We start from the raw sequence: 57,671 nt of genomic DNA, 5'->3' as shown, positions 1-57,671 counted from the left end.
TGATCATCCTGTTGATCGATGAGCGCCCGGAAGAGGTGACCGATATGGCACGCAGCGTGGATGCGGAGGTGATTGCTTCTACCTTCGACGAACCGGCAGAACGTCATGTGAAAATCGCTGAGATCGTCTTGAATAAAGCCAAACGTATGGTAGAATGTGGTCATGACGTAGTGATCCTGTTGGATTCAATCACCCGTCTGGCCCGTGCATACAATACGGTACAACCGGCATCGGGCAAGGTGCTCTCCGGTGGGGTGGATGCGAATGCCTTGCAGAAACCCAAACGTTTCTTTGGAGCGGCCCGTAATATCGAAAACGGAGGTAGCTTGACTATCCTGGCGACAGCTTTGACAGAGACCGGATCAAAGATGGACGATGTGATCTTCGAAGAATTTAAAGGTACCGGTAATATGGAGCTTCAGTTGGATCGGAAGTTATCGAACAAACGTATTTACCCGGCTGTCGATATTATTGCCTCCAGTACCCGTCGCGACGATCTGCTTCAGGATGGTGCTACGGTTAACCGGATGTGGATCCTGCGTAAATACCTGTCGGATATGAATTCGATCGAAGCGATGGAGTTTGTCAAGAAACACATGGAAAATACGAGTGACAATATGGAGTTTCTGGCTTCGATGAATGGCTAAACCCCTTATTGAAAAGATAAAAGACAAGCCCGGAAAGATTTCTTTCCGGGCTTGTCTTTTTTTTGACCTTTAATGCCTAAAATACCCCTTATCAGGTTAGGAGAAAACTGCCTTCAGCCGTGGCTTCAGCGCGAACATACGTGTAGGAAAAAAAAGGCCGGCAGCTTTTTGAAAAAGGCCGGCGGCCTTTTAGAAAAGGCTGCCGGCTTTTTTCAAAACTCCGGCGGCTTTTCGGAAAGGGCTGCCAGCCTTTTCTGGGGAGCTGTTATTTAATATCTTTTATTTACGACGTTCCAATCGACTATTTTCCAAAGATCCTTTAAGTGATCAGCCCGGCGATTCTGATAATCCAGGTAATAGGAATGTTCCCAAACATCGAACCCAAGAATCGGAACCAGGTCTTTGGTTACCGGGTTACCGGCATTCTGTTCTTTGGTAATCTGCAGTTTCCCTGTTTTGTCTTTCGCCAGCCATACCCAACCGGAACCAAACAGACCTACGCCTGCTTCTTCAAACGCTTTTTTGAAATTCTCAAAAGAACCCCATTCGTTATTGATCGCTTCTGCGAGCTGACCTTCCGGTTGACCTCCGCCATTGGGCGTGAATTGGGTGAAATACAATTCGTGATTCAATACCTGTCCGGCATTGTTGAAGGTCGGACCATCCGAACCTTTTACGATATCGATCAACGAAGCGTTCTCAAATGGAGTTCCCTGGATCAACTCGTTCAGCTTATTGACATAAGCTAAAAGGTGTTTCCCGTGATGGAACGCTATGGTTTGTTTACTGATAACCGGCTCAAGTGCATCGGCCGCATACGGCAATTTAATTAATTCAAATTTCATAACTTCTTGATTTTTATTTGATATCTCACTGTTTGATGTGAATAATAATAAACTCAAAACGATACTTAACATATTCTTCTTTTTTTAGATGAAAAACTCGTCGTTCTATAGTTGAAACATCCGGGATTCCTATTTTGTTTAATAAACAATGGGAATTAATGTATCTTTGCGTATGTTTGCAGAAGAAAACGCATCGTCGGACTCATAGCTCAGAAGATGAGTTACGGACGATGCGGAAGAATGATGGAATCAATAAATTACTTCAATAAAAAGAGTATGGAAAATGAAATTTTAGAACTGCTGTCTACTTATCCCGGGACCTTTAAAGGGAAGTATCTGATCAAAGAGGAAGATGGTTCGTTAGAAGTGTCAAACCAAGCCAAAGGAGCGGTTTTTTGTCCGATCGCTGAGAATTGGGAAGATTATATTGATTATATGATCGAAGCGCTTGAAACGGGTGTGATCCCGGAAGAGCTAAGCGATTTCTTATAAGAGTACCGACACACCGGTCATAAAATCAACACCAACGGACAATGATCCGAATGTTCCGCTTGTGACAGGATATAAGCTTCTTTGAGCAGGGGAACGAGCGGGGCGGTCACTATATTGTAGTCGATGCGCCAGCCTTTGTTATTCTTACGGGCATTGAAGCGGTAGCTCCACCAGGTGTATTCTTGTTTGTCCGGGTTCAATACACGGAAAGTATCCGTATAACCTGCTGCCAGAAAGCCGGTTAGCCATTCGCGTTCTTCGGGAAGGAAACCGCTGTTCTTGGCGTTGCGCACGGGATCGTGGATATCGATCTTCTCATGGGCGATATTGTAGTCGCCACACAAGACCAGTTGCTTGCGTGTCTTTTCTAACTCCTGCACATAGTCTTGGAAATCCGACAGCCATTGCATCTTAAACGCTTGCCGCTCTTCGCCGCTTGTGCCCGACGGGTGATAGACGCTCACCACGGAAAGTTCACCGAAGTCGGCTCGGATAAAGCGTCCTTCCCGGTCGTACTTCTCGATGCCCATCCCATATTCCACATGGTCGGGTTCTTTTCGCGTCAGGATCGCCACTCCGCTATACCCTTTCTTCTCCGCGCAAAAGATATACGTATGATAGCCTCTGGCATCGAATTCTTCTTTGGGGAACTGGTCGGGTTGCAGCTTAATCTCCTGCAAACAAACGACATCCGGCTGCTCTTCTTCCAGCCAATTCAAGAAACCTTTGCCTATGGCGGCACGCAATCCGTTTACGTTGTATGTAATAATCTTCATCTTGCAATCTGTTTTACATAAAGAACAAAGATACGCCATTTTATGTTTAAATAAAAATAGCCTATATTTACCCTCAAATAGATAGATCCAATCGTATGAAATTCCGCTTCCGACTTATCACCTGCCTGTTATGCAGCCTTTTCGTATTACCCCATAAGGGGTTATCCCAAGAGCCTTTCCCCCGGATAGAAATAGCGGTTATCAATAGAGAGATGCGGATAAATACCGACAAAGATATACTCCGCTACGGCGTTCAGTCGTTTGGGAACGGCGTGTACCGTGACTCGCTGGTGAACCATCTGGATACGATACGTCCGGTGGAAAACTATGAGAACCGTTATGAAAACCATATCTACCAAGCCATCTGGGGAAGTGACACCTTGACCTACCGCGTCAGGCCGGCGCAGTTTCGCACGCACACCTTTGATTACGAAGCCAAGAAGAAACGCGAAGCCCTGGAGGTGGAAAGCCAAATTCCCCCTTTTCATCGCTTCACAGCCGTTATCGAAGGCCTGGATGATGCGGCTATTGCGGCGTTGACCGACTCGATGTCGCGTATGAAAGCCGACGATGCGCCCCTGTTATTCAATAACTGTCAGACGTGTATCTTCTATGCCCTGGAAGCCTTGTTCGAAACTCATCAGATTTGTACCGCTCCGATCATCACACGCAATTCGAACTTCGAAGAGATGCGCGAGTTGAATGCTTTTTTCGATCGTTTCCTGACGGTCAATACCATCTATCCTTGTCGTTTCAAAGACTTGAAAGATAAGACTTTTCCGAACAACTCCCTCTTGGCTTTTATCGATGATAACGGCTTGATTATGCACGCGGTTTTCTATCGCGACGGTACGTTCCATAGCAAGAACGGCATGCATCCGCCGATAGAGGTGCCGTCGCTCAAATCCATTATGCAGGCGTATGGCCGGTGGGACAGCAAGAAGTCGGGCCTGAGTAAAGAAGGCAAGGCGATGCTGGCGCATGAACTGATGGTTTACACGGTGAATGAAGATTTATTCTTTTGATTATCAATAGAAAAACAGATATCCTATGATAGAAGAAATCAGAACCCTATTGGATTCGACCACGGTAACGACCGGCACGGTCGTTCTCCGGTTGGTCATCAGCTTTGTCTTGGGAGGGCTTATCGGTGTGGAGCGTCAGATGCGTCGGCGCGATGCCGGGATGCGCACCTTCACCTTGATTTGTGTGGGCTCTACGGCAGCCATGTTGATCTCGATCTGGATCCCGCAGACCTATCCCGATTTTCTGAATGGCGATCCGGGCCGGATTGCCGCGCAGGTACTGACCGGTATTGGTTTCTTGGGTGCTGGAGCGATCATCCAGAACCGGGGAAGTATCCAGGGCTTGACTACGGCCGCCTGTATCTGGGTGGTTGCCGTGATCGGCTTGGCGGCGGGAGCGGGTATGTTCGTGGCCGCCGGGGTGACTACTGTAGCCACCTTGTTTGTCTTGCTCTCGATGGAGCGTTTGGAGAAAAGGATGTTCCTCGACGGGGTGAATAAAATCCTGGCCATCAGTTGCAATACTTCGACGCCCGAGTTGAAGCGGATCCGCCAGATCCTGGAGAGTAAGAATGTGTATATTGTCAGCTTCTCGTACGAGAATGATTACGAAAAGCAGACTTCGGTCATCACCTATAAGGTGAATGTCAAGTCGAAGTCTGCTTACAGTGTGTTGTTCGCCGAGATTCATGGCCTGGGTTATGTCACCCAGATCCGCTTGCTCGCCTGATATTTTCCCCGCTTAGTATTCGAAATCCACGCAGGCGCGGTCGGCTTTGACCGGTGCGATTGCTTCTTTCGATACCGCCACATGCGCCGGGTGCGTGGCATACGTCTTCACGTCTTCCAATGTCGGCAGTTCGGTGGTCAGGATCAGGTCCCAGCTCTCTTCCGGATTGATATTGAAATCTACGCGAATCGCTTTCAGGCAATCGATCACATCGATCAAGGCTTCGAGCCTTTCTTTGATCTCCTGCATCTTCGCCTGCTTTTCGTTTAAGGTGTCGAACTCCTTGAGTTTGAACATCACTACATGTTTGATCATCGTTTTGTATAGTTTATTTGTATTAGAAAACGCCTTGTTCGTCCAGGTACGAGTCTTTATAGCCGAGGAAATAGAGGATGCCGTCGAGTCCGATGGTCGAGATCGACTGTTTCGCGGTCGCTTTGACTTTCGGTTTGGCGTGGAAAGCGATACCCAATCCGGCGATACTGATCATCGGCAGGTCGTTTGCCCCGTCGCCCACGGCAACGGTCTGGCGAATATCCACATTCTCCACCTGGGCGATCAGACGAAGCAATTCCGCCTTGCGTTTGCCATCGACGATATCGCCGACGTAGTTGCCGGTGAGCTTGCCGTCTTCCACTTCCAATTCGTTGGCATATACATAATCGATACCGAACTTCTGTTTCAGGTAATTGCCGAAATAGGTAAATCCTCCGGAGAGGATGGCGATTTTGAAACCTACTCTTTTTAAGACAGACATCAAGCGGTCGGCCCCTTCGGTGATCGGAAGGCTCTCGGCAATCTCCTGCATGACAGACACATCCAACCCTTTCAACAAGGCACATCGTTGGCGGAAGCTCTCATTGAAGTCGATCTCGCCCCGCATGGCCGATTCGGTAATCGCTTTGACCTGTTCGCCCACGCCGGCACGGATGGCCAGTTCGTCGATCACCTCCGTATCGATCAGTGTCGAATCCATATCGAAGCAGATCAGGCGGCGCATCCGGCGAAACATACTCTCTTCCTGAAAGGAGACATCCATCTCCTGCTCGGCGGCCAGACGCATAAAGTCCGCTTTCATTTTCTCTTTATCTCGGGGTGTGCCCCGGACGGAGAATTCGACACTGGCTTTGGGCGTCCGTTCGTTTTCATCCAACGGGATTCGTCCGGTCAGGCGTTTGATATCATCGATATTCATGCCTTGCTCGGCCACAATGCCCGAGATTCCGGCGATCTGCTTCGCTGTCAGTTTCCGCCCCAGGATGGTAATGATGTACCGATGTTTACCTTGCATGTTGACCCATTTACCATATTCCTCTTTTGAAATAGGGTTGAAGCGTATATGAACATCTAATTCATAACTCTTGAAAAGAAGTTCTTTCAGGATATCTCCGGAATTACCTTCGGAGCTTTGAAACATGATGCCAAGCGACAGGTGATTGTGTATATCGGCCTGGCCGATGTCTAATATGACTGCATTGTTTTTTGCCAGGATTTCAGTTAAAGCGGCAGTTACTCCCGGACGATCCGTCCCATTAATATTAATAAGTATAATCTCTTCGTCTTTCCGTTCCATATCTGATTCTATTAAAGGGGCAAAGGTATTAAAATCTACCTATTCGCAGGGCTTTCTTCGGGACTTTTTAGTCCGTTCCCTACTTGGTGGAATGCAGAATGTGCTGCAGAACATACTCTTTTCAGTCTTTACGGTGCAATAAAACATATTGAAAAACTTGTGAAAGTGATAGAAAAAGTATATAAAACCTTGAAAGTTGGCAGATTTGCTTTATATTTGCACCCGATTAACAGGGAAAAGCCTCTTAGCGAAGAGCACGTTTCCTGTTTATATCCTGAAAATCAGGAGTCAGAATAAAGTCTTCAAGCGATTAAGGTAAAAAGAAAATGGCTTTATTCTGATCAAGTTTAACGTAAAATGCAAAATATGAGAGTTAGAACTTATGTTCTCATTGCTTCGGTCGCTATGGTTATCATGTCTTCCGGATCAAAAGAAGCTAAGCCGACAGTGGGATTGAATCCCGGCGATTTAGCACCGAGAATAAAGTCTTTGGAGAACGATGAAGATTTGCGTTTCCAAAATCATTCAGGACATTACACCCTATTGAATTTCTGGGCCGCCTATGATGCCGAATCACGCGCCCGTAATGTTCGCTTAATGAATGAGATCAACAAATCAGGTTCTGAGAAATTGAGGGTTCGTTCGATATCTTTGGACGAGAACCAAGCGGTCTTTACCGAGACAGTCAAGACCGACAAGCTGGATCACTCCACGCAATTTCTGGAAGAACAGGGAAGAGAGTCAGTCGTGTATAAGGAGTATCGCCTGCATAAAGGCTTCACGAATTATTTGATCAACGACAAAGGAGTAATTGTAGCTTATGATCTTACTCCGGAGAAACTGGCTGAAACATTGGATCGAATCTAATAAAAAAGCAGAGGGTCGCTCCCGTCAGGGAAGCGGCCCTCTGTTTTTATTTGTTACGGCACGGACTCAGTGAGGGATAGGCACCTGTTCGGTGTTTGTCGCCGGCAAGGTAAACCAAAACTTGGATCCTCGATCCTTTTCCGATTCCACACAAACTGTTCCACCCAGCCCTTTGATCAGTTTCTGGGAGATATGCAAACCCAGTCCGGCACCTTTCTGAAACGTATCCGACTGGTAGAAAGGGCTGAACAGATTCTTCCGCTCTTCTTCGGTCAGACCGATACCCGTGTCGCTGACTATCACTTTCAGCTTCTCTTCTTCCGCTTCGAATGAAAGGGAGATCTCACCTTTTTGCGTAAACTTCACCGCGTTGTCCAACAATAGGGATATGATTTGCCGCATCCGTTTCTCATCCGAATACCAGGTGGTGAAAGGCAGGTTGTAATGGAATGTGGCCGTCACCTCCGATTGCTTCTTCTGGGCATAGAGGTGATACAGTTCTTCGCCCATCTTCTGGAGGTCGAAATCCTGGTAGACGTATTCGATCTCCCCGGCATCCAATTTCGACAGGTCGAGCATATTGCTGACCAGGTTCAATAAGGTTTCGTTGTTCTCGTGGATCAGCCGGATAAACTCCTCATTCTCCGGCGTATGGTTGCCCTCGGCCAGGATATTGGAGAATCCGACAATGGCGTTCAGCGGGGTGCGGATCTCGTGACTAAGGTTTTCCATAAAGACCGTTTTCAAGCGGTCGGCCTCTTTCATCTTGACCAGTTCCAATTCCGTTTCATGCTGTTCGGTCACGATCATGGTATAACAAAATACCTTCGACGGCTTTTTACCCTCTTTCGTTTGGGTGCTCCGGAAGTTGCTGGTCAACCATTCCAGTTTCCCGTTCATATACTGGCGGTAGGTGATGGTCACCTGATTGATCTCTCCGTTCAGGATCGGGGTGACTGCCTGGTTGTAGAACCGGTCCATATCTTCGGGATGCACGCCTTGCATCTGCCCTTCGGACGTAAACATATCGTCGTTGCCGGCATTCATAAAGATCCAGGAGCGGATATCGCCCGTCAAGGTATCGTCGAAAGAAAGCTGGTTATTTTCCACATCGTATTCCCAGATCAGCGCCTTGCCTGTGTCGAGCGCCATGCGCAGTTTGGTCAGGTTGTATTCCAGTTCTCTTTTCTGCTGGTAGTCTGCCGAGATATCGTTGACCAGGAAGAGGTAACCGAAGATATTATCGAACGTATCCATCAGCGGGATGATCCGACAGATCAACCGCTTTTGCTGCTCGGGGCAGTCGCTTTCGTAATACTTGTTTTCGCTGATCACCTTGAAATTGTAATCCACCTCGAACTCCACCTCTATGCCTTGCTGGATCTGTTGTTTATGCTCTTCGGTGATCATCGGATTGCGAAACAGATCGACGATGCCCACCACGTTCTCTTCCGTGATGCCGAAGATCGCCAGGTCGGATTTATTGATCCGTGTCAGTATGCCTTTCTCGTCGTAGAGCTCGACGCCGATCGGCAGCTTCTGGAAGATCAGGTTGAGCAATACCTCGTTTTTCAATGTTTTCAGCGCCGATATCTCCCGTTCCTTATACACCCTCTCATGGTCGATCGTGTTGGAGAAGATCTCGCAGACCACCCGCATATTTTCGATCTCTGCCCGCTTCCACGTATGATAATGATCGACAAAATCGATCATGATATAACCATTGACCACTTCCCGGCTGTAGGTCGGAAGCGTCAGGCACGACTTGGTTTCATTCGTACGAATCAGCTCTTCAGTCAGCCGATGGCTAAATGCCAACTCGGCAGGCAATTGATTGACATTGTCCACCACCAGTTCTTTGCCCGTCTTAAGCAGTGCGACCAGTTGTTCGATCAGTTGGGAATAGGTCGGATCTTTTTCTTTCAGGATCTCCGGAAGCGCGCGTAGGGGAGTGGCCAGCCCCTGGCGGGTCACGGTATACGAAAAGTCTTCGTCGATAAAATTCCGGTCGAACACCCGCAAGCTGATCCGGTCGGCTTGCAGAAAAGATAAAACAAGCGAAAGGGCGGTGTTTACCGTATCCCGGTCACGCGAATGCATAAACAGGTTCAACAACCGGGAAACTAATTTGCGGAAGGTTAACATCTCTGCATTTGCTTTCGTGGAAAGCATATCTTTTGGGGCTTCATCATCCCTCGATTCTTTCATATCTCATTGCCTTTTATTCCGATGAATATTTATTTCCCAACGGGAAGATCACAAAGTTATTTATTTTTGTCATTTATTGTCTTTTTTGAGGCCAGAAAAGCAAAGACAAGCTTTTCGATCGTTTTCAAATCGTGTGAAAAATGAATGATTTCACCAAGGCCGGCATGACGGGGTTTCACTAACCCTTCTGCGGAATTCGGCACAGACGATGGCGGTTGCCATGGCGACGTTCAATGATTCGGAGGTCTCGCGGCCTATCGGGTAGTTGGGGATAAATAGTTTTTCGTTCACCAGCGGCAGGATAGTCGGACGTATGCCATTCCCTTCATTACCCATAACGAGGATGCCGTGGGTCGATAATTCCTTTTCATACATATTCTCGCCATCCAGGAAGGTACCGTAGAGGGGGATGTCGGCTTCTTTTTGTTGAGTCAGATAAATTTCCAGATCGGTATAATGTACCTTCACCCGGGCGAGGCTGCCCATGGTGGCCTGCACCACTTTGGGGTTAAAGACATCGACGGTATCCGTGTGGCAAACCAGATGTTCGATGCCGAACCAATCCGCGATGCGTATGATCGTGCCCAGGTTGCCCGGATCCTGTATGCCGTCGAGTGCAAGGACGAGCTGCTGCTGCGGACATATTTCTTCGATATTCCATTGGGGTTGTTTAAACACGGCAATCACATCCTGGGGTGTTTTCAACAGGCTGGCTTTGCGGATGTCTTCTTCGTCGGCAATCAACAGTTCTTTGGCCGGGATATCTCCCTGGGTAGCCATCCATGAAGGTTTGGCGATGATCAGTTCGCTCTCGAAAGCATACAACAGATCGGCAACCAGTTTATTCCCTTCCGCAAGGAAAACGCCCTCTTCGTTGCGGTGTTTTTTGAGCTCCAACGAGCGTATATATTTTAATTTCGTCTTACTTACCATCCTGTATTATCCTTATTTAAATAGCAAAAGTAGCCGTTTTTATTTTAATTCAAGTAAAATTCTTCTGGCTTTCACTATCTTTGTTCCTGCAAATCGAAGATAGGATGCGCCTCGGCATAAGCAAACAAGTTTGCTTCTGCGCTCGGCTTTCACTATCTTTGCTCCCGCTTCTAAATAAAATATAATGAAGGTTATCCGGCGTATAGTTTCGATGAGTGTCCTTTTGTTTTTGTTGGCTTCGTGCAGCACAACGAAATTTGTGGAAGGCGATCAATACCTGCTGGATAAGGTCGTCATCGAATCGGATAATCCGGACTTCGGCACTTCCGAATTAAACTCCTATGTGCGTCAGCAACCTAATTTCAAATTGTTCGGTCTGGTCAAATGGCAGTTGTATGTGTATAACTGGTCGGGGCGTAATGCGAACAATTGGTTCAATAAACAATTGAGAAGGATCGGCGAAGCTCCCGTGATCCTCGACTCGATGCTGGTGGAGCAATCGCAGGCCGAATTGGGCCGTTTCCTCTTTAACAAAGGATATATCGATGCCGGACTGACCTCGTCGATCGATACCACCCGCCGGAAGAAAGCGGTGGTGACCTACCATATCACATCGAATGAGCCTTACCGGATCGGGGAATATAACTCCCGCGTGGACGATGCCCGGATCGATAGTATCATTCATCTGACTCCGGTCAAGCGCTCGGCATTGAGCAATACTTTCCGTTCGGCTTCAGAGAATTTCACCCCTCTGATCAAAGAAGGCAATCTGTTCGACCGGGATGTGTTGGACGAAGAACGACAACGAGCAACTTCCCTCTTGCGCCGAAGAGGCTATTATGCCTTTAACCGCGACCATCTGGGTTACCTGGCCGACAGCACACACAATCAACACCTGGTGGATGTCGATCTGGTGCTCAAACCTTTCCGCAAATATCATGCGGATGGATCGGTGACGGAGGTTCCTCATCGGCAGTATTATATAAATAATGTATCCATCTTGACCGATTATAATGCGTTGGATGATAACCTGAGTACCCGCTTTATCCCGACCGACACAGTCAAAAACAAGGCGCTCACGATCATATACGGCCAGCGGGGAAAGAATATCCGTTCCAACGTTTTGCGTGATGCCGTTTATCTTTCGCCGGGACAGTTGTATAATGAACGCAATGTGGAGCAGACCTATTCCGCCCTGACTTCGTTGCGGGCACTGAAGAATGTCAACCTGCGTTTCACCGAATATGAAGAGAACGACAGCCTGAAACTGGATTGTATCGTGCAAACTTCTTTCTCCAAACCGCAAAGCATTGGTTTCGATGTCGAAGGAACCAATAATGCCGGCGATTTAGGTTTTGCTTCGAGCCTCTCGTATCAGCACCGTAATATCTTCCGGGGAGCGGAAGTGTTCTCGGCACGTATACGTGGCGCTTATGAATCGTTGGGCGGCTCGGATAGTTATTGGGAGTATGGGGGAGAGGCTTCGATTTTATTCCCCCGTTTTCTTTTTCCGTTTCTGGACTATGATTTCAAACGCCGGCTGAGGGCGTCTACCGAATTGCGTTTAAGCTATAATAAACAGGACCGGCCGGAATACGAACGTTCTATTTTCTCCGGATCATGGAACTATATCTGGCAGGATCGGAGTAATGTCTTGGCGCGTCATACGTTTAAGCTGTTGGATGTGGATTATGTTTTGTTGCCCTCCATCGATCCGGATTTTAAAAACAGCCTTCCCGAGGCGCTTCTGCGCTATAATTATACCGATCAGTTTATTGTTGCGACCGGATATACGTATTCTTTTAATAACTATTCGCCACAGAACCGGATGCGAAATACCCATTCCCTGCGTGTTTCCGTCGAGACTGCCGGGAATGTTCTGTATGCCTTATCCAATCTGACGAAATCCTCGAAAGATAGCAACGGGCGGTATAGCCTGTTCGGGACAAACTACTCGCAATTTGTTAAAGCTGATATCGATGTTAGCCGGGGAATCGTGTTAGACAACCGAAGCCGCCTGGCTTTTCATGTCGGTGTGGGCGTCGGTGTGCCTTATGGAAATGCGGAGATGTTGCCTTTCGAACGGCGTTATTTCTCCGGCGGCGCGAACAGTGTCCGCGGATGGTCGGTGCGCGATCTCGGCCCGGGAAGTATGGCGGTGAACGATACGACCAGTTTTGCTTATCAGGTAGGGGATGTCCGGTTGGACCTGAATGTGGAATACCGGACCAAGCTGTTCTGGAAATTTGAATTGGCCGCTTATGTGGATGCCGGTAATATCTGGACCATCCGGCCGTATGTCGATCAGCCTGACGGCAACTTCGACTTCTCCCGCTTCTATAAAGAAATCGCTGTTTCCTATGGGTTAGGACTGCGTTTGGACTTCGATTTCTTCCTGTTACGATTTGATACCGGTTTCAAAGCCTATAATCCGCAGGAACGAGGCAGTAAGCGATGGGCGATATCCCATCCGAACTTCGGGAAGAACTTTGCCTGGCATTTTGCCGTCGGCTATCCATTCTGATACGTAAAAAGCTGAATATTAAATCTAAACAATATGAACCGATTAGTTAACGCCACCATTCCCATTCTTACTCTTATTCTTTTATTGATCACCGCGTGCGGACAGAAACCGCTGGACAAAGAATTGTTTCTGACCTATTATGAGAAGAACGATTACAACCGGACACCCAGCTATGCAGAGACCGTTGCCTATTGCAAATTATTGGATCAACATTCTCCATTGATTCATTATACCACTATCGGACGTTCTCCGCAGGGAAGAGAGATCCCTTTACTTATTGTGGATAAAGACGGTTTGACTTCGCCGGAGAAGATCCGGGCGAAAGGACGCGTGATCGTTTTGGCCGAAGCCTGTATCCATGCCGGCGAACCGGATGGCAAGGATGCCGGTTTGATGTTTATCCGCGACCTGGCTTTGTATGGCCAACACGAAGGATTGTTGGATGACGTCTCTTTCCTTTTTATCCCGATCATGAATGTAGACGGGCATGAAGACTTTGGCGAGCACTACCGGATCAACCAGAACGGACCGGTCGAGGTCGGTTCCCGCTTCACCGCCCAACGGTTGAATATGAACCGCGACTTTATCAAAGCGGATGCGCCGGAAACACGCGCTTTGTTGCAGCTCTACAGCCAATGGATGCCGGAGCTGTTTATCGATATCCATGTGACCAATGGCGCCGACTTCCAATACGTCTCTACCTATGGCTTGGAACATTGTGAGTTTCTGGCACCCAATATGCTCGACTGGAGCCGGAATACGTTCGAAACCGAACTGAAAGAGCGGATGCAAGCGGCCGGTTATCCGATTTTCCCGTATTATTATTCCACCGAAGACGTGCCCGGTTACGGCACTGCTGTATTGCCCGATGTGTTTGCTCCGCAGTATTCCAACGGTTATGCTTCGGCAAACAACCGGATCGGCCTGCTTGTCGAAAATCATATCTATAAGCCTTATAAAGAACGGGTGAATGCCTCCTATCTTTACCTCAAACATGCGATGGCGATTGCCGGAGAGTATAAAGAGATCTTCCGGGAAGAGGTGCGCAAGGCGGACGACTATGTCGCTTCGGCTGCATTCCGGAAAGACTCTCTGCCGTTGGAGTTTGCCCACGACCGGAAGCAGGCGGAAAAGACTGATTTCCTGGCCTGGAAAGATACGACAGTCCGAAGTGAGATGTCCGGTGGACTGTGGACGTATTACGATTATGACTCACCTGTCACCTACGATTACTGGCTTTTCACCTCTTTCCGGGGAGAGAACAAGATCCGGTTGCCCGAAGCCTATATCCTGCCGCGCGAGCACCAGGAGGTGATCGCGCTCTTGGATGTGCATGGTATTCAATATCAACGTCTGGAAAGAGATACATTAATAATGGTAGAGACTTACCATTTCACACATTCCGAATGGTCGAAATCGCCTTATGAAGGACGGATCACCCTGACGACCGACTATATCCCTGTTCAGGAAACGATTTCGTATCATCAAGGCGATGTGTTGATTCCAACCGCCCAGCCTAAAGTGAAAATAGTTGCCCACCTGTTGGAACCTAAGTCTCCGACCTCCCTGGTCTATTGGGGATTCTTTAATAGTTACATCAAAGCACCCAATGAGTTTTGGATCAGCCTGAAATATATGGAAGTCAAAGGCCGGGAAATGATGGCCAAAGATCCGCAATTGCAAAAGGAATTTGAGGAAAAGAAGCGGAACGACCCTGCCTTTGCCAACGATCCGGTCGCCATCTTACACTTCTTTATGCAGAAGGTGCGCGAAACCGTTGAGGTCGGAGTCAACCGTTATCCGGTCGGCCGTTTGTTGTAATTCCTTGAATGGAACAGGGGAAAGCTCCATTTAACTTTTTCTATCTCCCGTTTGCATTTCCAAATAAAAATACTACCTTTGCCCCCCGAAAAGGCCGGTTCGGTAGCTCAGTTGGATAGAGCAACAGCCTTCTAAGCTGTGGGTCTTGGGTTCGAATCCCAACCGAATCACAACGAAAGTCGCTTAAATAGCGGCTTTTTTGTTTTAAAACCACTTTGCCTCCACTTTAGATCAGTCAGGATCACGGATCACCCCGAACCGAAGGTCGCTTAGCGAAGCGTAAAGCAAATATTGTGGAGAACTTCCTTCTCGATGATAATAAAATTCGCAGATGACGCAGACGAATTTCAACGCCACAAGTTTCTGGAATGATCCCCAATTAGCCGGATTATTTCTTTCAAATTGCCAGACTCTAAAAGTGCCGATAGTTATCAGCACAAGTGCCGATAGTTATCAGCACAAGTGCCGATAATTATCAGCACAAGTGTCGACAATTATCGGCACAAGTGTCGACATCTATCAGCACTCTTTTTTCCCTGGGTGAATGACCCGAAAAAAACGGTAGTCTTGGGGAAGGTTACCGGTGTACTGCCGCAGGGAGATCACGGTCGGATCTGCCCTGCTGCGCGGGGAATGAAAAGATCCAAGCGAAGCCGTCGTAAGGCACACAGACTAAAAGAATTATTTTATACCTTTGTGGCGGTTTCCAAAGCTGAGGCTGACCCCAAAGTAATCGGTGTGCAAATGAAAGACTTTTGGGCCAGTCCCACATCAAGATAGGAGTGAAAAGAATAGAAGTAATTATATATAAAGTAAGAAAACAATGGCAAAAGAGCTGAAAGAATTGACTAAGCGGAGTGAGAACTATTCGCAATGGTATCAGGATCTGGTGATCAAAGCGGAACTGGCGGAGAACTCGGCTGTGCGCGGATGTATGGTGATCAAACCTTACGGATACGCGATCTGGGAGAGGATGCAACGGGTGTTGGACGATATGTTCAAAGAAACAGGGCACGTGAATGCCTATTTCCCGCTCTTGATCCCCAAGTCTTTTCTGAGTAAAGAAGCACAACATGTCGAAGGGTTTGCCAAAGAATGCGCCGTAGTGACCCATTACCGGTTGAAGAACGATCCCGAAGGCAAAGGCGTAGTGGTCGACCCGGCGGCTAAACTGGAAGAGGAACTGATTATCCGTCCGACCTCGGAAACGATTATATGGAATACCTACCGCAACTGGATCCAGTCGTACCGCGACCTGCCGATCCTGGTCAACCAATGGGCCAATGTGATGCGTTGGGAGATGCGCACGCGCTTGTTCCTGCGTACCGCCGAGTTCCTCTGGCAGGAAGGGCATACCGCCCATGCTACCCGGGAAGAAGCGGAGATCGAGACACGCCAGATGCAGAATGTCTATGCGACCTTCGCCGAGCAGTATATGGCCATGCCGGTCGTCAAAGGCTTGAAATCGGAAAGCGAACGCTTTGCCGGTGCTGAAGATACCTATACCATCGAAGCGATGATGCAGGATGGCAAAGCCTTGCAGGCGGGAACGTCTCACTTTCTGGGGCAGAACTTCGGACGGGCTTTCGACGTCACGTTTATCGATAAAGAAGGCAAGCAGGAATATGCCTGGGCGACTTCCTGGGGGGTATCGACCCGCTTGGTGGGCGCACTGATCATGGCACATTCCGACGATAACGGTTTGGTGTTGCCTCCGCTGTTGGCACCCATACAGGTGGTGATCGTTCCGATCTACCGCAGCGAAGAGCAGTTGAACCAGATCCGCGAGAAGGTGGCAGGCATTGTGTCCAACCTCAAAGCGATGGGTGTTTCGGTGAAGTTCGACGATGCCGACAACAAAAAGCCGGGATGGAAATTCGCCGAATACGAACTCAAAGGGGTACCGGTGCGCCTGGCGATGGGTGGCCGCGACCTGGAGAACAATACGATCGAAGTGATGCGTCGCGACAAATTGGAGAAAGAAACAATCTCTTGCGACGGTATCGAAACATACGTGAAAAACCTGTTGGACGATATCCAGAAGAACATCTTCCAGAAAGCTTACGACTACCGGGAAAGCCATACGATCACGGTCGATACCTACGAAGAATTCAAGGAAAAGATCGAAGACGGCGTCTTTATCCTGGCGCATTGGGACGGCACGGCGGAGACCGAAGAGCGCGTCAAAGCGGAGACCAAAGCGACCATCCGCTGTATCCCCTTGGAAGGCGACAAAACACCCGGCCAGTGCATGGTCACCGGCCAACCCTCGAAGCAACGGGTGTTGTTTGCACGGGCATACTAAAAGCAATTACGAATTACGAATTAAAAATTACGAATGCCGGTTGGTATTCCTTTAATTCGTAATTCGTAATTTTTAATTCGTAATTACCTTAATCACGACTTTGCGGATTGTGCCTTGTCCGATGCCGGGAGCGTGTCCGTCTTCAGGGAAGTAGACGGCGAACTCACCCGGGTGGATCGCGGTGTAGGTGGTGGGTTGGTCACCGAAGAAGGTGATGTCTTTGTCGGCGGCGTAAGGCTGGGTGACCGTTTGCAGGTCGCTGCCGGCTTTCCAGCCGATCGTTTCCACGCCGGAAAGGGGGAACTGGATATCGATATACCGGTTGTGGGTTTCCAATACTGCCTCTTCCTGTTTTTTACCGGTGATCGTACTGATCGCGACATACAGCCGGTCTCCTTCAATCTCGTATCTCCCGTCTTCCAACGTGGTAAAATCAGTCTTTTCGACAAAGGCAATCGCCTGGGCGAACAACGGATGCAGGCTGGCGATGGCCTGCATGTTCTTTCGTGAATCGTGTATCATAATCTCTCATTTTAATATTGGAAGCAAACATACGAAAACTCTGAATAAAAATAGTCGTACCTTTGCCGGGTAATCAAAGAAAAAAGAATGATGATGAAATTTAAGACAAACGCAAAGTGCGGCGCCTGCGAAGCAGCGATCGCCCATAAACTGAATCAGGTAATCTCCGGCAGCGACTGGTCGCTGGATCTGGATTCGGACGATAAGGTATTGACAGTCAAAGCCGACATCCCCGCGTCGGAGGTGATCTCCGCCGTCGAAGATGCCGGCTTCCGCATCAAGGCTATCGATTAACATCAAAGGCCTACAACCCACTAAAGTCCACGCCGTCGAACAACATCGACGGGATGCGCCAACTGGAAGAGAGGCGGGGATCGTTGCCGATCTCAAGGATATGGTTGCAGAGCGTCAACAGGTTTCCGGTGATATTCATCTCGGAAACCGGCTGCGTGAGCTTTCCGTTTTCGATCAGGAAACCTTCGACACCGAACGAGAAGTCGCCCGTCGTGCTGTTGCTGTTCCCGCCATTGAAGCCGGTCACCAGGATGCCCCGGTCGACCATCGCCACCAGCCCGTTCGTATCTTTCTTGCCCAGCGGCATGGTCAGGATGGAAGGGGAGGAGATGGTGGGTTGCACGTTCATCTTATTCGCGTTGTAGGTATCGATATAATAGGTCTTCAGGATCCCGTTTTCAAAGATCGGCCTGCGTTGCGTCGCTACGCCTTCGCCGTCGAAGTAACGGGCGCCGGGCGATTTGATCAGATGCGGTTCGTCGGTCAAGGTGAAGTTCTCGCCAAACACTTTCTCGCCGATTTTATCCAACAGGAAAGAGTTCTTCTGCTGAATGGAAGAGCCATAGAGCGCATTCAGGATAGGCGAGAGCAGGCGGGAGATATTCAGGTTGTCGACCACCATGGGATAGGATCCGGAGGCTACCTTGCGCTGGCCCATTTTCTGCATCACACGCTCGAGGGCTTTCGTGCCGATGCCTTTTTTGATCAAGGTATCATAATACAAAGAGGAGTCGTACCAGTAGGATTCGGGACGTGCTTCTCCTTCGCCGCGGATACTGACACTGCCCGTTACGCTGTAGTACGAGGTCTGGCTTTCCCCTTCAAATCCATTGCTTGCAATCATATAACGCGCGTCTTGCCCGTCGCTGTATGACGAACTGGACGAGATGATGCGCTTGTCTTTGCCCATGATCTCATCGCAGGTCTGCATCGCCAGAGCAACTTTCTCGTCGGGTTGAATCTCCGGGTAGCGGGGATCGTTCATTTCGAGATCCGGTTGGCCCCCCCGGTAATAACGGGAAGCCTCGGGCAGGGTCCGGGCTTTGTCTTCCGCCAGGTAGCGGGTGGCATCGATACCCTCTTTGATGAAACGTTCCAATTCCTGGCGAACCAGCCGGTTTGTGGAGTAAGTGCCGTAGCGTCCGTCGACGAACAACTGGATACTCATACTGTTCTCCGAGGCCTGTTCGAGGCGGTCGATCTTCATGTCGCGTACCTCGAAAGAGGCGTTCGATCCGTAATACAGGTTGATACGTGAAGCCTGGCATCCGTTCTTCAGGGCATACTCCATGGCCCATTGCGCCAGCTTTTTATTTTCGTTTGTGATCATATTAGCTTTCTCCTCCTACTGTTAATTTACTGACTAAAGCAGATGGCATACCGCAGGTGACGGGACAGGATTGTCCGTCTTTGCCGCAGGTCCAGGTGCCGTTATCCATCGCGTAATTATTGCCCACCATCGTCATATCGGCCAGCGCTTTCGGGCCGTTACCGATGATATTGATGTCTTTGATGGGCTGGGTGAGCTTACCGTCTTCGATCAGGTAACCGTCTTTGACAAAGAAGGTGAAGTCGCCCGCACCGATCTGTACCTGTCCGTTGGTGAAGTTGGCGGCGTAGATGCCTTTCTTCACGGTCGAGATCATCTCTTCTTCCGACACATTGCCCGCTTCCATATAGGTCGCCCGCATCCGGGGAATCGGCATGCAGCGGAACGACTCGCGGCGTCCGTTGCCGGTCGAGGCAATCCCGTAATGCTGTGCGCTGATGCGGTCGTGCAGATAGCTGGTGAGTATGCCTTCTTTGACGATATAAGTCTTTTGTCCTTCCACACCTTCGTCGTCGATATTGACCGAGCCGCGGTTGAAGGGGATCGTACCGTCGTCGACCACGTTGATATGTTCGTTGCAGATCTTCTTATTCAACAGATCGGAGAAGATTGACGTATTCTTACGATTGAAATCAGCCTCGAAAGCATGGCCGATCGCTTCGTGCAACAGGATACCCGAACCTCCGGCGCCCATCACCACCGGCATCTCACCGCCTTTGGGTTTGATCGCCTGGAAAAGGATTGCCGTTTTCTTTACCGCTTCCTGTGCCACCGTATCGATCACTTCGTCGGTCAGGAATTCCGCACCCATTCGGTAGGCCCGGGCAGCGCGTGAGTTCTCGATCTTCGTGCCGTCCTGCATGATACAGGTGGCGCTCAGGGTGATCATCGGGCGGTAGTCGTAATACATCGTGCCTTCCGAGTTGCAGAAAAAGATATGCGAGGTGGTGTCGCTCATCGAGGCCATTACCTTGATCACCCGCTTGTCGAGCGCGAATACCCGGTCGTTGAGTTTCTGCAGATACGGCATCTTCTGCTGGATTGCGATCTCATCCCATGGCGTTTGCACCGTGTAGTAGTTTTGGCGGATGGCTTTCTCCGTCAGGTTGGGCACCTTGTGGCGCGAGGCGGAAGGATTCGTGGCGATCTGTGCAGCCGCACGCGCCGCTTTCATCATCTCTTCCAAGGTGACGTTTTCTACATAGGCGTATCCGGTCTGGTCGCCCGATAATACCCGCACCCCCATACCGAAATCGATATTGGAAGCCGCGTTATTCACCGCTCCGTCTTGCAGTCCGATACTATTCCGGAAGGAATGTTCGAAATACAGATCGGCATAGTCGCCCCCTTTCTCCAGGGCGGCAGCGATCACTTTCTTTAAATCACTTTCATTCACTCCAAAGTGTTCAAGAGCAAACGGAATCGTTACAGCCAGATCCGCTCCAGTGGGGATCAGCGGTTTTCCCAAGAGGGAAGGAGCAATCAAAGAACCTACTATGGCCATACTTCCTGTTGTAATAAAATCTCTTCTTTTCATTTCGCTTCGCTTCACTTCACTTCATTCAAATTGACAATTGACAATTGACAATTGACAATTAAATGTTGTTAGTTAGTAAACATAATTCTATTCTCTTTTGTCTCATTTGTTTTTTGTGGTTTCCCTTCTTCTACTATTAATTGTCAATTGTCAACTGTCAATTGTCAATTAACGTGATGTGATTTGCTTTGCAAAGCGCATCACGTTCGCCGGTGGCCGTTGCGCCAGCAATTCTTTCTTCATAAAGTCCATATAGGGGGCTACATGGGCGAAGAATTGTTTGTAACCCCGACATAAGTAATTCAAGCCCGGCTCGCCATCGGTCGTGTGCAGGAACCGGTTCTTCGGACATTCGCCGTTGCAGGCAAAAAGGAACTCACATTGCTTGCATTGCGTGGGCAGCTTGGCGGATTTGTCGGCACCGAACTGCATCTGGCGGCCGCTATACATCATCTCCGTCAGGCTCTGCGTATAGATGTTTCCCAATTTGTACTCGGGGAAGACAAAGTGATCGCAGGCATAGAGATCACCATTGAATTCCATCACGCCGGCATGACCACATTCCTTAGCCAGCGTACATACACCCGGCTGCTGGCCGACCCAGTTCGCCAGGGTGGCATCGAATAATTGGATATAATAGGTGCCTACATCTTCTTTGATCCACTCATCGAAGAGCGTGCAAAGGAAGTCGCCCCATTTCCCCGCGTCGACAGAGAAAGGTGCCAGGCGGATCCGTTCGTCCTGCTGGTCGGGAGAGGTCAGTTGCGTGCCGTCTGTATGCAGCACCAGGCGTTCCACGATCGGCGCAAACTGGATATAACGGCAGTCGATCTCTTTGAAGAACTGATAGAATTCCAAGGGGTAGTCCACATTGTAATCGTTAACCACCGCCATGGCATTGTATTCCACCTGGTGTTTCTTCAACAGTTCGATGCCTTTCATCACCTTGTAAAAGGAGGGGAGCCCTTGCCGGTTCCGGCGGTACTCATCGTGAAACTCCTGCGGACCGTCGATCGAGACGCCCACCAGGAAGTTATTCTCCTTAAAGAAGCGGCACCATTCATCGGTCAGTAACGTACCGTTGGTCTGGATACAGTTATCGATCTGCCGGCCGCGTCCGTATTTCTTTTGCAATTCGAGCGCTTTCTTATAGAAGCTGATCGGCCGCATCAGCGTTTCCCCGCCATGCCAGGTGAACAACACCTGCGGCATCGTCTGGCATTCCAGGTATTCCCGGATAAACTTCTCCAATAAAGGCTCCGACAGGATATGATTCTTCACTTCCGGATACAATTTTCCCTTCTCCAGGTAATAACAGTACTCGCAAGCCAGATTGCACACCGACCCCACCGGCTTCAGCATCACATAAATCGGACGAGCAAAGGGGGAGATAAAGGAGGTGTTTTTATTCATTAGTCTTTTACTAATCGGCGTTTTCCAGTATCCGGGTTACTTCAATCTTCAATACCGGAAGGTTTTTCACAATCATAGCCCACACTTGTTCTTCGTCTACACGATGATACTCATGCGTAAGGTAATTTCGCGCATCCACAATCCTCCGTGCGTCCGTGATCGGTATATCGGGATTGATATCGAGGATCTTTTTTATGGCAATCCCAATAATATCAAGTTCTTTGGCAATAGCCCTACGCATCATTAGATTGCGTTGATAAGTATAGAAATTGCGCTGTTTGCCGAGAAACTGATCGATGTGATCTATTGACTCGGCTATGCGTTCAAGGTTCTCTATGACTCTAAGCTGCATAGATAAATAGTTTTTGTTGCTCCACGTTACGTTTAAACCGTTCACTGTTGCGAGCACGTGTACTGACCAAATCAACATTACGTCCAAGCAGCTCTTTAAGCGCATCACACAAATCCATATAGATATCGAAGCTGTTATAACGTTCGATATCATAAATCTCCGGATCAAACTCCACCAGGAAATCCACATCACTATCAGGGCCAAACGTATTACCATCGATCCCTTGTCCGGCAGCAGAACCGAAAAGCCAGAGGCCCTTCACATGATGTGTTTTTGCTATACGGATGATCTCTTCAAGATTGTTTGCAATTAAAGGTATCATGATGTTCCAATATTAATAATGTAAAAGTAAAACAAAATTGTCAGATAAACAAAAAGGGAGAAATCGGGGCTTACTGTTTGTTGTTTTTATAATCCATAATCAGCCCTTCGCACATCCAGTTGGCCAGGGCCTGGCGGTTGTTGTCGAGTACGAAGCGTTGCTGGTCGTAGCTGTTTTGCAGGTTTCCCAGTTCGACGAACAGGGTGACGGGTATGGTCTGGTTGATCACATAAAGGCTACGTTCTTCAACCGTTCCGGTAAAGCCGCGTGCGGGTTGGTGCTTGCGGTATTTCTCAACGAAGGTCTTGCGCATGGTTTGTGCCAACTGCTTGCTGGCCTCCGTGCGGGAGTGGTAGAAGAAGACATCGATGCGTTTGTGGATGCTGCGACTGTCGATATGCAGGAATACGGCGCGGCTGTAAGCGGGCTTTTCTTGCTTGTGTAACGCGTTGATCTTATCGCAACGCTGGCTCAATCGGGCGAATTGCTTGAGGGGGATCGTCTCGCCCATACAGGTTTCCCGGTCGCTGACCGGTAGGATCCGGTCGTTGCGTATACCGTCTTTGACATCCTGGATCAGGATATGTACTTTGGCACCTTGCATCATCAGGTTGCGTGCCAGGCGCAACGCGATATCATAAGCATATTCATCTTCGTGCAGGACGTGACTTCCCATTTTCCCGATCGCGCCGGGATCGGGACCGCCATGGCCGGAGACGATATAAAACGTGGCCCCTTTCAGATCGGAAGAGACAATCTCGTACTCCGCCAGTTCGGATCCGAACAGGGGTTCATGTCCTTTCTTCCCTGTTTGGGTGGTGGAAGGCGTAATTGCCGGAGCGGTTGTTTCTTCTTTTGGGGCAACGGGCTTGGCAGTGCCGACCGAGTCTGCCGTTTCTTTCAGCGGTGGGATCAGGTAGTCGTGATGTAACAAAAGGTTATTGTTCTTATCGAACTTACCTTTGTTGAGCTCCATAAACTCTTTGTAGTAGGCTTCCCGGTTGTGTCGGCGTAAAAATCTATAAATCCCTTCTCCGTTCTTCGGGCGGTCTTTTTCCTGTCCGTAGAGCGGGAGGCAGAGTAAGAGTCCGGCCAACAGTACGATGATATGGTATAGTCTTCGCCTATTCACTATCTTGCCAGTTTAGTATAGACTTCTTTGGTCAGCCAGATGTCGTAAGCCGCATCATGCAGCTTGTCACTATCCAATTCAATGCCCAGATGCCGGGCCACCGTTTCCAGCTTAAAGTCTTTCATCGTGTGGCGTTCTTCCATCAGGTGTTGGGATGCCAGTACCATCACGTCGATCGAATTGATCCAGAACCAGGAATAGAAGAACTGATCGCCATTTTGCACAAAGAAGGCTTTGAGGAAGTAATTATCAAAAGACGCATTGTTGTAGCCCACCAGAAAGAATTTATCTTTCCGGTCGTATTTATCCACATATTTGGAAAGCATTTGAATAAAGTCGGTATAGACCTGCTGCATGGAAGGGTAAGCCATGATCTGCTTGCGGGTAACGTTACAGACCCTCAGTGCTTCCTCTTCAATCTCACAGCTTGGGTTGGGCTGCACTTTGTAGTTAAAGAACTCCTTTGTTTCTCCATCGATAACTACTTCACCGCTAATCTGATGGATCCCGTTACGCCAATATTTAATACCTGTCGTTTCTAAGTCGAAAAAGAGTAATTTCATATGTTGCACTTTGATTATACAAATATAGGGAGAATATTCCATTCTCCACATTTAATCTTATATTTGTGTTTTAGACATTTCAACTACTTAATTCGATACATCATGAACACACAAAGACTGAAGGGCGACTGGCCAAAGATCGGTATTCGCCCGACGATCGACGGACGTATGCGCGGCGTCCGCGAATCCCTCGAAGATCAGACCATGAATATGGCAAAAGGCGTTATGGAGTTGTTGACCTCCACGTTGAGATATCCGGATGGAACGCCGGTTCAATGTATCATAGCCGATACGACGATCGGCCGTGTAGCCGAGAGTGCGGCCTGTGCGGAGAAGTTCCGGCGGGAGAATGTCGGTGTGACAGTTACCGTGACACCCTGTTGGTGCTACGGCAGTGAGACGATGGATATGGAGCAACATACGGTCAAGGCGGTATGGGGTTTCAACGGCACGGAACGCCCGGGAGCGGTCTACCTGGCGGCTGTCCTGGCGGCGCATGCGCAGAAAGGTCTGCCCGCTTTCGGTATCTACGGGCATGATGTGCAGGATATCGGCGATACGGTGATCCCGGATGACGTGCGCGAGAAGCTGCTTCGCTTTGCCCGTGCGGCTATGGCCGTAGCTATCATGCGCGGCAAGTCGTATCTCTCGATCGGTGCCGTCTGTATGGGCATTGCCGGTTCGATTGTCAATACGGACTTCTTCGAAGATTACCTGGGTATGCGCTGTGAAGGCATCGATGAGGTAGAAATCATCCGCCGCATGGAGCAAGGCATATATGATCCCGAAGAATATGAGAAAGCCTTGGCATGGGCGAAGGCCAACTGCCGCGAACACGAAGATATCTGCAACCGGGAGGATCTGAAGAAGTCGCGGGAAGAAAAAGATAAAGACTGGGCATTCATCGTGAAAATGACTTTGATCGTGCGCGACCTGATGATCGGTAACCCCAAACTCAAAACGTTAGGTTTCGGCGAAGAAGCCTTGGGACATAACGCGATTGCCGCCGGATTCCAGGGACAACGCCAGTGGACCGACTTCTATCCCAATGGCGACTTTACCGAGGCGATCATGAATTCTTCGTTCGACTGGACGGGTGTGCGCCAGCCTTTTGTCGTGGCCACCGAGAACGACGCCCTTAACGGCACGGCTATGCTATTAAGTTACCTGTTGACCCATACAGCACAGATCTTCGCCGACGTGCGTACCTACTGGAGTCCGTCTGCCGTGGAAAGAGTGACCGGAAAGAAGCTCGAAGGACGGGCGGCAAACGGCATTATCCATCTGATCAACTCCGGTGCCGCCTCTTTGGACGGTTCGGCCCGTCAGACCGACGCCGATGGCCTTCCCGCCATGAAGCCTTTCTGGCAGATCACGGAGAAAGAAGCGAAAGACTGCCTGGATGCGACCACCTGGGTGCCGGCTAACCGCGAATATTTCCGTGGGGGCGGTTTCTCTTCCAAGTTCCTCACGCGCCAGGGAATGCCTTGCACGATGGTGCGCCTGAACCTGGTCAAAGGCTTGGGTCCTGTCTTGCAACTGGCCGAAGGATGGACGGTCGAGCTGGATCCCGACGCACACAAGATCCTCGATGACCGCACGGATAAAGGCTGGCCTACCACCTGGTTTGCGCCCCGTCTGACGGGCGAAGGGAACTTCCGCGATGTCTATTCGGTGATGAACCATTGGGGCGCCAATCACGGCTCGATCAGCTACGGCCATATCGGTGCCGACCTGATCACGCTGGCTTCGATGCTTCGTATTCCCGTTTGCATGCACAATGTAGAAGAAGAGCTGATCTTCCGTCCCGCCGCCTGGAACGCGTTCGGCATGGATCAGGAAGGCGCCGACTACCGCGCTTGTCAAACCTATGGAGCGTTGTACAAGAAGTAAGAAGGAGAGCGTATGAAAAACACAAAACAATCTTCTTTGTTGACCGCAAAGGATGGCACGAGTTATCTGCTTCCTTTTATTCTGATCACCTCCTGCTTTGCGCTCTGGGGGTTTGCCAATGATATTACAAACCCGATGGTCAAAGCGTTCTCGAAGATCTTCCGGATGAGTGTGACCGACGGCGCTTTGGTGCAGGTCGCCTTCTACGGAGGGTACTTCGCCATGGCCTTTCCGGCGGCTATGTTCATCCGCAAATATTCTTACAAGGCAGGGATCCTGATGGGCTTAGCTCTTTATATTATCGGTGCGTTCCTGTTTTTCCCCGCCAAGATGACGGGCGAATATTATCCGTTTTTGATTGCTTATTTCGTGCTTACCTGCGGACTTTCCTTTCTGGAGACCAGTGCCAATCCGTATATCCTTTCCATGGGATCGGAAGAAACGGCTACGCGGCGGTTGAATATGGCTCAATCGTTCAATCCGATGGGTTCGCTCTTGGGTATGTACGTCGCCATGAATTTTATCCAGGCGCGGCTCAATCCGTTGGACACAACCGAGAGGGCGGTCTTGAGTGATGCGGAGTTCGAAGCGGTCAAAGCGGCCGATCTTTCGGTTTTGATCACGCCTTATCTGGCAATCGGCTTATTTATTGTCGTGATGTTCCTGTTGATTTTCTTCACACGGATGCCTAAGAATCAGGATCAGTCCCATCGCATTGATTTTGTTCCGACGCTGAAACGCATCTTCTCTCTGCCCCGTTACCGCGAGGGAGTGATTGCGCAGTTCTTCTATGTTGGGGTACAGATCATGTGCTGGACGTTTATTATCCAGTACGGCACGCGTATCTTTATGGCCGAAGGCATGGCGGAGATGGAAGCCGAGGTGTTGTCGCAGAAATATAATATTGTAGCGATGATTATCTTCTGCGCCAGTCGGTTTATCTGTACTTTCCTGTTGCGCTACCTCAATCCCGGGCGGTTACTGATGATCCTGGCGCTTGCCGGCGCTGGTTTTACGGTGGGAGTGATCGGCTTGCAGAACATTTACGGCTTGTATTGTCTGGTGGCGGTGTCGGCTTGTATGTCGCTGATGTTCCCGACCATCTACGGTATTGCCTTGAAAGGCTTGGGCGACGATGCGAAGTTCGGTGCCGCCGGATTGATTATGGCGATCCTGGGCGGTTCGATCTTGCCTCCTTTGCAGGCGATGATCATCGATCAGGGCACTGTTTGGGGGATGCCGGCGGTGAATTTGTCGTTTGTGTTGCCGCTGGTTTGTTTTGTGGTGGTGGCGGCTTATGGGAGGAGGGCTTATAAGAGCTTATAGGAACTCATAGGAACTCCTAAGAATTCATAGGAGGGGGAATTAGGCTCTCTTATGAGTTCTTATGAGTTCTTATGAGTTCCTAATTCTTATCGTTCTTATGAATTCTTATGAGTTCCTATGAGCTCTTATGAGTTCCTATTCCTTAATAAAATCCCCCGGAAACTCCACCTTATTCACCACCTCATCGCCCTTCAGGCGAATCCAGGAGGTGAAGCCTTTTTGGCCTTCGGTCAGTTCGATCACGCGGGCGCCGTTCGAGAGGTTGTTGTAGACGGTGTTTCCGCCCGTATAACGTCCGTAACATAAAAGGATTCCTTTCCAATAGACGGCATAATCGTCGTCGTGATCATGGCCGACAAAGGTAGCCATCACATCACCCCTCTCGCGCATGGAGGCAAAAAGGCCTGTGTTCAATACCGGAGCACAGGCTTTTTCTTTGCGCGTGCCCGTCAGGATCGCCGTCTCATCGGCGGCAGCCTGGTTGTATTCCGGCAGCGGAATATGGAAGAACGCCAATGAGGGGATGGGGGAGCCGTTGTTCTTCTGGGTATAACGCTTACTGTTTTCCCTGTACCATTGGATCTGATCGAACTTGATATAATCGTACCCGCCGATGCCTTCCAGTTGGGAGTAGGAGTTGGAGTCGAAACAATAGAGGATATTTGCCTCCTTCCCGCCGTCGCTCGATTGAATGGGTAAGATGAAATTGCTTACGCCCGACAGGCCTTCGACCGTGCCCGTCATATTATACGGTAGGGTCTGAATGATCCGCAATAACTCTTCGCGGCTTAATCCGTGTTCGTCGTCATGATTACCAAAGGTAACTGCAAAGGGTATCTTTTTGTCGGATACCTGTTTCAATACGTAACGTATGCCTTCCTCCGCCGGCTCGCCGAAGATCACATCGCCCGTGAAGATCACCAGATCCGGCCGTTCGGCATCGACCACCTCGTTGATCCGTTCGATCGCCGCCGCCGAGCGCGCATCGCCGTGGATATAATGTACATCGGTGAACTGTACGATCTTGAACTTCCCGTTTGTATTGTATTGCAGGGGTGGTTGCCCGGCCCAGGCCGTTGTTTGAAAAATAAAGAATAGGCCGACTGTCAGTAGAAGTAAGTTTCTCATCTTATCTTATCTGTTTTTGAATAACTTCTGAATCATTCGGGCAAAGATAAGGACTCTTTTTGGGCAAAACAAGCCGGAAGTTTCTTTACGACCGGGGTGCTAAAGGTTTACCACCGGGGTCGTAAACCTTTACCACCAGGGTCGTAAAGCTTTAGCACCCTGGTCGTAAAGAAACTTTTCCGGTATCCGTCCTGAAAAAGACGCGCAAGGGTGTTGAGGATGCGCCTCAACATAGTCAAGTAAGTTTGTCTCTGTCTTCGGCTTTCACTATCTTTGCCCGCAAAAGACGAAAACAATTGCCTTATGATCACCTATATTCTGATTGGTCTCACCTTATTGGTTTCTTTCCAGTGCTTCTCCAAGCCGCGTTTGTTTTATGCGCTGGCGTTCGTTCCTTACCGGATGTTGCGACGGCAGGAGTGGTGGCGACTCGTTACGCATGGGTTTGTGCATGCCGATTCGATGCATCTGTTGGTGAATATGTTCACATTCTGGTCGTTCGGTACTTATATCGAACGTTCGTTCGGTTACCTGGGTTTGGGCCCGGCGGCTTATCTGGGGCTCTATCTGGGTGGAATGGTTGCGGCTTCTTTGTTTGATACCGTCAAATACCGCAACGATCCCAACTATGTCTCCATCGGGGCATCGGGTGCGGTTTCCGCCGTCTTGTTCACCTCCATCTTGTTCGATCCTTTCGGCAAGATCCTATTGTTTGCCGTGCTTCCCATCCCGGGCATTCTTTTTGGGGTATTCTATCTGGTCTACTGCCAGTACATGGCAAAGAAAGGCGGCGACAATATCAATCACAATGCCCACTTCTACGGTGCGGTCTACGGATTCTTTTATCCCATCGTGTTCCATCCGGAGCTGGGCAGGGGGTTCCTGGCGCATTTCTTTTAATTACGAATTAAGAATTACGGATTCGTAATTTCTATTTACCTTTGTCGCTTCGAAAAAAGAGAATGATGGAAAACAAAGATTATATGGGGCGGACACTGGTCGTACTGGTATGGACTATGATCGGTTGCTTTGCTTTGTATGGACTGCCCGATGAGTTGTGGGGGCACAAGATCAAGCGCGTCGACCTCTTTTCCGACATCCGCTTGAACCCCAACACCCGAAAGGCGGCCTTGGATTCGATCAAACAAGTCTTATCTCTTCCCGATACCTTGCAGATTGATACGGTAGCCCTGCGCACCTCGGTGGTCGAGGCTACGGGTATGGATACCACTTCGTTGCAACAGCGCGATTCGCTTTACAACCGGCGTTACGCCGCCACGGCAACCGATTCTGCCGCTTCCCGCATACAGGATTTCTCGCCCGGACATATCGGGTTGAAACGTTTCTTCCGGGCGATCAACGACCGCCACAAGATGGACCGGCCGGTGCGCATTGCTTTTATGGGCGATTCGTTTATCGAGGGGGATATTATGGTGTCCGATTTCCGTTCGCTGATGCAGAAACAGTTTGGTGGGCGAGGGGTAGGCTTTGTACCCGTTACCTCGGTGACGGCGCAGTTCCGACCGACCGTCAATCAGGCCGCCAGCGGGTGGAAAACCTGGTCGATGATCCATGATCAGAGCCACGACTACGTTCTGCCCGGTATGCTCTTCGAAGCCGAGAAAGAACAAGCGACCATCCAGATGAAAAATACCAACCGCCATCCGGAACTGCCCGAGGTAGAAACGGTGCAACTCTACTATATGGCCAACCGGAATACCCGGATGCAACTGGTATTGAACCAGTCGACCGATACGATCAGCCGCCAGTTGGCACCGACCGACCGTATTACCCGGAATATTTCGGAAGGACAAATCACCGAAGCCTCTTATACCTTTACCCAGGTGGAAGGCTTTCAGGCGCTGGGCGTGGCGTTGGAAGACCGGAGCGGGATGGTGGTCGACAACTTCTCGCTGCGCGGCAATTCGGGCATGATACTCGAACGGTTCGACCGTCAGCGCTGCCGCCAGTGGTCGGAAGTACGCCCTTATGATTTGATTGTTTTGCAATACGGCTTGAATGTGATCAGTGAAGATATGCTGGATTACGGCTGGTACCGGGCGCGTATGATCGAAGTGGTGCGTCACCTGCGCGAATGCTTCCCGGATACCGACATCCTGTTGTTGAGTGTGACCGACCGCAGTCATCTGGAAGACGGTGTGTACCAGACCATGCCCGAAGTATTGGCCATGCTGCATACCCAGCAGCAGATTGCCCGCCGCGCCGGCATTCCGTTCTGGAATATGTTCGCCGCGATGGGCGGAGAGAACAGTATGGTGCGTTATGTCGAGAACAACTGGGCGAGCAAAGACTATACCCATTTCAGTTTCCGGGGCGGGCGCGAACTGGCCAACGCCCTGATGAAAGCCTTACTCACCGAAAAAGAATTTTATGACGAAGCGGAGAAGACATTGCGTTAGTATATTGGTACTGATCGGCTTCTGGCTGATAGTATTCTTCCCCCTGCGTCCGTCGGTGCGGGCCGGAAAGGTGATGCCTGCGGCGGATGAGGTGGAGATGATGCTTCCCGTACCGTTGGATTCGCTGCCGTTAGTCACGATCCCTTTTGCCGACTCCTTATGCCTGATCACCGATACGGCAGGCACCCTGCATCCGTTCTACCGCGAGCTCGATGCCTTGCGTATGCGACACGACACGGTCGTGACGGTGGTGCATCTGGGCGATTCCCATATCCAGGCAGGCTTCGAAACGGGACAAACCATGCGACGGCTGCAAGAGATCTTCGGCAATGCCGGCCGCGGATGGGTAGGGCCGCTCAAATTGAGCCGGGTGAATGAGCCGAACGACTATTTTATCCAATCGGTTGTCCGCGAATGGGAGGTAGGACGTTGTATCCAAGCCCGGCCGAAGACGTCGATCGGCATCGGAGGCTTTGGGATACGGACGGTATCGCCTTCGGTCAATCTCGACTTAATCATCGGGCCGGTCAACGGTGCCGGTTACGCGTTCAACCGGGCGGTGTTCTACCGCAACGAGAAGGCCATGCCGATGCTTCCTGCCGGAACGTGGAAAGATTCGATCCGTACATCGCTTGCCACCGAGCCCTGCGCGCCGGGCATACTGGCCGATACGTTCTTTATCACGTGCCTGACCGATACGCTTCAACTGCATAGCACCCGACGCAAACAAGGAACCGACAGTCTGCTGCCGGCTTCTGCGTTTAATAATACCTACTACGGATTTCAATTGACCAATGGCGGACCCGGACTATTGTATCACTCCATCGGCGTGAACGGATCGATGTTTATCCATTACACCGACCGGGCGTATCTCGAACAACTGGCCCTGTTGAAGCCCTCTTTACTGATCATCTCCCTGGGCACAAACGAGACCTTCGGGCGACGCTTCAATAAACCGGAATTCAAAGGGCAGGTAAAAGCCTTTGTCCAACTGGTCAAAGACGTACTGCCGCAGACCGCTTTATTGTTGACCACGCCCGCCGAATGTTATAAACGGGTTACGGTAAATAAGAAACGGACTTATGTGCGCAATGAAAACAGTGAGAAGGCAGCCGAGGTGATTCTCGACGTCGCGCTGGAAGAAGGCATTGCCTGTTGGGATTTGTTTCGTATCACCGGAGGGAAGAACTCCTCGCGGCAGTGGTACGAACGGAAATTAATGGGACGCGATCGCATCCACTTCACCAAAGAAGGTTACGGGGAGCAGGGTGAATTATTGTATCGCGCTTTAATCAAGAGCTATAATGAACATATTGAACTATAATCTCTCCTGGGAGAAACTCACCGATCTATTCGTTTATCACCGGGAAGCCCCGATGCTTTTCAGCAGCGGCTTGTTTTTCTTCCTGTTTATCGGGTTCTTTATGATCTACCTCGCGCTGCGCAGGCATACGCTGGCGCGCTTTATCTACGTCACGCTCTTTTCGCTTTACTTCTACTATAAGAGCAGCGGGATCTGGTTTCTTTTATTATTGTTTACGGCAACCTCCGATTTTATCATTGCCCGCGTATTGGTAAACACCACGCCTTTGCTGCGGCGCAAACTCCTGGTTGTCCTCAGCCTTTGCATCAATCTGGGTATGCTGGCTTACTTTAAATACTTTAACTTCCTGTATAGCCTGAGCGTGTCGGTGACCAATTCGATCGGATCCTGGTTCGGCATGGAAACGGTCGAGAATCTGACATTTGATATCTTCCTGCCTGTCGGAATCTCTTTCTTTACGTTTCAGAGCATCAGCTATGTGGTGGATATCTATCGGGGAAAGCTACAACCGCTGAACCGTTGGATCGATTATGTGTTTTATGTTTCGTTCTTTCCGCAACTGGTGGCCGGACCGATCGTCAGGGCGAAAGACTTCCTGCCGCAAATGCTCAAGCCGCTTTGGGTGGGGAAGAAGGAATTCGGCGAAGGGCTGTTTCTTTTCCTCTGCGGATTGTTCAAAAAGTGCGTGATCTCCGATTATATCAGTATGAATTTTGTCGACCGAATCTTCGATGCGCCTTTGTTGTACACCGGTTTGGAGAACCTATTGGGTGTCTATGGTTATGCGCTTCAGATCTATTGCGACTTCTCGGGGTATTCGGATATGGCGATCGGTATTGCGCTGTTATTGGGCTACCGATTCAATATCAACTTCGATTCGCCTTACCAATCGGCCACCATTACCGAGTTCTGGCGGCGCTGGCATATCTCGCTCTCCTCGTGGCTGAAGGATTATCTCTATATCTCGTTGGGAGGAAACCGCAAAGGGAAGACGCGAACGTACGTCAATCTCTTTATCACCATGCTGTTAGGCGGATTGTGGCACGGGGCGTCGATGAACTTTGTCATCTGGGGCGGACTGCACGGGCTGGCACTGGCGATCCATAAGTTTGTGATGGGCCGCTTCGGCAGTTTCAAAAAGGTAGGAGAGGAGATGAAACCCTGGCGACGGGTATTGGGCATTGTCTTTACCTTCCATCTGGTGTGTCTGGGCTGGATCCTGTTCCGAGCCGATACGATATATACAGCCGGAGAGATCCTTTCGCAGATCTTTACCCACTTCCATCCCGAAGTATTCGGCCAGTTTGTCGAAGGCTACCGGGGTGTTTCCATCCTGATGCTGTTGGGTTTTACGCTTCACTTCACGCCACACCGATGGACCCAGGCTTTGCAGAAAGGGGTGACTGCCTCGCCCGTTGTCGTGCAGGCGTTGTATCTGATCATTCTTATTTTCATTGTTGTGCAACTGAAGAGCGCCGGAGTGCAACCGTTTATTTACTTCCAGTTCTGATCGTTTTTTCGTTTGTCCCCGCCAACCGTTTTAGCCTTTTTTGTGACTTTCTGTTCTTTTTTGACTTTTTATCGGCATAAAACGAGGTCGTTTAAAAAATAATTCACATATTTGAACTTTAGATAGAAATAAAGTAGTGGGAATTTAACAATGTTAGCTGTCATGGAAGATTCGACCAAAAAAATGCATGTTGAAGGTGGCGACAAGGAGATACTGTATTCAAAAGCGATTAAAGCGGGAAAACGTATTTATTATTTGGACGTAAAGAAGAACCTCAAAGATGATCTTTTCCTCGCGATTACCGAGAGCAAGAAGGTACAGTCCAAAGAAGGAACGCAAGTTACTTTCGAGAAACATAAAATCTTCTTGTATAAGGAGGATTTTGAAAAGTTCATGGATGGCATGAACGAAGTGATCAATTATATCAAACAACGGAACCATGCGGGAGAAGAAGACGTAAAAGAACCGGATGGAGACCTCAAGATAGATATCGAATTCTAACCGATCGTTCGGGCAGTATATACAAAAGATAACGGGCTGTTTACTTATATAAGTGAACAGCCCGTTGTGTTGTTTTCAGTTTTTTGTATAAACCCGCTCTGCGTTTGTTTTATGCCGGGTGAATAGCTTCTGTGGGACAAGCATCAGCGCAGGTTCCACAATCTGTACACAATTCAGGATCGATAGCATAGATATCTCCTTCTGAAATTGCGCCTACCGGACACTCATCAATACAAGTTCCGCAAGCAATACAATCATCACTAATTACGTAAGCCATTTTTCTTTCTTTTTTAATTTATACTATTAGTTCGGTCTTTCGCCAAGTAACAGGATCAGCCCTGTTCCTATTACATAAACACGTGCGCAAAGATAAAAGTTTCTTTTTATATAAAAAAGAGGAAAGCTATTTTATCTAATTATGTTGTACTTTTGCAATAAGTCGCTTGAATTGACGTTATAATTCAAAATTGTTGAGTCGGTGAGAAAAGTATTCCTTTTAATGACAACCATAGTCCTGATCGCTTTCGGCGCCGGGGCACAAACGGAGCGGGTGAAGAATCAGCCGTATGCCGATATGAAGTTATACCATCTCGGTTTCCATATCGGGCTGCACACGCAGGATTTGATATTGACCCATACGGGGGTGACCTCCGGCGGACAAACACTGTATGCCGAGATACCCTCGTATAACCCCGGCTTCAGTGTCGGTGTGATTGGGGATATGTATCTGAATCCCTATTTCAACCTGCGGGTAACTCCAACGCTTTATTTCGGAGACAAAAGCTTTGTCTTCCGAAGCCAGGAGACAGGCGAGGAGTTTAAGACCAATGTTCGTTCGAATTACATGACCTTTCCGGTAGAACTGAAATACAGTGCTTTGCGCTTGAATAATTATCGCCCTTACGTGACCGGTGGAGTCTATGGCGCATTGGATCTGGGGCGTAAGAAAGGAAACCCGCTCTTGTTGAAAGGCACCGATTTCGGTATTACGTTTGGTTTCGGATGTGATATATACCTTCCTTTCTTTAAATTATCTCCCGAATTGAAGTTTTGTTTCGGTCTGGTCGATCTATTGGAGAAGGATCGTACCGATCTTTTGGATAAAGAACAGATGATCTATACGGATGCCTTGTCGAAAGCCACGAGCCGAATGATCGTACTCACCTTCAATTTTGAATAAGTTCTTATGATTTCCCTATAAGCTCTTATGAATTCTTATGAATTCCTATGAGCTCCTATGAATTCCTAATCCCCTTCTTACCTCGGCGCCTTCTTATACAAATAAGCCGCAATAAATACATAAAGAATATTCGGCAGCCAGGCAGCAATCATCGGGCTCATACTTCCATTGACGGCAAAGGTAGAGGAAATGGTGGTGAAAAGAATATAAGAGAAACTCAGTCCGATCCCGATCCCGATATTCAGTCCCATACCACCTTTGATCTTCCGGGACGACAGAGATACACCAATCAGTGTCAGGATATAAGACGCCATAATGGCGGCAAAGCGTTTGTGGTATTCGATCTCAAACGATTGGATATTGCCGATACCGCGTTTCTTCTGCCGGGTAATATAGGTATGTAATTCCGGAGTCGTCATGGTTTCGTTATCGTTCACGGCAATCAGGAAGTCGGAAGGCACAATGGTGAGTGTCGTATCCATACGGTTCCCTTCCCGGATCGTTTCTTTCATTCCGTCAAAGTCACGGATCATATAATCGATAACCGTCCAGGCATAAATGGAATCGTACTTGATGGATTTGGCGGTCAACCGGGAAGCTAACTTCTTATCATCGAAATGTTCCAATGAAAAGCCATAACCCATGCTGGAACGGTCGTCATAACGGTCGAAATAAGCAATGACGCCGGGTTCGACTTCCAACTGCACATTGCGCGCATAGTCGACCCTTTTGTTCTTTATATACGTGTTCTGAAATTCAATCCGGGTAATATTGGCCGGCGGGATGATATAAGAATTCAATACGAAGGTAGCCAGAGCAATGATCGTTGCCGAAAGCATATAAGGGATCATCAAACGCTGAAAACTAACCCCGCTCGATAACATCGCAATGATCTCCGACTTCTCCGCCAGGCGGGAAGTAAAGAAGATGACCGCAATAAAAGTAAACAAGGGACTGAAAAGGTTGGCGAAATAAGGAATGAAGTTCATGTAGTAGTCGAAGATAATCGCTTTCAACGGCACATCCGGACTCAGGAACTTATCGATCTTCTCATTGATATCGAATACGACGGAGATCGAGATGATCAACGCAATGGCGAAGAGATACGTTCCGAGGAACTGCTTGATGATGTACCAATCTATTTTCTTCAACTTGTATTTCATCTTACAAACGATTTGAAAGTTGTCTCACCATAGTTGTTTTCCAGGTGGTATAGTCTCCTTCGATAATATGCTGGCGCGCCTGGCGGACCAATTCCAGGTAGAAGGCCAGATTGTGAAGGGAAGCTATCTGTAAGCCCAGCAATTCATCCGCTTTAATCAGGTGATGAAGATAGGCCTTATTATATAATGTATCGACATACGAATGACCGTCGGGATCGATGGGGGAGAAATCGTCTTCCCACTTTTTGTTTTTGATATTGATTGTTCCGTACCAGGTAAACAACTGGCCGTTTCGCCCGTTCCGCGTAGGCATGATACAGTCGAACATATCGACTCCGCGTTCGATCGCTTCCAACAGATTCACAGGAGTACCGACACCCATCAGGTAACGGGGTTTGTCTTTCGGCAGTATTTCATTGACCACCTCGATCATCTCATACATCTTGTCGGTCGGTTCGCCCACGGCCAGGCCTCCGATCGCATTGCCGTCGGCGCCTAACCGGGCGATATGCTCCGCCGCCCGCTGCCGCAGATCGGTGTACACACAGCCTTGCACGATCGGGAAGAGAGATTGATTGTAGCCGTATTTAGGTTCTGTCGCATGGAAACGTTTGAAGCAACGATCCAACCACCGCTCCGTCAGTTCGAGGGATTGTTTGGCGTAGCCATATTCCGCATCGCCCGGACAGCATTCATCGAAAGCCATAATGATATCCGCACCGATCGCCCGCTGGATATCCATCACCTTTTCGGGTGTAAACAGATGCTTGGAGCCATCGATATGCGAACGGAATTCCGCTCCTTCTTCTTTCAATTTGCGGTTTTCCGACAGGGAGAATACCTGGAAGCCACCGCTATCGGTCAGGATCGGACCATCCCAACTGTTAAACTTATGTAAGCCGCCGGCTCTTTCCAGTATCTCGATGCCCGGACGCAGATACAGATGATAGGTATTGCCCAGGATAATCTGGGCTTTGGTATCGCTTTTCAGTTCCGGCATTTGCACGGCTTTCACCGTTCCCTGTGTTCCTACAGGCATGAAAATGGGCGTTTCGATCACACCGTGATCGGTAGTAATCGAACCTGCCCTTGCATTTGACTGGGTATCTTTATAGTGTATATCGAATGTCATCTTTCTTCAAATAGATCGCAAAGGTAGTATTTCTGTTGGGAATTAAAACCCGAAATCATCGATTTCGATCTCCAAAACTTCCTCTTCAGCCGGTTTCTCTACCCGTTGATGCACGATATTCGATTTAATAATAATCGCCCTTTCCGGCCGTACCGGACAGATCGATTCACAGCCTCCGCAGCCCACGCATAATTCCGGTTCGACCACCGGCACGGTCAGCGTGGATCCTTCTTTATACAGCTCCATGTGAACCGCCTGTGTCGGACAGTGTTCCGAACAGGCGCCGCAGTCGGTATTCTCGGTTTCGACGATACAACGCTCGAGGAAGAACTCGGCAATGCCCACCTGCGTGGTCATTTTATCATCGACAGACGTCAGCTCTATCGCTTTGTTGGGGCATACTTCCGCACAGACCGTACATTCGTAATTGCAATAGCTATCGATATAAGCCATGTGCGGTTTCAGGGCATACCCCAGGCCAAACTGAAGTCCGGCGGGATAAAGCACCTGACTCGGGCAATGCACCACACAGAGATGGCAACCGGTACATTTATCTTTAAACCGTTCCAGGCTGATCGATCCCGGAGGCGTGACGGGCGCCGTCTTTGCGGTCTGCGCCGTGCCGGTAGCCCGTGCCACAGCCGAGACTACGGGAAGTGTCGCCGCTATGGTAGCCCCTGTGGCAATAAACTGGCGACGGCTCTGCGACGAAAGATCTTCTTTGCTTTCTTTCGCCTCTTTACGCCCAGGCAACTGAAAGCGATAATGAATACTGTCTTTCTTGCAGGAAGAGATACAGTTGAAACAATCCACACAACGGGAGTTGTCGACAGTCAATGCTTTTACATCAATCGCTTCCGCTTTGCAACTCTGTTCGCACAAGCCGCAACTGATACATTTCTCCTGATCGATGGAAACACGGAAAAAGGAATAACGGGACACCAGGCTCAATAAGCCGCCGACGGGACACAAGGTGTTACAGAACAAACGTCCGCGGGTTACGACCATCACGATAAATACCAGTAAAGCGATCGTTCCGCCGATCAGTCCGGCCGTAGTAACCGTCGTAAGGGTTACATGGAATAAGGTATAATTATCCGCTCTCGCCAGTATGTCTGCCAATCCATTATTTATCCAGACAACTGCCGGACGAAAGAGATTGGCGGCCATCCGGCCGAAATTACTATAGGGATCAAGAGCCATTAACAGTTCGATCGAACCGAAGAGGGCTAAAACCGTGATTAGTCCGAGTAGTATGTAACGCAGATAATTCATCGGTTTGCGATAAGCAAACCTTCTGGGCCCTTTCTTCTTTTTCTTACCGATGCAAAACAGCCGGTTGATGATATCCTGAAAAACGCCGGCGGGACAGATCACCGAACAATAGATACGTCCGAACACCAATGCCAATACAAGTTGTACCAACAGGATGCCTACCATCCCGCTAAGGATCGCCGGTACGATCTGCAGATGCAGAAGGGTATGGGTCGATACCGGCATAAGCGCCCGGAAGTCCACAAAAAAGAAAAGGATAGGTACGAAAAACAAGATTGCGAGCAAGACCCGCAATCCTTTCAAATAATTAGGCCGTTTCATACGGATCAAATCTTAACACGTTTGATGTTTACCTTCTTCAGATCTGTACTTCCCAGATTCAACGCTTCGCCTTTGGCTAAGTGGCCTACGGCTTCGATGTCCAGTTTCTTCACCTGGTTGAACATTCCCAGAGCAGCGGTATCGACAGCTACGATATTCGGTGAGGCGATCAGGGATTTGACCGTTGCCACGTCGGCCGCGCTCTTGCCTTGCGGGCCGTTCTGGTGCATGATCCGATACGCATCTACGATATTCAGTACCGGTTTCTTTTCCCAGGTACAGATATCCGCGATACATTGTTGCAGGTCGTTGGAATGGAAGAACCGACGGTCCCAGACAATCCCCATATAGTTTTTCATGGCACAGCTCAGCTTGGCGCCGCCATGGTTCTTTAATACCGGAAGATTGATCCAGGCATCCGCTTCAATCAAGGCTTCATGTATCTTGGCTTTCTTCAATACAACTCCTTTGGGAATGGATACTTCTTTGAAATACTTCTCTTCATTGGCCGGCATAACGATCGCCCCGGCTTCTTTGGCGGCTGCGGCGATACCGCTATTGTCGTAACATTTCTGCCAGTTGTCGCAGGTCTGGTCGAATACGGTAACCTTTTCCGCTCCGGCTTCCAGGCATTTCTTGACCAACGCTTTCACCAATTCGGGATTGGTATTGGCTGCCAGTTCCGGTTTGCGGTCCCAACCGATATTCGGTTTGATCACCACTTTCTGCCCTTTCTTGATGAATTTGCCGATACCACCCAGTTCTTCCAAAGCTTTGTCGAGCATAGTTGCCGGTTCGCCGCCCATAACGGCAACCATATCGGGTATTTGCTCCACAATCATATTGTTCGACTTCAAAGCCGCCTGTAAACCATCGAAATTCAACGTTAAAGCCGCGCTTGCTGCTACACTGGTCTTAATAAAATCACGTCTTTTCATTTCAGTTTTTACTTCATTAAACTTGTTGTACTCATTTTTGGGAAAACAAATATAGTGAATGTCCCCAAAATAGCCTATTTTTGAGGTGCTTTAAACAATTTTTATGGAATAACAGCGTACCTCACAATCAAATGGCCAGCATATTAGTAGTAGAAGATGAAACCAATATCTCTTCCTTTATCCAACGCGGATTGGAAGAGTTCGGATATGACGTGCAGATCGCTTCGGACGGCCAAAGCGGCTGGGCGGTATTGCAGAGAGAAAAGTTCGATCTCCTGATATTGGATATTATCATGCCCGGGATGACCGGATTGGAGCTTTGCAGTACATACCGGAAAGCTTTCGGGTATGCCGTTCCGGTTATTATGCTTACCGCTTTAGGGACCACCGATGATATTGTCGGCGGATTAGATGCCGGAGCAGATGATTACCTGGTAAAACCTTTTAGTTTTCAGGAGTTAAAAGCCAGAGTCGCCGCTTTACTGCGCCGGCGGGGTGGGGAAGTGCCCGAACCTGCCGATGCCTCCAAGCCCCTTCAATACCTTGATCTGAGCCTGGATCCGGCTACCCGCCGGGCTGTCCGCAACAATAAAACGATAGACCTGACCACCCGCGAATATAAACTACTGGAATACCTCATCACCCATCAGGGCACGCCGGTCAGCCGGGAAGATCTGATCAAACAGGTATGGGAGAAAGAACCGGACCGCAACATGAACATCGTCGATGTGTATGTGAACTACCTGCGGGGGAAAATAGATAAAGGCTTCCGAAAGAAAATGATCCGTACGGTAACCGGTATCGGCTATATGCTTGAAGTATGAAGACGAGTGACAAAATAGCGCTTTCCTATACCTCGGTTATCATCGGGATAATCGTGTTGATCGCCATTGCCTTTTACATTATTGCCACCTTCTACCTTTATAATTTATTACCGGAGGAGCGAATGAATGAGATCGGAGAAGCGAACTACCGGGAGATCATCTTATATGGCAACAAGATCAGGCAGGGCATCGCCTGGATGTTATGCGGTCTGGTCGTTGTCAGCTCTCTCTTTGTTTATGGGGTTGGGAAGCATTATTCCGCCCGGATGATCGAACGGATCAACAGCTCTTACCAGAGTGAGAAAGCTTTTGTCCGAAGCGCTTCCCACGAATTGAACAACCCCCTGACAGCCATCCAGGGCGAATGCGAGATTACGCTGTTGAAAGAAAGAACACCGGCAGAATATCAAATAGCGTTGAACAGAATACTGGATGAGACCAAACGCATCATTCAACTGATGAAGCATCTGCTTTTTCTCTCACGCGAGAATGAAGATATCCTGCAGAATACCACCGAACCGATCCTGATTGCCGAGTTCCTCCGGCAGTTTGCCCAGGGAAGGGTCGACTTCTCTCCCGACCATTTCTCTTTTGTGGTCCATGCCAATCCTTCCTTATTAAAGATAGCCATTGAGAATATCCTGAGTAATGCCTTGAAGTATTCCGATGAAAAGAGGGTTTTTATCCGGCTTCGGGGCAATGAACTGGAGATCGAAGACCACGGAATCGGTATTCCCGCCGATGATTTGGAATATATTTTTCAACCTTTTTTCCGGGCAAGCAATACTCGGGGGTATGCCGGTCAGGGCATCGGATTATCTCTGTCTCTTAGGATCTTAAGTGCCTACGGCTCCCGAATTTCAATCTATTCCGAAATAAACAAAGGTACCCGGGTCACAATTATTTTCCCATGAGAACGAACATTTTCTCCCCATTTGAGGTTATATAGAAAACAAAAAAGAAAATATGCTTCCGAACATCACTTTAGGTATAAGACTTCATCAACCGGTATCCACAAAAGGAATCCTTTTATATTATCCACTCAGCCCTATCTCTTCGAGAGAATATGCGGATAAGTATGAAGTTATTGTAGCCCAGAAAGAAGATAAAAAATATATTCTGTTGATGCCGAAACGTTATATGCAAACCGCAAAGTCCGCTTTGATGTTATGCAATTAGCGGGGTCATCCAACAGGACATTTTTGTAAATAGACCCTTATTTATCGCTGATTTATTATATTTTTGTGGCCATTGTTCGATGTGAATCGAGCAGTGGCCTTTTGTTTTATCGGAGTTAGAAAATAGAATATGACAATAGACAGTAAAACAGGATTAGTATTGGAGGGTGGGGGAATGCGCTCCACTTTTACCGCCGGTGTGTTGGATGCGTTTATGGATCATCAGCTTTGGTTTCCTTATACCATCGGCGTATCGGCCGGTGCCAGCAATGGGATCTCGTATCATTCGCGCCAGCGGGGACGTGCTCGCTACAGTAATATCGATTTGATGGCCAAGCGCAACTATATCGGGCTGTCGCATTTCCTGAAAGGGCGGGGCTATATCGATATGGACTTCCTGTTCTATGAATATCCGGATACAATGTACCCGTTAGATCATGAGACCTGTTTTCGTTCGAAAGAACGTTTTGTGATGGTCACCAGCAATTGCCTGACGGGAAAGGCGGAGTATTTTGAAGAGCGGAAAGATTTGAAACGCCTGACGGATATCTGTAAAGCCTCCTGTACGATCCCGGTGATGTGCCCGATTACGTATGTCGACGGCATACCAATGGTCGACGGCGGCGTGTGCGATGCAATCCCTGTGCGCCGTGCCATCGAAGAAGGTTACGAAAAGAATGTGATCGTACTGACCCGCAACAAAGGCTACCGCAAGAAAGACAAAGATTTCAAACTGCCCGGTTTTATCTACCGCCAATATCCGGCCATCCGTGAACAATTAAAGAACAGGTACCGCCGCTATAACGAGATCCTGGATTATATCGACCGCCTGGAAGAAGAAGGAAAGGCCATCATTATTCGTCCGCAACAACCGATTGAAGTCGGAAGGACGGAAAAGAACCTGAAGAAACTGGAGGCTATTTATGCGGAAGGTTATGCCTGCGGCAAATCTTTTATCACAAATACCATTGGTTCTCTCTGATCCCGTTTTTCAGCGATTGATTAACCCGTTCGGGATCGATAGACAGATTGATCTCATCCTTCCGGCGTTTCTCAACAAACGCTTTGCATAAAGCATTGTCTCTGGCCTGCGCGCCCGGATGCCCCTTGGCGATATCCGCCGCATGAGCCGCAAGCTTATAACTGATGATGCTGTTCCGGTAATCCTCCTTATTCGGGCCGGCAATAAACTCACGCGGTATCACTCCGCCGATCAATGCCGCGCCCTGCCAGGCCATCTGGGTGGCACCGATAACCGATGTGATATGATCGTATCCGTGTCCGATATCGGTCGTTATGGGGCCATACGTAAAATAGGGAGCATGCTGACAGGCATATTGCTGTTCTTTGATGTTTTCGCTGATCTTGTTGATCGGCAGAAATCCGGGGCCTTCGATCATAACCTGCACGAAATGTTCCCAGGCTATCCGGGTCAATTGCCCTTTGGTATGCAGTTCCGCGAATTGCGCCCTGTCGTTCGCATCGTAGATCGAGCCCGACCGTAGCCCGTCACCAATCACCAGGGTGACATCATACGCTCTTAATAATTCACAGATCTCGTCGAAATGTGTATAGAGGAAATTCTCCTGATTCTGGATCTTCACCCACCGGGCGATAATGGCGCCTGCCCGGGAGGCTATCCCCGTCAGGCGGGGGAATGTCATGTCGATATAACTCCGCAGCATCGCCGCATGGATCACGAAAAAGTCTATCCCTTGTTCCGCCTGTTCGATCAGGGTATCCCGGTAGATCTCCCAATTCAACTCTTCCACCGAGCCGCCGGCCTTGTCTAATGCCTGAAACAAAGGCACGGAGCCGACCGGTATCGGGGAGTACCGGAGCAGTGTATGATGGGTTCCGGCGATATCCTCTGCCTGAAACGGACACATAAACGTATCGCTTCCCCATTTGCAATTGAGAATCATCTGTCCGATGCCTTCTTCTTTGTTTTTGAATGAAAAAAGATCCTGGAGGTTGGTATTGACTTTGACCCGGAATTTCCGGCCGATAATCATCGGTTCCGCTTCCGGATGGTTGATATTGGCCGGAATAACCGCCCGGCCTGCCGCAACCTCTTTGCGCACAAAGTCGGGGGTGATATACGATTTCAGGCCCAGGGCTTCCACCTGCTGGTTTTCCCGGATCGCAACATATTCCATCTCCGGAGTGACGATCCGCTTTTTGGCATAATACAATTGGGTGATGGCTTTGCCTTCTTTCGCTTTGTAGGTGGTAAAGTCGGAAGACGCCGCCGGATCGCACAACCGGATATCCTTACGCCGGCTGCACCATTCCTCCCGGATGCGGGGGATACCCGACGAATCGTCGGTTTCGATCAGCGGATCGGAATACGGCCCGCTGGTATCATACAAAACGACCGGATTATTCTTTTTGATGTGCCGGACGCCTTCGGCATCCACCGTCTCCGTGTCCGTGAGGTTGATCCGGCGCATGCCTACCAGTACTTTATTGATCGTTCCCGGCACATAGAGCTTCTCCGAAGCGGGATAAGCTATTTTTCTGTTTTTCTTTATTGTCATAAATTTTAACCCAATAATTCGACGGCCCGTTCCATGTTGCGGATCACGGGCACGGTGAACGGACATTTCTCTTCACAGCTGCCACAGGCGATGCAGTCCGCGCCATTCGACGTCAACGCCCGGTAATGCTGCTTGATGCTCGGCGGGATCTTTTCCGTATCCAACCGGGCGATATCGAGGTATTTATTGACCAACGCAATATCGATATCCACCGGGCAAGGCTGGCAGTGGTTGCAATACACACAACTTCCCGTGAGCTCACCCTGATAGCCACGCAGGATATCCATATAATCGCGCGCTTCGGCGGTAGTTTGCAGGTAGGCTACGGCTTCTTTCACCTGGGCGGCCGACTGGCAACCGATCATCGTACTCACCACTCCCGGGCGGGTCAGGGCGTAATGGATACACTGGGCAGGGGTCATCGCTTTTTTGAATGGCGAGTGTTCGGCCGATAACAACCGGCCTCCGCCGAAGGTTTTCATCACCGTAATGGCAATATGCTGCTGCTCGCAGTATTGATAAAGCGCGTTGCGCACCGGATCGATCGAGATATACTCTTGCTTTTCCAGTTCTTCGAAAGTATCCAACACATCTTTCTCCGGCGGCGTCATATCGAATGCCGGATTGATACTGAACATCATCAGGTCGACCACGCCCGTTTCCAATACCCTGCGCGCTACCCGTGGGTTATGCGAACTGGTGCCGATGGCGCGTATCACGCCTTTCTCTTTCAGATCCAGCGCATAGTCGATGATCCCATTGTCGCGGATTTGTTCGAACGCCTCGTCGGAGTCCATAAAAAATAACATGCCCACATCGATATAGTCTGTACCCAGGTTTTCCATCAGTCCTTCGAAATACCGTTTGCAGACATCCAGGTCCCGGCTCATATCGTATTTCTCGTTCAGATCGACCGAGCCGATATGTCCTTGTATAATCACGTCTTTGCGCCGGTCGCCCAATGCTTTCCCGATATTGCGGCGCACTTCCTCACCGGGCATAAACAAATCGATCATATTGATCTCCTGCTCCAAGGCAGCCTGTATGGTTTCTTCAACCACATTATAAGGCTTGCCATCCAGATGCTCCGTGCCTAACCCAATGACACTGGCCGACATCCCTGTATTTCCAATCTTCCGGTATTCCATTCTTATTGATTTATAGTTTCTATACGTTTACCCATTGCCCAGCAAAGGTAATGCAAAATACCCAAAAGCCGTTTGCCCAACGGTCCATTCTCTTTTGTCAAAAAAGACAGGATATAAAAGTGCTGATAACTGTCGACACTTGTGCCGATAACTGTCGGCACAAGTGCCGATAATTATCAGCACAAGTGTCGACAATTATCAGCACTTTTAAAACCCTGGGAAAAAGCGACAATTCAGTAAGCTTTGTCGGACAAGCAAAGGTGAGTTCAAAGGCCGGCAGCCTTTTCGAAATCCCTGCCGGCCTTTTGGAAAACTCCGGCAGCCTTTTGGAAAACTCCGGCAGCCTTTTGGAAAACTCCGGCGGCCTTTTCAATGGAGGAGGTCGCTTTTGTAGTCTGATGGAGAGTGTTAACAAATGCAAACGGCAAACAGTGGTAAACCGATCACCCAAACAGTTTTTCATTTTTTTACTTACATCATACAGGGATTTCAGTGGTCTACACCCTGTTATGGTATTGATTTACAATGATGTAAAAAATCCTGTATGATGCAAGTAAAAAAACGAAAAACACTGTTCGGAGGCGATTGGGGTCGTTTGCATTCCTTTGTGTCAAGTATTTTGAAACGTGAAGGTTCTTTATTTTGTTGGGTCGGGAAAATAATGTACTTTTGCTGATTGTTGAAAAGATTAACTGAATATTAAAACAGTATGGAGCGATACTTAATAATCAAGACGAGAGATGAGCTGTTGCGCATAAAGATCGGACAAATACTCTACTTTGAAGCAGATCGGAACTATACCAAATTACTTTTATCAACCGGAATACAGTTTACGTTTGCGATCAATATTGGAAAAATAGAGGAGATGCTCGAGCGGCAGGTGGCCGGTAGCAACGCCATTCTGATGCGTGTCGGGAAGAGTCATATCATTAATAAAAATCATATATTGCAGATTAATTTACCTAAACAACGGCTTTTGTTATTGTCGAACGAAGGGAAACCCCGGGAGTTGGTGATCTCGAAAGATCCTTTGAAAGTACTCAAAGAGACGCTTGAGAAGGAAATGGGTAAAAATGAAGAAAAAGAGTAAGAAAAGATGATCCGTATAGGAAAAGCAGACGACAATGATTTTGTGTTAAACGATCCCCATGTCAGCCGCTATCATGCCCGATTGATCCGCGAAGAGGGCACCTGGTTGCTGGAGGATCTTTCGTCGACTAACGGTACGTACGTCAATAATACCCAGATCAGCAAGAAGCGCATTACGTCCACCGATCAGATCCGTTTGGGCGACAGTTGCCATATCAGCCTTCCCGAGATCCTGAAAAGCAAGAATGATTACAGTGAAGAGTTCGCTATTTTGAAAGAAGTGTACGATCATTATGTTCAATCTAAGGTTAAGATTCAATCATCTAACCAATTCAAAATAAGACTAATGCAGTCTTTGCCTTTTGCGCTTCCGGGTGTGATCGGGGTGGTTTTAGGTTTTCTGGGCAAGGGCAGTTCGATATTGTTTGGCGCCAGCCTATTTATTGTGATCTGTGCCCCTGCGGTTGGGATTTACCTGGGAGCACGGCAGTCGGCTAAGGTGCCGCAGCAGTTGCAAGATCTTGTGAATCAGTTTAAAATAGATTATGTCTGTCCCAAATGCGGCACGTTCCTGGGCGAAATCCCCTGGGAATCTCTCCGCAACCGAAAAAGCTGTCCCGTCTCTTCCTGCCGCGCCAAATGGGCGGATGAGGAAGCCTGAGGGTTCGTAAGCTAAACCATGCCTTTTGTACAATAATACCAAGTCTTTGATTATAAGAAAGAATTCCCCGTTTATTAATCCATCGCTTTTCGTACTTTTGTTCCGATAATATTTAGTATACATAAAATTATGCACGAAGAGGAATACACATTCGTAACCATAGACAGCGATCAGGCCGACTGGTCGGATGCCGTTATCGTAGACTTGGATAACGACGATATGCTGTTGGACGCTGTGGTTATTGATGAAGGATTTGAGGGTGCGGATTTCATCACCCTGTCCGACGATACCATCATGTTGTCCGATGCAGATATGTTAGACATGTCGTCCGGTCTGGATTTAGACAGTTCTGATATCATTATTCTATGATTTCTGTCCGGTGTCCACATTGTCATGTCGGGTTGAAGGTTGACGAGGGGAAGCTTCCCCCCGGCATCTCTTCATTTAAATGCCCCAAATGCAAACAATCCATTCCCATCTCCATTCTCCGGGAGCAAAAACATGCCTATAGCGGTTCGGACACTACCCTGGTGCAGCCCTTAAAAACAGGTATGGGTCGCCTGACTGTCCTGGCCGACGGAGATACGCCCGAACAACTCTTACCCCTGCACGAAGGCATCACAATCATCGGCCGCAAGTCGGCTGCTTCGAACGCCACCCTCGGTATTGCTACCAACGACCGCTCGATGAGCCGGGAGCATATCCGCATCGAAGTAAAAAAAGATGCCAAAGGTGGATACAAACATTACCTTTCAGATAATAATAGTCGAAATCATACGTTATATAATAGCAGTTTCTTAGAAAAAGGTGAAGTAGTCGTACTGAACGATAACGACGAGATAGTTATTGGTCGTACGGTTATTCGCTTCAACGAATAAATCGTGCCTGTTATGAATATAACTATTGGTAAACCGTGTGCTATCAGTGAGAAAGGCGGTAGACTAAACAATGAGGATTCGATCTATCCCCAGCCCGAAACAGTTGCAGCCCATCAGCGGTTGTTTATCGTTTGCGACGGAGTAGGAGGAGCCGATAAAGGCGAAGTGGCCAGCAGTATGGCCTGCGAGTCCATTCAATCTTATTTTTCCACATTCCTGGAAGGTGAGCCCACGAAAGAGTTCATCCGCAAAGCTGTGCAGTATGCCGAAGCCCGCTTCGACGATTATATCGAACGGCATCCCGATGCCAAAGGCATGGCTACCACGTTGACGTTGGTCTATATCGGAGAATCGGGTGTTACCCTGGCGCATATCGGCGACAGCCGGATCTATCACCTGCGCGACGGGGTGATCCTGCATCAGACGGAAGACCATTCATTGGTCAACTCCCTGATCAAACTCGGAAAGATCACACCTGCTGAAGCGGCAACCCATCCACAGAAAAATATCATCCTCAAAGCCATCCTGGGAAAAGAACGTCCGGTGGAAGCCGAAGTCACGCTATTACGCGATATACAGGCGGGCGATGTGCTCTTTATGTGTACCGACGGCGTGTTGGAAACGCTTACCAATGAGACGCTTGCTCCCTTGTTTACGGCCGACCGCCCGGCGGATGTGATCAAAGACCGGTTGGTGGAATGTTGCAACGGACGGACACGGGATAACTTCTCCTTTTACATTATTCCCATTCACCAAGTGTACGACCATGGAGGAATCAAGCAAAATATCCTCTCTTTATTTTATTCTTTTATATAATTAATGTAATTTTGACCAATCAATGAAATTACGTTTGAACTTATGAATTTACCGAACGGACATCTTCTTCAAAAGGGTAAATATCGTCTTACACATGTCGTTGGTCAAGGGGGCTTTGGTATCACCTACAAAGGGGTGTGGTTTACCGAGGTAAAAGGCTCCTTGGGCACTGTGAAGACGGAGGTTCCGATAGCAATTAAAGAATATTTCTTTAAGGATTATTGTTATCGGGAAGAGGGTTCGTTGGCTGTAAAAGTACATTCGGAAACCGGTAAAAACATATTCGATAAGTTCAAAGAGAAATTGATCCACGAAGCCCGGATCCTTTCCGATGTGCATCATCCCAATATCGTCAATGTATTGGAAGTGTTTGAAGAAAACAATACTGCCTACATTGCGATGGAGTATATCTCCGGTCTTTCCCTGAAAGAGATGATGGAGCGCGAAGGGGTATTGCCGGAAGCCAAAGTCTTGAAATATGTACACCAGATCGGGGAGGCCCTGCAGTTTGTGCACGACAACAATATCCTTCATCTGGATATCAAACCCAGTAATATCCTGATCGACCGCCGGGACAATGCCCGCCTGATCGACTTCGGCGTAAGTAAACGCTACGATACGCCCCACCAGGAGACCAGCACAACGATGCTGACCCTCTCCAAAGGCTTTGCTTCGATCGAACAATACGATAACGAAGGCACACAAAGCTTCTCGCCCTATCCCGATGTGTATTCGCTGGGAGCAACGATGTATAATCTGCTTACCGGAAAGATCCCGACCGAATCGATCCTTCGGGCCACCCGCCCGTTGGCCCTGCCTACAGACCTGAATCCGGAGATCTCCGCTAAGACTGAAAAGGTGATCATCAAAGCGATGGAAGTGGTGCCGACCGATCGTTATCAGACCGTTAAGGAGATGATGGATGAGCTCGATCCGCCACCGGAAGAAAAGGCTCTGCCCGATGATAAGCCGGATGAATACTCACGCTTTTTCTCTTCGGCGGCAGGCGATACAACCTTGATCTATCCACTGGGGAATAGTAAATTGCCTATCGAAGACGAAAGCGAACAAACGCTGTTGAACGATCCGGTGGAAGAACCCCTTCCGGTCGAAAGAAAATATGGAAAAGTATATGCGTTGTTGCTGTCGGTACTTCTGGTATTGACACTTTCTGCTTTTGCGCTGGTCTTCTTCAGTAACAAAGGAAAAACAGTCGCACAGGAAGAAACGAAGACAGAGCTGCCGGAATTGAATCCTTCCCAAACAATCCCTGAACTGGATACTTCCGATGAGCGACAAACCGCTCAACCGACCGAAGAACCCGGCGAAACAGAAACCCAGCCGAACGAACAAACCGAAAACCGGGAACCGGTCAACACGCCGCAGCCGAACACTACGGTCCCCGTAAATGAACCGGTCGTTTCGCGTACGGAAGAACCGGAACCGGATCTGAATGCAACATTAGACTCCCTGATTGCATCTGGAAGAGAAAAGATGCAACGCGAAGAATTCAAAGCGGCGGAAGCCGATTTCCTGAAAGCGAGAGAACTTTCACCGGCCGATCATTTATTGGGCATGGTGATCAACGAAGCGGCCAGTAAAGCGAAAGAGAAAGAAATAGCCGAAAGGAAAGCATTATACGAAGAACGAATGCCCTTGGGTAGCCTGATTGTGGTGAGGCAAAAGTCGAGCTTACGCTTTGGCGCGATCAACGCGGAAGCCCTCGAAGTGATTCCCTGCAAGTACCTGTCGGCGGAAAGGGCGGAGGAAGGACTGGCATTTGTCCGTGAAGATGATCTCTTTGATATTTATAATTCAGAAGGTAAATTGGTTAAAGAAAGTGTGGCCAGTTTTAATTAGAACATTATGAAAAGATACATTGTCTTTTTCTTTATCATACTTTTTCCTCTCTGTCTGAAGGCGCAGCAATACGCCGAGTACAACAGAAAAGGGGATGAAGCCATGACAAAAAAAGATTATTACGATGCCCGGTTCTGGTATGGAGAAGGTGTCGAGTATTGCGATATGTATAGTATCCGGCAACTCACCACCATCTGGCTGGAGAATACATCCATGCGCTCTTCGATGCGGAATATCATGGGACGTTGTTATACCTGCCTGAGTACTTTGGCCGAGACTGACGATCTGACGGCAATCAGCCAACTGGCCTTGTTCTACCGCGAAGGGATCGGCACGGAAAAGAATGAGATGCAAGCCTTATCGTGGGAAGAACGAAAGAAGAACCTGGAGACGCCCCGGACCGATCCGGTCTACGGCTTGGAAAACAGACAAGTCAGTCGGCGCGACCCCATGCGTTTCTTTGCCGGTTATGCTTTCTCGACAGAGATGCCTTTCGGTATCACCATCGGAGGGATCCAGAACAAGATGGGATGGTATGCCCGCGTCCGTTCGAACTTCTCGTTTATGAATGCCGATAAGGAATGCGAACTGATCCGCAACGCGGAAGGGACGGAGATCTCCCATGTATTGGACACCGAGCAGGGGAAGACCTATTACGTCAACCAGGCGAAGAACAACAGAAAGAACAGCATTGCCGGGACCGCCGGCTTTATCTTTAGAACCACCTCCTGGCTGCACCTGTCGGTCGGAGCCGGTTATGGCGAACGCACGCTGTTGACTCCCTTTCTGGTGCGCGATAATCAGTTGATGACGGAAGAAGAAGAGATCTGGTGCAAGAACCGGACTTACTCGTACAAAGGAGCGATGGTGGAAGCCGATGCGATGGTTAGCTATAAGAACCTGTTCTTTAGCGTCGGTTGTCATACCATGAACTTTGACTATATAGATATAAATGCCGGCATAGGTGTGTTTTTCTAATTAAAGAACAAAGATGAAATTGATTCGAAATATCGTTTGCCTGATTATATGCTTCGTCACACTTCTTATAGGTTGTGCCGAAGATCCGAAGATGCCCGACAACCTGATCGGTGCATCCAAACCTACCTTGGCCTTTCTGGGCGATAGCTTAAACAGCCACCATATCACGGCAACCAAAGCAACGGTCTACGGCAAGATCGAAAGCGCCAACGGCACAAAAATTACGGAGAAAGGTTTCATTTGGTATAAAGAAGGGGAAGCCCTTCAATCTTCTTCTTCGGCTGTTACCGACGGAACGGACGGTGTTTTCTTTCTGACCATTGATAACCTGCAGGACGCCACGAACTATAGGGTACTGGCGTATGCAAAGAATGCGGTTGGCGAGAGTCAGACTACAGCGGAAGCGTTTTCGACCATCGCCGGTATCGTCAGGGTGAGGACATTGAGCGATCCGGTTGTCAGAGGCAATAGAGCGGTTGTGAAAGGGGAGATCACCGATCATGGCGAAGGACCGATCTTGGAGAAAGGCGTTAAGTACCGGAAAACAACCAGCCAGACGTATAGCGATCCGGTTGCGGCAAGAAGCGAAGACGGTAATACGTTTGAAACGGAAATAACCGGGCTGGAACCCAATACGGACTATTACGTCCGGGCGTATGTGAAAAACAACTTCGGCACGGCGGAAGGTGGAGATGTCAAGATCACGACAACAGACGGGAAGCCGTTGATCACGGAGCTTTTGATGCAGGAACGGGAAGAAACGTATGTTACTTTCAGTGCGAACGTGACGGATGAAGGAGATGCGCCGGTTACCTCGCGAGGTTTTGTCTACAGCCAGACGAAAGAAGGATTGGCCACTTCGGATTCTATTGTTTTTTCAGGCGAAGGAGGCGGACTATTCGCTGAACAAATCACGGACTTAGAACCGCAGAAACAGTATTATATTACCGCATTTGCTACGAATATGTACGGTACGGTAGGCAGTGATACACTGGCATTCACGTTGAGAAGCAATGCCCCGACAGTAGTCACCAATGCGATCAGCATACCGCGGAGTGGTACGTTGGATATGGGCGGGCGAGTGATCGATGCGGGGTACAATGCGACATTAACCAATTCGGGTATTGTTTATGCTACGACTCCCAACCCCTCGCTTGCCAACGCGACCGTAATGGAGTCGGGCTTTGAAGATATAAGCTTCCGGGTAGTGAACCGACGGGGCGGAACGACTTATTATGTGCGGGCTTATGCCACGAACAGTCGGGGAGAAACCTCGTATGGAGAAGAGCAAATGACGCTTACACCGCCGATTTACGGGGTGGAAACCACATTCCCCGCCGCCTATGTGATGGACGGCACATCCACCTACCTAAGCGTGCAGGAGAAAGGTAAAGGATACCTGATCGGAGGAAACCGAGGAGCTTCGTTGTCGCGCGAATGCTGGGAGTTTGATCCGGCAGACAATTCATGGAAGAACATGAGTTCCCCCGTTTCTTTACATATCGGTTTGAAAGGACACGCCTCTGTCTACAATGGAACGGTAGTGGTTACCTTCGGAGGAATTGATGACAATCAGCAGTTGACTAACAAAACTTATGCGCACATCTTTACGGAATGGCAGGAGATTGTTCCCAATAATGATCCGCCTTCTCCCCGTTACAATACGGCAGCTTCTTTTTATAATAACTCCATGTATGTCGTCGGTGGCATCGTCAGGAACGGAGAGACGGAAGAGGTGAGCAATGAAGTTTGGGACTTCCAGGTGTTCCCGGCGAACTGGCGGAGAAATCCGGATATGCCGGAAGCACAGTATGATGTATTGTCTTTTGTGCTTGAGAAAAACGATAGGAACTTATACGCCGGTCTGGGATTGACTGCGGTAGGCGATCCGACGAGTCACAGCAACCGCTTTTTCGTTTACCGGGACTCCGAACAGCAATGGACTGAATTGTCTCCTATGCCGGGAGGCAACAAAGCCGCCGGCGGAACGGTTATCGACGGAATCATCTATGTGGCCGATGAGCAGGGATACCTGCATAAGTATAATCCGGCCAATGATAGTTGGAGTACGATCACTGTCCGGATCCCGGTGGACTATCGGAAGATGCATTGTATGTTCGGCTTTAACCGGAATCCCAAAGTATATATCGGAGGCAACCAACTGATCTCTTACGACCCGGGATGGGATAACTAAAACGCATGGACCGAACAAAGATACTTGAGCAGATTCAACAGCATGTCCGGACTTTGTCGGCTGTGGACAATCCGGACTTTCATTCTATTCCTTTACACCGGAAGGTGTCGCCGGATGTCAATGCGCTGCGGGAAGTCATGCATCTGTTGCGCCTGGTCATCTTCCCCGGTTTCTTTGGGGCGGAGCAGGAAGCCCGGCCGGATACCATTTCGTATTATATGGGTGTCTACCTGGAAAAAATCTATGATCTTTTGCAGAAACAAATCTATTACGGTCTTTGCTTTGAAGCCGAGGAATGTTGTGACTCCAAAGAGAGAGCTTCGGAGATCACGCTTGCTTTTATCGATCAGATCGCGCGGATCAAACAGCTATTGTCGACCGATGTCAAAGCGATACTGGATGGCGATCCGGCGGCAACGAGCGTCAGTGAAGTGATCTTTTCCTATCCCGGCCTTTTGGCTATCTTCCATCAGCGGATCGCCCATGCCTTGTTGAAACTCGGCGTTCCCGTTATTCCCCGTATCATCACCGAGATGGCCCATTCCCAGACCGGGATCGATATTCATCCCGGAGCACAGATCGGCGAGTATTTCAGTATCGACCACGGTACGGGTGTGGTGATCGGTGAGACGACGGTTATCGGCAACCATGTCCGCCTCTACCAGGGAGTTACTTTAGGTGCAAAGAGTTTTACTTTGAATGAAGAAGGCTTACCCTTGAACACCCCCCGCCATCCGATCATTGAAGATCATGTGACGATCTATTCCAACGCCTCCGTCCTGGGACGGATCACGATTGGCGAAGGCTCCGTCGTTGGTGGTAACATCTGGCTCACCCACGACGTACCGCCCCATTCCAAAGTCCTACAAAGCCGCTACGGTACGGATTAATTTCCCCATCATATCCTTCTTTTTTCTCCTCTACGGTCTTTTTCTGCAAAGATCGAGCCCTTTTTTGCGTTAGAGGTACGTCTAAAATTATTTAGAGGTACCTCTAATTTTGTTTTGACGTACCTCTAAATTATTTTTGACGTACCTCTAAATTATTTTAGACGTACCTCTAACAAATTTTAGACGTACCTCTGGTGTTTTTTTTAAGCCACTCTTCTGATTTTTCCCTGCTGATCTCTTCCTTTTTTGGCCTGCATTTTTTCGATTGGAGATTACTGTTAAAAGAAAAAGAATGCGTATGTTTGCACTACGCGATTATAGATAGATTTTATAACCTTAAACGACTTACTAAAATGAATAAAGTGAAGACCCTCGACGATCTTCGCAAGATGCGGGAAGCCTTCCGCGCCGATACGGACTTGCGAGAGAAGAGTAACAATCCGGAACTGATGCCTCAGATAAAGGTGTCTATGGCTACTTGTGGTATTGCCTCCGGAGCAAAAGAAATCATGAACTATTTTATTGAAACATTAAACCGGCGGAAGATCGATGCCCTGGTTACTCAGACCGGATGCATGGGCTATTGCTATGCCGAGCCGACGGTGGAGATCACGCTGCCGGGAAAAGAACCCTTAGTTTTTGGCTATCTAACCAAAGAAAAAGCCGATGAACTGATTAATGAATACATCCACAAAGGCATACTGGTGGATGGGATCATGCCTATTACCTATGATGCTGTAAAGCCTGAATAAGAAGACTTAAACACAAATAAGATGACAACATTTACGGATTATATTCTGGTGTGCGCCGGCACGGGCTGCCGTGCCTCCCAAAGTGAACAGATTATTAGTTCCCTTAAATCAGCCGTATTGCAATATGGATTGCAGAAGCAGGTACAGGTCGTACGTACGGGCTGCTTCGGTTTTTGCGAGAAAGGGCCGATCGTTAAGATGGTGCCCGACAATACATTCTATGTACACGTAACCCCTTCCGATGCCGATGAGATCGTTCGCGAGCATCTGATCAAAGGACGTAAGGTAGAACGCCTGCTCTACGTCAATCCTGAAACGAAGCAACATATCGCCGACTCCAAGCACATGGGGTTCTACAAGAAACAATACCGCATCGCTTTGCGTAACTGCGGTTTTATCAATCCCGAGAATATCGATGAATACATCGCGCGCGACGGCTACGTTGCCTTAGGCAAAGCATTGACCGAGATGACACCGGAGACGGTGATCAAAGAAATCATCGATAGCGGCCTGCGGGGCCGGGGAGGGGGCGGATTCCCCACCGGATTGAAGTGGGACATCACCCGCAAAGTCGTGTCCGACCAGAAATATGTCGTTTGTAACGCCGACGAAGGCGACCCGGGTGCCTTTATGGACCGTTCTATCCTGGAAGGCGACCCGCACTCTATCCTTGAAGCAATGGCAATCAACGGTTATTGCACCGGAGCCGACAAAGGATTGATCTATATCCGTGCTGAGTATCCATTGGCTGTCGAACGATTGAAGATCGCTATTCAGCAGGCAACCGAATACGGGCTGTTGGGCGAGAATATCTTCGGCACCGACTTTTCGTTCCATATCGAGATCCGCTACGGCGCCGGCGCTTTCGTATGCGGCGAAGAAACGGCGTTGATCCACAGTATGGAAGGCCATCGGGGTGAAGCAACACTCAAACCGCCGTTCCCCAGCGAGGAAGGCTATAAAGGCTATCCGACGAACGTAAATAATGTAGAAACCTACGCCAATGTGCCCGTGATCCTCTTGAAAGGCGCCGAGTGGTTCGGCAGTATCGGCACACCGAAAAGCAAAGGCACGAAAGTATTCGCCCTGGCCGGAAAGGTGAACAATGTCGGACTGATCGAAGTACCGATGGGAACCACCCTGCGCGAAGTGATCTTCGGCATCGGTGGAGGAATAAAAGACGGTAAGAAGTTCAAAGCCGTACAGACCGGTGGCCCTTCGGGTGGCTGCTTGACGGAGAAACACCTCGACCTGCCTATCGACTACGATAACCTATTGGCAGCCGGTTCGATGATGGGCTCCGGCGGCATGATCGTGATGGACGAAGATGATTGTATGGTGGCTGTAGCTAAGTTCTACCTGGAGTTTACCGTCGAAGAGTCGTGCGGTAAATGTACGCCTTGCCGCGTGGGTAACAAGCGTATGCTGGAGATCTTAACCCGTCTGACTGAAGGCAAAGGAGAGATGGAAGACCTGCAGATGCTGAAAGACCTGGGAGCGGTGATCAAAGATACCGCGCTTTGCGGACTGGGACAGACATC

At 49.0% G+C, this 57,671-nt stretch carries 54 protein-coding genes and 1 tRNA gene (2 of these 55 cut by a window edge); 33 read left to right on the top strand and 22 right to left on the bottom strand.

Translation table 11 applies throughout. The features are described from left to right. Positions 1–647 carry the final stretch of a transcription termination factor Rho gene (gene rho, locus M2133_RS04970; RefSeq protein WP_277464888.1) on the top strand. It extends 1,456 nt beyond the left edge of the window, so the window shows 647 of its 2,103 coding nt (coding positions 1,457–2,103); its start codon lies off the left edge, out of view; the stop codon is at positions 645–647. Positions 648–916: 269 nt separating this feature from the next. Here the strand turns inward: rho and M2133_RS04965 are convergent, their stop codons facing one another. Then, entirely contained in the window at positions 917–1,492 is a 576-nt protein-coding gene (locus M2133_RS04965; protein ID WP_277464887.1) for a superoxide dismutase, read from the bottom strand. 276 nt (positions 1,493–1,768) lie between these two features. On the opposite strand from M2133_RS04965, the gene M2133_RS04960 reads away from it, so the two are divergent. Then, positions 1,769–1,984, top strand: a complete 216-nt coding sequence (locus M2133_RS04960; protein ID WP_277464886.1) for a hypothetical protein — start codon at positions 1,769–1,771, stop codon at positions 1,982–1,984. A gap of 17 nt (positions 1,985–2,001) precedes the next feature. Here M2133_RS04960 and M2133_RS04955 read toward each other — a convergent pair whose 3' ends face one another. Further along, complete coding sequence (locus tag M2133_RS04955) at positions 2,002–2,760, bottom strand: exodeoxyribonuclease III (protein ID WP_277464885.1); 759 nt, start codon at positions 2,758–2,760, stop codon at positions 2,002–2,004. 95 nt (positions 2,761–2,855) lie between these two features. Here M2133_RS04955 and M2133_RS04950 point away from each other — a divergent pair, with 95 nt between their 5' ends. Both M2133_RS04950 and M2133_RS04945 read left to right on the top strand, forming a co-directional pair. Further along, entirely contained in the window at positions 2,856–3,785 is a 930-nt protein-coding gene (locus tag M2133_RS04950) for a hypothetical protein (protein ID WP_277464884.1), read from the top strand. Between the two features lie 25 nt (positions 3,786–3,810). Then, on the top strand, positions 3,811–4,515 hold the full coding sequence (locus M2133_RS04945) for an MgtC/SapB family protein (protein WP_277464883.1): 705 nt from the start codon (positions 3,811–3,813) through the stop codon (positions 4,513–4,515). Between the two features lie 12 nt (positions 4,516–4,527). Here M2133_RS04945 and M2133_RS04940 read toward each other — a convergent pair whose 3' ends face one another. Together M2133_RS04940 and serB are read right to left on the bottom strand one after the other, a co-directional pair. Further along, positions 4,528–4,830: a Dabb family protein gene (locus M2133_RS04940; RefSeq protein ID WP_277464882.1), complete on the bottom strand. Its 303-nt coding sequence runs from the start codon at positions 4,828–4,830 to the stop codon at positions 4,528–4,530. 22 nt (positions 4,831–4,852) lie between these two features. Further along, positions 4,853–6,088, bottom strand: coding sequence for a phosphoserine phosphatase SerB (serB, locus tag M2133_RS04935; protein ID WP_277464881.1), 1,236 nt, complete (start codon positions 6,086–6,088; stop codon positions 4,853–4,855). 366 nt (positions 6,089–6,454) lie between these two features. Here serB and M2133_RS04930 point away from each other — a divergent pair, with 366 nt between their 5' ends. Beyond that, positions 6,455–6,955 carry a thioredoxin-like domain-containing protein gene (locus M2133_RS04930; RefSeq protein WP_277464880.1) on the top strand — a complete coding sequence of 167 codons (501 nt, stop codon included), beginning with the start codon at positions 6,455–6,457 and terminating at the stop codon, positions 6,953–6,955. A 66-nt stretch (positions 6,956–7,021) separates the two neighbouring features. Here the strand turns inward: M2133_RS04930 and M2133_RS04925 are convergent, their stop codons facing one another. Continuing rightward, positions 7,022–9,163, bottom strand: coding sequence for an ATP-binding protein (locus M2133_RS04925; RefSeq protein ID WP_277464879.1), 2,142 nt, complete (start codon positions 9,161–9,163; stop codon positions 7,022–7,024). A 150-nt stretch (positions 9,164–9,313) separates the two neighbouring features. Further along, positions 9,314–10,096, bottom strand: coding sequence for an RNA methyltransferase (locus M2133_RS04920; RefSeq protein WP_277464878.1), 783 nt, complete (start codon positions 10,094–10,096; stop codon positions 9,314–9,316). 184 nt (positions 10,097–10,280) lie between these two features. Between M2133_RS04920 and M2133_RS04915 the strand changes: the two genes are divergently transcribed. The 4 genes from M2133_RS04915 (at position 10,281) to proS (ending at position 16,746) form a co-directional block, all read left to right on the top strand. Further along, on the top strand, positions 10,281–12,620 hold the full coding sequence (locus M2133_RS04915; protein ID WP_277464877.1) for a BamA/TamA family outer membrane protein: 2,340 nt from the start codon (positions 10,281–10,283) through the stop codon (positions 12,618–12,620). A 33-nt stretch (positions 12,621–12,653) separates the two neighbouring features. Continuing rightward, positions 12,654–14,441 carry a M14 family metallopeptidase gene (locus tag M2133_RS04910; protein ID WP_277464876.1) on the top strand — a complete coding sequence of 596 codons (1,788 nt, stop codon included), beginning with the start codon at positions 12,654–12,656 and terminating at the stop codon, positions 14,439–14,441. A gap of 96 nt (positions 14,442–14,537) precedes the next feature. After that, positions 14,538–14,611: transfer RNA gene (locus tag M2133_RS04905), tRNA-Arg, on the top strand. 653 nt (positions 14,612–15,264) lie between these two features. Beyond that, complete coding sequence (gene proS / locus M2133_RS04900; protein ID WP_277464875.1) at positions 15,265–16,746, top strand: proline--tRNA ligase; 1,482 nt, start codon at positions 15,265–15,267, stop codon at positions 16,744–16,746. 72 nt (positions 16,747–16,818) lie between these two features. On the opposite strand, the gene M2133_RS04895 is transcribed toward proS, so the two are convergent. Beyond that, entirely contained in the window at positions 16,819–17,268 is a 450-nt protein-coding gene (locus M2133_RS04895) for a YhcH/YjgK/YiaL family protein (protein ID WP_277464874.1), read from the bottom strand. An 87-nt stretch (positions 17,269–17,355) separates the two neighbouring features. On the opposite strand from M2133_RS04895, the gene M2133_RS04890 reads away from it, so the two are divergent. Next, entirely contained in the window at positions 17,356–17,562 is a 207-nt protein-coding gene (locus M2133_RS04890; protein ID WP_277464873.1) for a heavy metal transport/detoxification protein, read from the top strand. A 10-nt stretch (positions 17,563–17,572) separates the two neighbouring features. On the opposite strand, the gene M2133_RS04885 is transcribed toward M2133_RS04890, so the two are convergent. The 7 genes from M2133_RS04885 to M2133_RS04855 all read right to left on the bottom strand — a co-directional run bounded on the left by M2133_RS04885 (position 17,573) and on the right by M2133_RS04855 (position 24,211). Next, entirely contained in the window at positions 17,573–18,892 is a 1,320-nt protein-coding gene (locus M2133_RS04885; RefSeq protein ID WP_277464872.1) for a TldD/PmbA family protein, read from the bottom strand. Position 18,893: 1 nt separating this feature from the next. After that, positions 18,894–20,429, bottom strand: coding sequence for a metallopeptidase TldD-related protein (locus M2133_RS04880; RefSeq protein ID WP_277464871.1), 1,536 nt, complete (start codon positions 20,427–20,429; stop codon positions 18,894–18,896). A 168-nt stretch (positions 20,430–20,597) separates the two neighbouring features. Next, positions 20,598–21,842, bottom strand: coding sequence for an anaerobic sulfatase-maturation protein (locus M2133_RS04875; protein WP_277464870.1), 1,245 nt, complete (start codon positions 21,840–21,842; stop codon positions 20,598–20,600). 10 nt (positions 21,843–21,852) lie between these two features. Next, the gene (locus tag M2133_RS04870) at positions 21,853–22,194 is read right to left on the bottom strand and encodes a HepT-like ribonuclease domain-containing protein (protein WP_277464869.1); all 342 of its coding nucleotides are present in this window, start codon (positions 22,192–22,194) and stop codon (positions 21,853–21,855) included. Beyond that, a complete protein-coding gene (locus M2133_RS04865) occupies positions 22,184–22,516 on the bottom strand; it encodes a nucleotidyltransferase domain-containing protein (protein WP_277464868.1) in 333 nt (110 codons plus the stop codon). Before M2133_RS04865 ends, M2133_RS04870 begins: the two co-directional genes overlap by 11 nt. 70 nt (positions 22,517–22,586) lie before the next feature. Continuing rightward, positions 22,587–23,624 (bottom strand): N-acetylmuramoyl-L-alanine amidase, encoded by a 1,038-nt coding sequence (locus M2133_RS04860; RefSeq protein WP_277465102.1) that lies wholly within the window; start codon positions 23,622–23,624, stop codon positions 22,587–22,589. A gap of 23 nt (positions 23,625–23,647) precedes the next feature. Beyond that, complete coding sequence (locus M2133_RS04855) at positions 23,648–24,211, bottom strand: 3'-5' exonuclease (protein ID WP_277464867.1); 564 nt, start codon at positions 24,209–24,211, stop codon at positions 23,648–23,650. A 102-nt stretch (positions 24,212–24,313) separates the two neighbouring features. On the opposite strand from M2133_RS04855, the gene M2133_RS04850 reads away from it, so the two are divergent. Then, a complete protein-coding gene (locus M2133_RS04850; protein ID WP_277464866.1) occupies positions 24,314–26,104 on the top strand; it encodes an L-fucose isomerase in 1,791 nt (596 codons plus the stop codon). Between the two features lie 12 nt (positions 26,105–26,116). Beyond that, on the top strand, positions 26,117–27,430 hold the full coding sequence (gene fucP / locus M2133_RS04845) for an L-fucose:H+ symporter permease (RefSeq protein ID WP_277464865.1): 1,314 nt from the start codon (positions 26,117–26,119) through the stop codon (positions 27,428–27,430). 135 nt (positions 27,431–27,565) lie between these two features. Here the strand turns inward: fucP and M2133_RS04840 are convergent, their stop codons facing one another. Further along, positions 27,566–28,558 carry a metallophosphoesterase family protein gene (locus M2133_RS04840; RefSeq protein WP_277464864.1) on the bottom strand — a complete coding sequence of 331 codons (993 nt, stop codon included), beginning with the start codon at positions 28,556–28,558 and terminating at the stop codon, positions 27,566–27,568. Positions 28,559–28,861: 303 nt separating this feature from the next. Between M2133_RS04840 and M2133_RS04835 the strand changes: the two genes are divergently transcribed. The 5 genes from M2133_RS04835 (at position 28,862) to M2133_RS04815 (ending at position 34,313) form a co-directional block, all read left to right on the top strand. Then, positions 28,862–29,458, top strand: a complete 597-nt coding sequence (locus M2133_RS04835) for a rhomboid family intramembrane serine protease (RefSeq protein WP_277464863.1) — start codon at positions 28,862–28,864, stop codon at positions 29,456–29,458. 62 nt (positions 29,459–29,520) lie between these two features. After that, entirely contained in the window at positions 29,521–30,978 is a 1,458-nt protein-coding gene (locus M2133_RS04830) for a hypothetical protein (RefSeq protein ID WP_277464862.1), read from the top strand. Further along, a complete protein-coding gene (locus tag M2133_RS04825) occupies positions 30,950–32,302 on the top strand; it encodes a GDSL-type esterase/lipase family protein (protein ID WP_277464861.1) in 1,353 nt (450 codons plus the stop codon). The genes M2133_RS04830 and M2133_RS04825 overlap by 29 nt, the downstream gene beginning before the upstream one ends. Beyond that, complete coding sequence (locus M2133_RS04820; protein WP_277464860.1) at positions 32,283–33,812, top strand: MBOAT family O-acyltransferase; 1,530 nt, start codon at positions 32,283–32,285, stop codon at positions 33,810–33,812. The genes M2133_RS04825 and M2133_RS04820 overlap by 20 nt, the downstream gene beginning before the upstream one ends. A gap of 162 nt (positions 33,813–33,974) precedes the next feature. Beyond that, positions 33,975–34,313, top strand: a complete 339-nt coding sequence (locus tag M2133_RS04815) for a DUF3276 family protein (RefSeq protein ID WP_277464859.1) — start codon at positions 33,975–33,977, stop codon at positions 34,311–34,313. A 109-nt stretch (positions 34,314–34,422) separates the two neighbouring features. Here M2133_RS04815 and M2133_RS04810 read toward each other — a convergent pair whose 3' ends face one another. Further along, entirely contained in the window at positions 34,423–34,590 is a 168-nt protein-coding gene (locus tag M2133_RS04810) for a 4Fe-4S binding protein (RefSeq protein ID WP_277464858.1), read from the bottom strand. A 222-nt stretch (positions 34,591–34,812) separates the two neighbouring features. On the opposite strand from M2133_RS04810, the gene M2133_RS04805 reads away from it, so the two are divergent. Continuing rightward, positions 34,813–35,493 (top strand): porin family protein, encoded by a 681-nt coding sequence (locus tag M2133_RS04805; RefSeq protein WP_277464857.1) that lies wholly within the window; start codon positions 34,813–34,815, stop codon positions 35,491–35,493. 77 nt (positions 35,494–35,570) lie between these two features. On the opposite strand, the gene M2133_RS04800 is transcribed toward M2133_RS04805, so the two are convergent. From M2133_RS04800 to M2133_RS04785, 4 genes are read right to left on the bottom strand one after another with little or no spacing between them, the layout of a single operon-like run. Continuing rightward, entirely contained in the window at positions 35,571–36,656 is a 1,086-nt protein-coding gene (locus tag M2133_RS04800) for an LptF/LptG family permease (RefSeq protein WP_277464856.1), read from the bottom strand. Position 36,657: 1 nt separating this feature from the next. Continuing rightward, the gene (gene tgt / locus M2133_RS04795) at positions 36,658–37,788 is read right to left on the bottom strand and encodes a tRNA guanosine(34) transglycosylase Tgt (protein ID WP_277464855.1); all 1,131 of its coding nucleotides are present in this window, start codon (positions 37,786–37,788) and stop codon (positions 36,658–36,660) included. Between the two features lie 42 nt (positions 37,789–37,830). Continuing rightward, complete coding sequence (locus tag M2133_RS04790) at positions 37,831–39,384, bottom strand: 4Fe-4S binding protein (RefSeq protein ID WP_277464854.1); 1,554 nt, start codon at positions 39,382–39,384, stop codon at positions 37,831–37,833. 5 nt (positions 39,385–39,389) lie between these two features. After that, complete coding sequence (locus tag M2133_RS04785) at positions 39,390–40,322, bottom strand: DUF362 domain-containing protein (protein ID WP_277464853.1); 933 nt, start codon at positions 40,320–40,322, stop codon at positions 39,390–39,392. 131 nt (positions 40,323–40,453) lie between these two features. Here M2133_RS04785 and M2133_RS04780 point away from each other — a divergent pair, with 131 nt between their 5' ends. From M2133_RS04780 to M2133_RS04770, 3 genes are all read left to right on the top strand, one after another. Then, complete coding sequence (locus tag M2133_RS04780) at positions 40,454–41,146, top strand: response regulator transcription factor (RefSeq protein WP_277464852.1); 693 nt, start codon at positions 40,454–40,456, stop codon at positions 41,144–41,146. Next, positions 41,143–42,060, top strand: a complete 918-nt coding sequence (locus M2133_RS04775) for a HAMP domain-containing sensor histidine kinase (RefSeq protein ID WP_277464851.1) — start codon at positions 41,143–41,145, stop codon at positions 42,058–42,060. Before M2133_RS04780 ends, M2133_RS04775 begins: the two co-directional genes overlap by 4 nt. A gap of 394 nt (positions 42,061–42,454) precedes the next feature. Further along, the gene (locus M2133_RS04770; RefSeq protein WP_277464850.1) at positions 42,455–43,306 is read left to right on the top strand and encodes a patatin family protein; all 852 of its coding nucleotides are present in this window, start codon (positions 42,455–42,457) and stop codon (positions 43,304–43,306) included. Here M2133_RS04770 and thiC read toward each other — a convergent pair. Both thiC and M2133_RS04760 read right to left on the bottom strand, forming a co-directional pair. Beyond that, complete coding sequence (thiC, locus tag M2133_RS04765) at positions 43,281–44,864, bottom strand: phosphomethylpyrimidine synthase ThiC (RefSeq protein ID WP_277464849.1); 1,584 nt, start codon at positions 44,862–44,864, stop codon at positions 43,281–43,283. The two genes, M2133_RS04770 and thiC, sit on opposite strands and share 26 nt — an antisense overlap. A gap of 5 nt (positions 44,865–44,869) precedes the next feature. Then, positions 44,870–46,012, bottom strand: coding sequence for an aldo/keto reductase (locus M2133_RS04760; RefSeq protein ID WP_277464848.1), 1,143 nt, complete (start codon positions 46,010–46,012; stop codon positions 44,870–44,872). A gap of 185 nt (positions 46,013–46,197) precedes the next feature. Here M2133_RS04760 and M2133_RS04755 point away from each other — a divergent pair, with 185 nt between their 5' ends. From M2133_RS04755 to M2133_RS04700, 12 genes are all read left to right on the top strand, one after another. Continuing rightward, positions 46,198–46,560, top strand: coding sequence for a hypothetical protein (locus M2133_RS04755; protein WP_277464847.1), 363 nt, complete (start codon positions 46,198–46,200; stop codon positions 46,558–46,560). A 161-nt stretch (positions 46,561–46,721) separates the two neighbouring features. Further along, positions 46,722–47,102 (top strand): LytTR family DNA-binding domain-containing protein, encoded by a 381-nt coding sequence (locus tag M2133_RS04750; RefSeq protein ID WP_277464846.1) that lies wholly within the window; start codon positions 46,722–46,724, stop codon positions 47,100–47,102. 6 nt (positions 47,103–47,108) lie between these two features. Further along, positions 47,109–47,762: an FHA domain-containing protein gene (locus M2133_RS04745; RefSeq protein ID WP_277464845.1), complete on the top strand. Its 654-nt coding sequence runs from the start codon at positions 47,109–47,111 to the stop codon at positions 47,760–47,762. 129 nt (positions 47,763–47,891) lie between these two features. Next, positions 47,892–48,131, top strand: coding sequence for a hypothetical protein (locus M2133_RS04740; RefSeq protein WP_277464844.1), 240 nt, complete (start codon positions 47,892–47,894; stop codon positions 48,129–48,131). Continuing rightward, positions 48,128–48,640 carry an FHA domain-containing protein gene (locus tag M2133_RS04735; protein WP_277464843.1) on the top strand — a complete coding sequence of 171 codons (513 nt, stop codon included), beginning with the start codon at positions 48,128–48,130 and terminating at the stop codon, positions 48,638–48,640. Before M2133_RS04740 ends, M2133_RS04735 begins: the two co-directional genes overlap by 4 nt. Before the next feature lie 12 nt (positions 48,641–48,652). After that, complete coding sequence (locus M2133_RS04730; RefSeq protein WP_277464842.1) at positions 48,653–49,456, top strand: protein phosphatase 2C domain-containing protein; 804 nt, start codon at positions 48,653–48,655, stop codon at positions 49,454–49,456. A gap of 42 nt (positions 49,457–49,498) precedes the next feature. Beyond that, positions 49,499–51,316: a serine/threonine protein kinase gene (locus M2133_RS04725; protein WP_277464841.1), complete on the top strand. Its 1,818-nt coding sequence runs from the start codon at positions 49,499–49,501 to the stop codon at positions 51,314–51,316. A gap of 6 nt (positions 51,317–51,322) precedes the next feature. Then, positions 51,323–52,294, top strand: a complete 972-nt coding sequence (locus M2133_RS04720) for a hypothetical protein (RefSeq protein WP_277464840.1) — start codon at positions 51,323–51,325, stop codon at positions 52,292–52,294. Between the two features lie 13 nt (positions 52,295–52,307). Then, positions 52,308–54,488 (top strand): kelch repeat-containing protein, encoded by a 2,181-nt coding sequence (locus M2133_RS04715; RefSeq protein WP_277464839.1) that lies wholly within the window; start codon positions 52,308–52,310, stop codon positions 54,486–54,488. 5 nt (positions 54,489–54,493) lie between these two features. Beyond that, the gene (gene epsC / locus M2133_RS04710; RefSeq protein WP_277464838.1) at positions 54,494–55,378 is read left to right on the top strand and encodes a serine O-acetyltransferase EpsC; all 885 of its coding nucleotides are present in this window, start codon (positions 54,494–54,496) and stop codon (positions 55,376–55,378) included. 353 nt (positions 55,379–55,731) lie between these two features. Then, positions 55,732–56,130: a (2Fe-2S) ferredoxin domain-containing protein gene (locus M2133_RS04705; RefSeq protein WP_277464837.1), complete on the top strand. Its 399-nt coding sequence runs from the start codon at positions 55,732–55,734 to the stop codon at positions 56,128–56,130. A gap of 21 nt (positions 56,131–56,151) precedes the next feature. Then, positions 56,152–57,671, top strand: the 5' portion of a protein-coding gene (locus M2133_RS04700) for an NADH-quinone oxidoreductase subunit NuoF (protein ID WP_277464836.1). 271 nt of this gene lie beyond the right edge of the window; only the first 1,520 of its 1,791 coding nucleotides appear in the window; the start codon lies at positions 56,152–56,154; its stop codon lies off the right edge, out of view.

The sequence above is a fragment of the Parabacteroides sp. PF5-6 genome, assembly GCF_029504695.1.
GTDB lineage: Bacteria > Bacteroidota > Bacteroidia > Bacteroidales > Tannerellaceae > QVMG01.
This window is presented reverse-complemented; position numbering and strand designations above follow the sequence as displayed.

Bases quoted from the DNA above. Each gene is read 5' to 3' on its own strand.
- M2133_RS04850 (WP_277464866.1), top strand. From the start codon at position 24,314: ATGAACACACAAAGACTGAAGGGCGACTGGCCAAAGATCGGTATTCGC.
- fucP (WP_277464865.1), top strand. From the start codon at position 26,117: ATGAAAAACACAAAACAATCTTCTTTGTTGACCGCAAAGGATGGCACG.
- M2133_RS04770 (WP_277464850.1), top strand. From the start codon at position 42,455: ATGACAATAGACAGTAAAACAGGATTAGTATTGGAGGGTGGGGGAATG.
- M2133_RS04930 (WP_277464880.1), top strand. From the start codon at position 6,455: ATGAGAGTTAGAACTTATGTTCTCATTGCTTCGGTCGCTATGGTTATC.
- M2133_RS04735 (WP_277464843.1), top strand. From the start codon at position 48,128: ATGATTTCTGTCCGGTGTCCACATTGTCATGTCGGGTTGAAGGTTGAC.
- M2133_RS04760 (WP_277464848.1), bottom strand. From the start codon at position 46,012: ATGGAATACCGGAAGATTGGAAATACAGGGATGTCGGCCAGTGTCATT.
- M2133_RS04825 (WP_277464861.1), top strand. From the start codon at position 30,950: ATGACGAAGCGGAGAAGACATTGCGTTAGTATATTGGTACTGATCGGC.
- thiC (WP_277464849.1), bottom strand. From the start codon at position 44,864: ATGACAATAAAGAAAAACAGAAAAATAGCTTATCCCGCTTCGGAGAAG.
- M2133_RS04865 (WP_277464868.1), bottom strand. From the start codon at position 22,516: ATGATACCTTTAATTGCAAACAATCTTGAAGAGATCATCCGTATAGCA.
- M2133_RS04720 (WP_277464840.1), top strand. From the start codon at position 51,323: ATGAAAAGATACATTGTCTTTTTCTTTATCATACTTTTTCCTCTCTGT.
- M2133_RS04950 (WP_277464884.1), top strand. From the start codon at position 2,856: ATGAAATTCCGCTTCCGACTTATCACCTGCCTGTTATGCAGCCTTTTC.
- M2133_RS04960 (WP_277464886.1), top strand. From the start codon at position 1,769: ATGGAAAATGAAATTTTAGAACTGCTGTCTACTTATCCCGGGACCTTT.
- M2133_RS04965 (WP_277464887.1), bottom strand. From the start codon at position 1,492: ATGAAATTTGAATTAATTAAATTGCCGTATGCGGCCGATGCACTTGAG.
- M2133_RS04820 (WP_277464860.1), top strand. From the start codon at position 32,283: ATGAACATATTGAACTATAATCTCTCCTGGGAGAAACTCACCGATCTA.
- M2133_RS04910 (WP_277464876.1), top strand. From the start codon at position 12,654: ATGAACCGATTAGTTAACGCCACCATTCCCATTCTTACTCTTATTCTT.
- M2133_RS04745 (WP_277464845.1), top strand. From the start codon at position 47,109: ATGATCCGTATAGGAAAAGCAGACGACAATGATTTTGTGTTAAACGAT.
- M2133_RS04810 (WP_277464858.1), bottom strand. From the start codon at position 34,590: ATGGCTTACGTAATTAGTGATGATTGTATTGCTTGCGGAACTTGTATT.
- M2133_RS04920 (WP_277464878.1), bottom strand. From the start codon at position 10,096: ATGGTAAGTAAGACGAAATTAAAATATATACGCTCGTTGGAGCTCAAA.
- M2133_RS04925 (WP_277464879.1), bottom strand. From the start codon at position 9,163: ATGAAAGAATCGAGGGATGATGAAGCCCCAAAAGATATGCTTTCCACG.
- M2133_RS04780 (WP_277464852.1), top strand. From the start codon at position 40,454: ATGGCCAGCATATTAGTAGTAGAAGATGAAACCAATATCTCTTCCTTT.
- M2133_RS04895 (WP_277464874.1), bottom strand. From the start codon at position 17,268: ATGATACACGATTCACGAAAGAACATGCAGGCCATCGCCAGCCTGCAT.
- M2133_RS04815 (WP_277464859.1), top strand. From the start codon at position 33,975: ATGGAAGATTCGACCAAAAAAATGCATGTTGAAGGTGGCGACAAGGAG.
- M2133_RS04785 (WP_277464853.1), bottom strand. From the start codon at position 40,322: ATGAAAAGACGTGATTTTATTAAGACCAGTGTAGCAGCAAGCGCGGCT.
- M2133_RS04805 (WP_277464857.1), top strand. From the start codon at position 34,813: ATGACAACCATAGTCCTGATCGCTTTCGGCGCCGGGGCACAAACGGAG.
- serB (WP_277464881.1), bottom strand. From the start codon at position 6,088: ATGGAACGGAAAGACGAAGAGATTATACTTATTAATATTAATGGGACG.
- M2133_RS04800 (WP_277464856.1), bottom strand. From the start codon at position 36,656: ATGAAATACAAGTTGAAGAAAATAGATTGGTACATCATCAAGCAGTTC.
- M2133_RS04740 (WP_277464844.1), top strand. From the start codon at position 47,892: ATGCACGAAGAGGAATACACATTCGTAACCATAGACAGCGATCAGGCC.
- M2133_RS04830 (WP_277464862.1), top strand. From the start codon at position 29,521: ATGATGGAAAACAAAGATTATATGGGGCGGACACTGGTCGTACTGGTA.
- M2133_RS04870 (WP_277464869.1), bottom strand. From the start codon at position 22,194: ATGCAGCTTAGAGTCATAGAGAACCTTGAACGCATAGCCGAGTCAATA.
- M2133_RS04875 (WP_277464870.1), bottom strand. From the start codon at position 21,842: ATGAATAAAAACACCTCCTTTATCTCCCCCTTTGCTCGTCCGATTTAT.
- M2133_RS04705 (WP_277464837.1), top strand. From the start codon at position 55,732: ATGAATAAAGTGAAGACCCTCGACGATCTTCGCAAGATGCGGGAAGCC.
- M2133_RS04790 (WP_277464854.1), bottom strand. From the start codon at position 39,384: ATGAAACGGCCTAATTATTTGAAAGGATTGCGGGTCTTGCTCGCAATC.
- M2133_RS04840 (WP_277464864.1), bottom strand. From the start codon at position 28,558: ATGAGAAACTTACTTCTACTGACAGTCGGCCTATTCTTTATTTTTCAA.
- M2133_RS04885 (WP_277464872.1), bottom strand. From the start codon at position 18,892: ATGATCACAAACGAAAATAAAAAGCTGGCGCAATGGGCCATGGAGTAT.
- M2133_RS04835 (WP_277464863.1), top strand. From the start codon at position 28,862: ATGATCACCTATATTCTGATTGGTCTCACCTTATTGGTTTCTTTCCAG.
- M2133_RS04715 (WP_277464839.1), top strand. From the start codon at position 52,308: ATGAAATTGATTCGAAATATCGTTTGCCTGATTATATGCTTCGTCACA.
- M2133_RS04880 (WP_277464871.1), bottom strand. From the start codon at position 20,429: ATGAAAAGAAGAGATTTTATTACAACAGGAAGTATGGCCATAGTAGGT.
- epsC (WP_277464838.1), top strand. From the start codon at position 54,494: ATGGACCGAACAAAGATACTTGAGCAGATTCAACAGCATGTCCGGACT.
- M2133_RS04940 (WP_277464882.1), bottom strand. From the start codon at position 4,830: ATGATCAAACATGTAGTGATGTTCAAACTCAAGGAGTTCGACACCTTA.
- M2133_RS04750 (WP_277464846.1), top strand. From the start codon at position 46,722: ATGGAGCGATACTTAATAATCAAGACGAGAGATGAGCTGTTGCGCATA.
- M2133_RS04775 (WP_277464851.1), top strand. From the start codon at position 41,143: ATGAAGACGAGTGACAAAATAGCGCTTTCCTATACCTCGGTTATCATC.
- M2133_RS04725 (WP_277464841.1), top strand. From the start codon at position 49,499: ATGAATTTACCGAACGGACATCTTCTTCAAAAGGGTAAATATCGTCTT.
- M2133_RS04955 (WP_277464885.1), bottom strand. From the start codon at position 2,760: ATGAAGATTATTACATACAACGTAAACGGATTGCGTGCCGCCATAGGC.
- M2133_RS04890 (WP_277464873.1), top strand. From the start codon at position 17,356: ATGATGATGAAATTTAAGACAAACGCAAAGTGCGGCGCCTGCGAAGCA.
- M2133_RS04945 (WP_277464883.1), top strand. From the start codon at position 3,811: ATGATAGAAGAAATCAGAACCCTATTGGATTCGACCACGGTAACGACC.
- M2133_RS04855 (WP_277464867.1), bottom strand. From the start codon at position 24,211: ATGAAATTACTCTTTTTCGACTTAGAAACGACAGGTATTAAATATTGG.
- proS (WP_277464875.1), top strand. From the start codon at position 15,265: ATGGCAAAAGAGCTGAAAGAATTGACTAAGCGGAGTGAGAACTATTCG.
- tgt (WP_277464855.1), bottom strand. From the start codon at position 37,788: ATGACATTCGATATACACTATAAAGATACCCAGTCAAATGCAAGGGCA.
- M2133_RS04915 (WP_277464877.1), top strand. From the start codon at position 10,281: ATGAAGGTTATCCGGCGTATAGTTTCGATGAGTGTCCTTTTGTTTTTG.
- M2133_RS04730 (WP_277464842.1), top strand. From the start codon at position 48,653: ATGAATATAACTATTGGTAAACCGTGTGCTATCAGTGAGAAAGGCGGT.